Consider the following 47350-nt stretch of genomic DNA (forward strand, 5'->3'; position numbering starts at 1 on the left):
CGACGGAACCGGCCTGGCGCGTGGCATCCGGCGTCGCAGCGGTCGTCGTCGCGTTCGAGGGCCGTTCGCCGGGAGCGGCCGGCTCATCGGCGGCATGCCGCTCGCCGTCCGACGCCGCGTCGACGGTCGAGGGCTCGGAGTCCGGCCCGCCGACGCGCTTCCACCCCGGCGCGAGGGTCGGATCGTCGTCGCCCTCCCAGCGCAGCGCGTCGTCGTCGTCGGGATCGCGGGTCATGCGCCCACCCTATCGAGCCGGCGCCGCCCCGCCCGAACGGGTCGCGACGACCGCCTCGGTCGTCAGCGACTTCGCGTACGCGAAGCGCACCGAACCCACGGCGAACTCGTCGTCGGCGGCCGTGTAGCGGCCCTGCACGCCGCGTTCGACGATGTTCCAGGGCCGCATCTCCGAGATGCCCTCCGCGTCGCCGCGCTCCGGGTCGAACTGCACGTAGTCGTACGGGTGGCTCGCGTGCGCGTCGAGTCCCGACGAGTAGGCGTCGACGCCGATCGTGCCACCCGCGAGGTCCACCTGCAGCAACCGCTGGAACCCGGTCGCGCGAGCCCCGTCGTGGGTGCGGAACTCCTGGTAGTCGGCGACGAGCTCGGTGACGGTATGGCCGGGCAGGCCGCCAGCGTCCTCGGTGACGATCGCGCCGAGCCCGTGGAAGTGGCCCGAGAGCACGAGCACGACATTGCGGTTCGGTGCGATCACGCGCTCCCAGAGCTCGTCGGCCCGCGACAGCCACCGCGACGACGTCGAGCGCCGGGCGGACTCGTCGACCTCCTTCGGCGTGACGTGTTCGTGCGTCGAGAGCACCACGTTGCGGTCGGGGTGCGCGGCCACGACGGCCTCGGCCCACGCGATCTCGCGCTCGCCGTACGCGTAGGGCAGCGAGAGCATGAGGAACTTCGCGCCCGCACGCTCGAACCGCGAGAAGTTCGCCGTCTGGTCGTCGGGCGCGATCGAGCCGCCGTACCAGGGCTCGCTCGAATATCGCGAGGGCGGGAAGTACTCGTTGAACAGGTCGCTCGTCGTGCCGCGCTTGGTGTCGTGGTTGCCGGGCAGCACGCTGTTCGGCACGCCGGCGTCGTCGAGGACGGCCTGCATGCGCGACGCCGTCTCGAACTCGCGGCGCGCGACCGCCTCGGACTGGTCGGGGTTCACCCAGTTCTGCACGAGGTCGCCCGTGTGCGTCGCGAACGCGATCTCGCGCAGGCCGGCGTTCGCCGCGACCCAGCTGACGACCTCGGCGTAGGTCTCGGGGTAGGCCTCGGCGAGGTACTGCGTGTCGGTGAGATGGCTGATCGCGAGGTCGTACTCGGCGGCGTCGTCGAATCCGCCGGCGTCGGCATGACGCAGCGTCGTCGCGCGCGGCACCACCTGCACGAGCAGGTCGACGGATGCCTCCGCCCCGAGGTCGTCGGCGGCGATCGTCCCGGCGAGCTCGACGCGGCCGTCGTCACCCGCCGTGCGCTCGTCGAGCGGATGCCACGCCCGGTCGGACTCGCGCCACGTCGACAGCCGAACCGCGGTGCGGGGCTCGGCGCTCCCACGCCAGCCGACGTGCACGCCCGCGTCGAGCGGCAGCGCGGCGTCGGCGCTCGCCACCCGCAGCCGCAGGTAGGGCAGCACGAAACCGTCGTCGCGTACCTCCGCCCCGGTTGCGCCGGCCGTCGCGAGCACCGACTCGCCGACGCCCGAGCGTTCGCGCAGCGGCTCGTCGGATGCCCCGCGCCACGCCCCGAGAAGTGCGAGCTCCGTAGCCGGCTCGCCTCCCGGCTCGGCGCCGGGCTCGACCCCCTCGACGCCGCCGGGATCGACGAGGGCCGCCGGACGGGCCGCCCTCCGACGCTCGGCCGACTCCTGCGCGGCCACGGTCCGCGCGACCTCGCGTTCGGCTCCCCGCCGCGCGGCCACGATCGGGTCGGGCACGGCCACCGGGCGGCCGACGCCCGGCGACGCCGGCGCCACCACGAAGTCGTCGGCGTCGTTGCCGGTGAACGCCGACCGCTGGTAGGTCTCGGCGCGGGCCCGGTCGGGCTCGAAGGTCACGAGCGACAGGCCCTTCGTGCACGGGCTCGGCCGCTCGACGCTGAAGTCCATCTCGTTCGCCCGGTACACCCCGACGCTGTCGACCCGCCGGCCCGAGGCATCCGACAGCCAGACGCCCGTGCCGCGGAAGTCGAAGCCCTCGTCCACGACGACGTCGGCCGCTCCGGCGAGCGGCGTACCGACGAGGGCCGCCGTCCAGGTGGCGCCCGGCGCGAGCGTGGTGCCGTGCGGGATCGTCTCGCCGCCCGAGAGCGCGCGCGCACCGGCCGCGGTGCAGCGCACCAGCTGCCAGCCCGAGACATCCACCGCCGTGTCGCCCAGGTTCGCGAGCTCGACGAAGTTGCGTCGTTCGTACCCGGCCGGCAGGTCCGCCGGGTCGGTCGCGAGCTCGGTGATCACGACGTCCGGTGCGGAGGGGTAGGCGAAGCCGTCGTCGAGGATGCTCCGCGCCGTGGTCGCGTTCACGGCGCCCGGCGTGCGCGGGGCGACCGACCAGGCGGTGCTCCCCCGCCCCGGGCCGACGCGTTGCCACGACTCGCCCGTGCGGCCGTCGACGAGCACGCCGAGCTTCTCGTCGCCGCTCTGGCACGCCGAATCGCCGTACGCCGATGCGGCCATGCCGTCGACGCGGCGGCCCTCGTCGTCGGCGAGGAGCACGCCGAATCCGCGCGCGTCGAGGCCGAGGCGGGTGGTCGCGTCTGACTCGACATCGGCGCCGCTCGTCGCGACCACGAGGCGGCGGCCCGGCTCGAGGCGGGTGCCGTCATCGAACACGGTCGCCGGCCGGTCGGCGGGCACACGGCCCGTGGGACCGCACGTGAGCAGGCGCCAGCCCGAGAGGTCGACCGGTGCGGTCGTCGCGACGAGTTCGACGAACTCGTCGTCGCCCGAGCCCGGCCCGGCGGCGGCCACCTCGGCGATGCGCACCGGTGGGTCGACGAAGCCGCGGGCCGGGTCGACGTCGAGGTCGTTCGGCGCCGTCACGTTCGCGGCCCCTGGTGTCGCTCGCGCACGCACGAAGTCGGCCCTGGCGTCGCCCGTGCGACTCACGCGCTGCCAGCTCTCGCCGAGGGCCGCGGCGAGGGCGTTCGGCAGGTTGCCGTGGAGGCTGCACTCGCTCGTGGTGGGCCACGGCTCCGTGGGATACACCGCCACGGCGTCGGCGATCCCATCGGACGGGTCGAGCAGCAGCAGCCCGAAGCCCGCGTCGGCGAACGGCTGCGTGAAGACCGCGTCGGGCTGCGCGCCGCCGAGGTCGCTGCCCGTGCGCGCGACGAGCAGCCGCTCGCCGGGGGCGAGCACGACGCCCGTGAGGTCGGCCTCCGACCGGCCGGTGTTGGCACGCAGGCCCTGCGCGCTGCACCGGGCGACCTCCCAGCCGGTCAGGTCGACCGGCTCGTCGCCCGTGTTCTCGAGCTCGAAGAAGGAGTCGGAGCGAGAGCCCGTGCCGCCGTTGGCGAGCTCGGCGATGACCACGCCCCGGCCCGGCGTTGCGGCGGCCGGCGGCGTGGCGGAGGCCGACGCCGGCGTGGCCGGAGCCGCGGTGGCGCCGAGCGCTGCGGCCGGCGCCGTGCCGGGTACGACGCCGACGGCGACGAGCGCCGGCACGAGCACCGCGACGGCGAAGAGCGCGGCTGGATGCCGAAGGGAGGAAGCGGGATTCGGACCGGACGGAGGCGTCGTTCGCGTCACGCACCGAGCGTCGCGAGCCGCGGTGAACGACCGGCGTCGGGCACGCCGAACGCGCGTGAACGGCGGGCGAAGCGCGTCAGTCGCGAGCGCGAACGGATGCCGCCGCGATCGCGGCCCGCACGAGACCCGGGTCGGTGATGTCGAACCCGTCGACGCCGCCGCCCGGACCACTCGCACCGCCGCGGGTCGTCGTGCCGCGCGCCGAGAGGTGCACCGCGTCGACGCCGACTGCCGCGAGGCCGTCGATGTCGACGATGCGCACCCCGCCGCCCGCCATGACCTCCAGCGCACCGGATGCCTCCGCCATGCGACCGAGCGTCTCGAGGCCTGTGCGGCAGTCCGCCGCGCCGCCCGAGGTCAGCACGCGGCGCACGCCCGCGGCGCGCAGCGCCTCGACGCCGGCGACGGGGTCGGCGGAGGCGTCGACCGCGCGGTGCACCGTCACGTCGAGGTCGCCCGCGGCGTCGACGAACCGCGCGATCGCGGCGAGGTCGAGCTCGCCGTCGGCCCGGAGCGCACCGACGACCACGCCGTCGGCGCCGAGCCGGGCGGCGTGCCGGATGTCGCGCACGACCAGGTCGAGCTCGTCGTCGTCGTAGACGAACCCGCCGCCGCGCGGACGCACGAGCACGTGCACGAACCGCGACGCACCGGCATCCGCCGCGAGCGTCGCGACGGCCTCGATCAGCCCGGCCGACGGGGTGAGCCCGCCGAGGCCGAGCGCCTGGCAGAGCTCGACGCGCGCCGCGCCCGACTCGAGGGCGAGGCGGGCGCCCGCGGCGTCCTGCACGGCGATCTCGATGGGAAGGGGGCGCGTGGTCACCGAGTCAGCGTAGCGGCCCGGCCGGGTCGCAATCGGCGGCCCCGGCGGTCGAGTAGCGACGAAGGAGCGTACCGAGACCACGCGACGGGTCTCGATACGCTCCGCTCCTCGACCGACGAGTGTCTAGCGCGCGACCTCGCCGTCGACGTAGTCGTCGTCGTTGTCGGCGTTCCAGGCGAAGAGCTTGCGCAGCTCGCGGCCCGTCTCCTCGATCGGGTGGCCCTCGCCCTTCGCGCGGAGCTCGAGGAACTCCTTGGCCCCGTTGTCCTGGTCGTCGATGAATCGCTTGGCGAACGTGCCGTCCTGGATGTCGGCGAGCACCGCCTGCATGTTCTGCTTGACGCTCGGGTCGATGACGCGGGGGCCCGACACGTAGTCGCCGTACTCGGCGGTGTCGGAGACCGACCAGCGCTGCTTCGAGATGCCGCCCTCCCACATGAGGTCGACGATGAGCTTGAGCTCGTGGAGCACCTCGAAGTACGCGATCTGCGGCTGGTAGCCCGCCTCGGTCAGGGTCTCGAAGCCGTACTGCACGAGCTGCGAGACGCCGCCGCAGAGCACGGCCTGCTCGCCGAACAGGTCGGTCTCGGTCTCTTCGGTGAAGGTCGTCTTGATGACGCCGGCGCGCGTGCCGCCGATCGCCTTCGCGTACGACTTCGCGAGGTCCCAGGCCTGGCCCGAGGCATCCTGCTCGACGGCGATGATGTCGGGGATGCCGCGACCGGCGACGAACTCGCGACGCACCGTGTGACCCGGCGCCTTCGGCGCGACCAGGATCACGTCGACGCCCTCGGGCGCCTCGATGTAGCCGAAGCGGACGTTGAAGCCGTGACCGAAGACCAGGGTGTCACCGGCCTTCAGGTTGTCCTTGACCGAGTCGGCGTAGATGTGGCGCTGGAACTGGTCGGGCGCGAGGATGACGATGACGTCGGCCCACGCCGATGCCTCGGCGACGGTCTTCACCTCGAAGCCGGCCTCCTCGGCCTTCTGAGCCGACTTGGAGCCCTCCTTGAGGCCGATGACGACCTCGACGCCCGAGTCGCGGAGGTTCTGCGCGTGCGCGTGGCCCTGCGAGCCGTAGCCGATGACGGCGACCTTCTTACCCTGGATGAGCGAGAGGTCGGCGTCCTTGTCGTAGTAGATCTCAGCCATGCTGTTCTTTCTCCTTGGTGGTGGTCTGGTGAGTTTCGGAAGACGCGCTTCAGCTGCGGAAGACGCGCTCGGTGATGGACTTGCCGCCGCGGCCGATGGCGAGGAGGCCCGACTGGGCGATCTCCTTGATGCCGTAGGGCTCGAGCACGCGCAGCAGCGCCTGGGTCTTGCCCGAGTCGCCGGTGACCTCGATCACGAGCGCGTCCGTCGCGACGTCGACGACGCGAGCGCGGAAGAGGTTCACGGCCTCGAGCACCTGCGAACGGGTCGTGTTGTCGACGCGCACCTTGATCAGCAGGTGCTCACGCTGCACCGACTGGGCGGGGTCGAGCTCGACGATCTTGATGACGTTGACGAGCTTGTTGAGCTGCTTGGTCACCTGCTCGAGCGGGAGGTCCTCGACGTCGACGACGACCGTGATGCGCGACAGCCCCTCGATCTCGGTGTGGCCCACGGCGAGCGACTCGATGTTGAATCCGCGGCGGGCGAAGAGGCCGGCGACCCGGGTGAGCAGGCCGGGCTTGTCCTCGACGAGGAGGGAGAGCACGTGGGTCGACATGGTCAGTCCTCCTCGCTGAAAGCCGGCGCGTGGTCGCGGGCGTACTGGATGTAGCTGTTCGACACGCCCTGCGGCACCATCGGCCACACCATCGCGTCGGCCGAGACGACGAAGTCGATCACGACCGGGCGGTCGTTGGTCTCGAGCGCGAGCTTGATCGCGTCGTCGACCTCTTCGGGCTTCGTGACGCGGATGCCGAGCGCGCCGTACGCCTCGGCGAGCTTGACGAAGTCGGGCACCCGCACGCTGTCGTGCCCCGTGTTCAGGTCGGTGTTCGAGTAGCGGCCGTCGTAGAACAGCGTCTGCCACTGGCGCACCATGCCGAGCGACGAGTTGTTGATCACCGCGACCTTGATCGGGATCTCGTTCAGCGTGCACGTCGCGAGTTCCTGGTTGGTCATCTGGAAGCAGCCGTCGCCGTCGATCGCCCAGACCACGCGGTCGGGTTCGGCGACCTTCGCGCCCATGGCCGCTGGCACGGCGTAGCCCATGGTGCCGGCGCCGCCGGAGTTGAGCCACGAGTTCGGCCGCTCGTACTTGATGAACTGCGCGGCCCACATCTGGTGTTGGCCGACGCCTGCGGCGTATACGCCCTCGGGGCCGGTCAGCGCTCCGATGCGCTCGATGACGTACTGCGGCGCGAGCAGCCCGTCGGAGGGCTGGCTGTAGCCGAGCGGGAACTCCTCGCGGAGCCCGTCGAGCGTCGCCCACCACTCGGCCAGGTCGCTCGCCTGCCCCGACGTCGTGTCGCGGTACGCGGCGAGCAGGTCGACCAGGACGTCTTTGAGGTCGCCCACGATGGGCACGTCGGCCGTGCGGATCTTCGAGATCTCGGCAGGGTCGATGTCGACGTGCACGACCTTGGCCTCGGGGGCGAACAGCGCCGCCTTGCCGGTGACGCGGTCGTCGAAGCGTGATCCGAGGGCGACGAGGAGGTCGGCCTCCTGGAGGGCGAGCACCGCGGGCACCGTGCCGTGCATGCCCGGCATGCCGAGGTGCTGGCGGTGCGAGTCGGGGAACGCGCCGCGCGCCATGAGCGTGGTGACGACCGGCGCTCCGGTCGCCTCGGCGAGGGCGAGCAGTTCCTCGGAGGCGCGCGAGCGGATCACGCCGCCGCCCACGTAGAGCACGGGCCGCTTGGCGTCGGCGATCAGCTGCGCGGCGGCCTGCACCTGCTTGCCGTGCGCCTTGGTGATCGGCCGGTAGCCCGGGAGCTCGACCTTCGGGGGCCAGCTGAACGCGAACTCGGCCTGCTGGGCATCCTTCGTGATGTCCACGAGCACGGGGCCTGGTCGACCGGTCGTGGCGATGTGCACGGCGGCCGCGATGGTCGCGGGGATCTCTTCAGGGCGCTTGACGAGGAAGCTGTGCTTGGTGATCGGCATCGTGATGCCGACGATGTCGGCCTCCTGGAAGGCGTCGGTGCCCATGAGGTTCGAGAACACCTGGCCGGTGATCGCGAGCATCGGCACCGAGTCCATGTGGGCGTCGGCGATCGCCGTGACGAGGTTCGTCGCGCCTGGCCCCGAGGTCGCGATCGCGACGCCGAGCTTGCCCGACGACGAGGCGTAGCCCTCGGCCGCGTGGCCGGCGCCCTGCTCGTGGCGGACCAGGATGTGCCGCAGCCGGCGGCTGTCGAGCAGCGGGTCGTAGACCGGCAGGATGGCCCCGCCGGGCAGCCCGAACACATCGGTGATGCCGATGAGCTCGAGCGAGCGGACGACCGCCTGGGCGCCGGTGAGGATCTCGGGCGCGCCGGTGTTGAGGCCGGCGGGCGATGGCACGGGTGAGGATTCCGTGGTCATGCGGTTCCTTCTTGCTGGACGGTGTGTGCGGATGAGCGCAGCACTCAGCCCGTCGTGGCGCCTTCGGCGGCGGAACGCACGAGCTTGGAGTACTTCGCGAGGACGCCTCGGGTGTAGCGCGGGGGAAGCGGAGCCCAGCCTTCACGGCGGGCAGCCAGCTCGGCATCATCGACAAGTAGATCGATGGAACGAGCTGCGATATCGACCCGTATCAGATCACCATCGCGCACGAATGCGATCGGACCTGCGTCGACCGCCTCGGGTGCCAGATGGCCGATGCACAGTCCGGTTGTGCCGCCTGAGAATCGACCGTCCGTCAAGAGTAGTACATCTTTTCCGAGCCCGGCGCCCTTGATCGCCGCCGTGATCGCGAGCATCTCGCGCATGCCCGGGCCGCCCTTCGGGCCCTCGTAACGGATGACGACCACGTCGCCGTGGCCGATCTCGCCGTTCGTGAGCGCGTCCATCGCCGCGCGCTCGCGCTCGAACACGCGGGCGGGACCCTCGAACACGGCCGCGTCGAACCCGGCCGTCTTCACGACCGCGCCCTCTGGGGCCAGCGATCCGTGCAGGATCGTGAGGCCGCCCGTCTCGTGGATCGGGTCGTCGAGCGCGTGCAGCACCTCGCCGTCGAGCGGCGGGAGGTCGAGCTCGGCGAGGTTCTCGGCCATCGTCTTGCCCGTGACGGTGAGCACGTCGCCGTGCAGGAGGCCCGCGTCGAGCAGCGCCTTCATGAGCACGGGCACCCCGCCGCGACGGTCGACGTCGTTCATGACGTACTTGCCGAAGGGCTTCAGGTCGCCGATGTGCGGCACCTTCGAGCCGATGCGGTTGAAGTCGTCGAGGGTGAGTTCGACCTCGGCCTCGCGGGCGATCGCGAGCAGGTGCAGCACGATGTTCGTCGAGCCGCCGAGGGCCATGCCGACGGCGATCGCGTTCTCGAACGCCTCCTTGGTGAGGATCTGCCGGGCCGTGATGCCCTGCTTCAGCAGGTTCACGACGGCTTCGCCCGAGCGGTGCGCGTAGTAGTCGCGGCGGCGGTCGGCCGAGGCCGGCGAGGCCGAGCCCGGCAGCGAGAGGCCGAGCGCCTCGGCGACCGAGGCCATGGTGTTCGCCGTGTACATGCCGCCGCAGGCGCCCTCGCCCGGGGCGAATGCGCACTCGATGCGCTTCGCGTCGGCCTCGCTCATCTTGCCGGCCTTGACCGCGCCGACCGCCTCGAACGAGTCGATGATCGTGATGTCCTTCTCGGTGCCGTCGGACAGGCGCACCCACCCGGGCGCGATCGAGCCCGCGTAGAGGAACACGCTCGCGAGGTCGAGGCGCGCGGCGGCCATGAGCATGCCCGGGATCGACTTGTCGCAGCCGGCGAGCAGCACCGAGCCGTCGAGGCGCTCGGCCTGCATGACGACCTCGACCGAGTCGGCGATGACCTCGCGCGAGACGAGCGAGAAGTGCATGCCCTCGTGGCCCATGGAGATGCCGTCGGAGACGGAGACGGTGCCGAACTGCAGCGGGTAGCCGCCGCCGCCGTGCACGCCCTCCTTCGCGGCCTGCGCGAGGCGGCCGAGCGAGAGGTTGCAGGGGGTGATCTCGTTCCACGAGCTCGCGATGCCGATCTGCGGCTTGTCCCAGTCGGCGTCGCCCATGCCGACGGCGCGGAGCATGCCCCGGCTGGTCATGGCTTCGATGCCGTCCGTGACGACGCGGCTACGCGGTTTGGGGTCGATCTGGGAGGACATGGAACGAGTCTATGTCCAGCCGGATGCCCCTCCGCGCGCCTGCTCGCGCTCCTCCGCGAGGCGGTCCAGGAGCTCGGCGACCTCCTCGGGACTGCGCACGCGGTGCGACGCCAGCGACTTGCCCTGGCCGACCTTGACGCCGACGTCGGAGCCCTCGAGCACGGCGAATGCGTCTTCATCGGTGACGTCGTCGCCGACGTAGAGCACTGCGCTCGCGCCCATGTGCTGGCGCAGGCGGTTCAGCGACTCGCCCTTGTCGCTCGAGCGCACCGCGAACTCGAGCACCGACTTGCCGCTGCGCACCGTGATGCCGAGCAGTTCCGCCGAGACGCGGCGCCGGGCGTCCTGCTGCAGGGCGAGCCCGTCTGCGGCGTTCAGCCGCCGGGTGTGCAGCGCGAGCCCGGCGGGCTTGCGCTCGATCCAGGCGCCCTCGGAACCGGCGGCGACGGTGTCGACGATCTCGGCGAGCCGGTCGAGGTTGGCGAGCTCGGCCTCGCGCAGGTCGAGCTGGATCGGCCCGGTGTCGAGCTTCAGCTCGACGCCGTGGGATCCGCTGAGCATGGTGCCCGAGGGCGCCGCGGCGACCTGGCCGAGGCTGTCGAGCGCGCGACCCGAGACGATGGCGACCCTGGTGTCGTCGATGGCCGCGAGCCGCCGGATGGCGGCGAGCGCGCGCTCGGTCGCGCGCGCGTCTTCGGGGCGGTCGACGAGCGGCGCCAGCGTGCCGTCGAAGTCGAGGGCGACGAGCAGGCGCTCGGTGCCCGCGAGCGTGCGCACCGCGGCGCTGAGCGTGTCGGGGATGCCGGCGGCGACCGCGCCGGACCCGGTGAGGGCCTTCAGGAACGTCGCCGACCAGTTCGCGACGTCGTTGTCGCGCACGCGCTTGCGCAGGGCCCGCATGCGGCGCGTACGCTCCTTCTTCGGCATCGCGACGGCCTCGACCATCGCGTCCTTCAGGCCCTCGATGTCGTGCGGGTTGACGAGCACCGCCTGGCGCAGCTCGTCGGAGGCGCCCGTGAACTCGCTCAGCACGAGCACGCCGTCGCCGTCGAACCGGCAGGCGACGTACTCCTTCGCGACGAGGTTCATGCCGTCGCGCAGGGCGGTCACGAGCATGACGTCGGCCGCGAGGTAGAGGGCGACCATCTCCTCGCGGGGATAGCCATGGTGCAGGTAGGCGATGGCCTGGTGGCCGAGGGTCGAGTGGTCGCCGTTGAGGCGCCCGACGGTCAGCTCGATCTCGTCGCGCAGTTGGCGGTACGTCTCGACGCGCTCGCGCGACGGGCTCGCGACCTGTACGAGCGTGGCGTCCTCGACGGAGATGCGGCCGTCGCGCAGCAGTTCGCCGAACGCCTTCAGGCGATGCCGGATGCCCTTGGTGTAGTCGAGCCGGTCGACGCCCAGCATGATCGTGCGGGGGTTTCCGAGCTCCTCGCGGATCTGCCGGGCGCGCTCCTGCACCTCGGGGCGCCGCGCGAGCTCCTCGAATCCGGCCGCGTCGATCGAGATCGGGAAGTGCCGGGCCACGACGTGGCGCACGCCGCCGTCTTCGTCGGGCACCTCGATGACCGAGCCGCGGGTCGTGTAGCCGTGCAGGCGCCGCACCGCACGCGTGAAATTGCCGGCGTCGGCCGCGCGCTGGAACCCGATGACGTCGGCGCCGAGCAGGCCCTGGATGACCTGGCTGCGCCAGGGCAGCTGGGAGTAGATCCCGTAGGCGGGGAACGGGATGTGGTTGAAGAAGCCGATGACGAGGTCGGGCCGGCTCTCGCGCAGCATCTTCGGCACGAGCTGCAACTGGTAGTCCTGCACCCAGACCACGGCCCCCTCGGCGGCGGCGCGGGCCGCGGCCTCCGCGAAGCGCCGGTTGACGCGCACGTATGCCTCCCACCATTCGCGGTGGAAGGACGGCGGCGCGATCACGTCGTGGTAGAGCGGCCAGAGGGTGTCGTTCGAGAAGCCCTCGTAGTAGTCCTCGATCTCGGCGGCCGAGAGGGGCACGGGGATGATCGAGATGCCGTCGCGCTCGAACGGGTCGAATTCGCGATCGGCGACGCCCGCCCAGCCGACCCATGCCCCGTCGGCGGCCCGCATGATCGGCTCGAGGGCCGTCACGAGCCCGCCGGGCGAGCTGCGCCACTCGGTCGAGCCGTCCTCGGCTTCGCGGTAGTCGACCGGCAGCCGGTTCGAGACCACGACCATGTCGTAGGCCTGGTCGACGTACAGGTCGTCTGGTTCGGGGGTGTTCGTCATCGCGGCGTCTGCCTCCTCGCGCTCTCCTCAGGCTAACAGCCGGGCTCTCGGCGCCGCCGACGGGCGACGCCGCAAGGACGCCTGGGGTATCATCCGAGCGCTGCCGCGACGAGCCCGGTCGAGCGGATGCCCCGGCGCCTCGCGACCACCGCGGCGGTGAGCAGTACGCCGCCCAGGCCGAACAGGGCGAGCACGCCCGCGGCCGACGCCACGACCCCGCCCGCCGCGCCCGAGATGATGGCCTGCATGCCCTGCACCGCCCACGTCAACGGGAGGAACGGGCTCAGCACCTGGAACGGCCCGCTCAGCACCTCGACGGGGTAGAGGCCGCCGGTCGCGGCCAGTTGCAGCGCCACGAGGACGAGCGAGACGAGCAGGCCCGCGCGGCCGAGCCAGGTCGTGAGGAACGCGTGGATCGCGGTGAACACGAGCGCGAGCAGGGCGGCGAACGCGAGCGTCTGCGGCAGCAGCGTCCACGACACCTCGAGCGCGGTGTGCAGCAGCGCGACGACGGCGACCGCCTGCGCGAGGCCGACGAGCGCGGCGCGCGCGAGCGCGCGCCACACGAGTCCGCCCGTCGACGCCGTGCTGCGCAGCGCGTCGCGTGAGATCGGCCGGAAGACGAGGAACAGCGCGAGCGCGCCGATCCACAGCCCGATCGGCACGAAGAGCATGCCGATGACGCCGCCCGTGGAGCCGATCTCGTGGTCGCGCGCGGTGTCGACGACGACCGGCTCGGCGACGACGTCGGCCGTGCGCTCGGCGTCGATGCCGGTGAGGGCGGAAGCGCCCTCGGCGCCCTGCGCGATTCCGTCGGCGAGTTCCGTCGTGCCGCTCGCGAGCTGCGTCGCACCGGCTGCCGCCTCCGACGCCCCCGACGAGAGCTGGCCGAGCCCCGTGGCGAGCTCGTCGACGCCGCCCGCGAGCTGGTCGGCGCCCGTGGCGAGGCCGCTCGCGCCGTCGCGGATCGCGGGCGAGCCGGCGGAGACCTGGGCGGCTCCGGACGCGAGCGTCGACAGGCCGGCCTGCAGCTCGTCGATCGCACCCCGCGATTCGGCCGCGAGCTGCTGTCCGCCCGTGGAGAGGCCCTGCAGCTGGCTGCGCACGCCGGTGACGGTCGCGGCCGCCTCCGCGATCTCGGGGAACTCCTCGACGAGCTCGGGGTTCGCGGCGACGAAGTCGTTGAGCTGGTCCGACGCGGGGCCGAGGTAGGTGTCGACCTGCGCGACGCCCGTGGCGATGCCGCCCGTGTAGGCGTCCCACTGGTCGGAGATCGCGTCGAGTCCCTGCGCCCCCGAGCTCGTCTGCCCGAGTCCGCCGGCGATGCCGTCGACGCCCTGCGTGTAGGCGGTCACCCCGTCGGCGAACTGCCCGACCCCTCCGGCGTACGCGGATGCGCCGGCCGCGGCATCCGTCGCTCCCGTCGCCGCCTGCGCGACACCGTCGGCGAGCCGGCCGACGCCGCCCGCGAGCGCGCCCGCTCCGCTGGAGAGCTCGGTCGCGCCGTCGGCGGCGTCGCCGAGCGAACCGCCCAGGGTCGCGAGGTTCGCGTAGAAGCCCTCGAGGTACTGCGCCGTGATCTCCTGCCCGAAGGCTGCGCTCATCGCGGTGCCGACCGACTGCGCGACGGCACCGGCGAGGTAGCCGTGGGCGTCGTCGGTGCGGATGGTGAGGCCGGCCTTCGTGGGGTCCGATCCCGACATCGACGTGATCGACGACGAGAAGTCCGAGGGGATGGTGAGCACGGCGTAGGCGTCGCCCGCCGCGAGCCGCGCCGCGGCATCCTCGTCGTTGGTGATCGTCCAGTCGAAGCCGGTCACGCCGTCGCCCGTGAGCTCGGTGACGAGCAGCCGGCCCGCGAGCACCGCCTGCTCCTCGCCGTCGGGCGTGGTGGTGGTGACCATCTCGTCGTCGTTGACGACGACGGCCGGGATCGTCTCGAGCCGGTCGGCGGCGCCGCCGAGGGCGCCCGACACGAGCCCCGCGACGGCCAGCGGCACGACGACGACGGTGGCGAGCAGCGCGCCGAAGCGCAGCCGCCGCTGCTTGGGGGTGCTGCCGAACAGCGCCTGGAGCCTGGAGCTCATCGGGTGGCCTCCTCGAGGACGCGGGTCTGGATGGTTCGGATGCCGCGGCCGGCGTACGGGCTCGCGTCGTGGCCGGCCGCCACGCCGGCGACGACCGTCGTCGTCGCGGGCACGAGCCGGGCCGCGGACCGCCAGAATCCGGCGGACTCGGCGCCGGTCTCGTCGTCGAGGTCGATCACGACCGCCGCGGGGCGCTCGGCGAGCGCGCCGGCGAGCGCCACGAGCGCCCGGTCGACGGCGCCGAGCGCGGCGATCGGGGTGTCGCGTTCGATGGCGGATGCCTCGCCGGCAGCGCCGGCCGATGCCGCCGCGAGGCGGTCGGTCCAGTCGTCGACGACGCTGCGGCGCGGCGTGAGCCGGTACCAGGGGCGCGTCGCGTCGGCACGCGAGGCGATCGCCTCCCCCACCGTGCGGGGCGCCGCCGCGTCGGAACCGGCGTCGAGCTCGGCGATCGCCACCGAGCGGCGGACGCTGCCCGCCGCGGTCGGCAGCGGTTCGTCGAGCACGGCGAGCCGGCCTGAGACCGGGTCGAGCCGGCCGGCGAGGGTCGCGAGCACGACCCGGCGGTCGACGGGGTCGCCCTCCACGAGGAGGAGGCCTCCTGCGGGCACTTCCGCGTCGAGCGGGCCGATCGGCCGATCGGGCAGGCCGAACACGACGCCGTCGGCGCGCACCGCGGCCGGCTGCGACCTGGCCCACTCGGCCTGGTCGAGGTGGGCGCGAAGGCCCACCCCCTCGATGTCGACGTCGGGCAGCACGCGGGCGAGCCACCTCGGCAGCCACCACGCGCCGTGGCCGGCGAGGGCCATCGCGGCGGGCACCAGCGTCATCCGCACGAGGAAGGCGTCGAACGCGACGCCGATCGCGAGCGCGAACGCGATGCCCTTGATCACGCCGGAGCCCTCGGGCACGAACGCGAAGAAGACGAAGAACATGATGAGCGCGGCCGCCGTGACCACTCGCGCGGCGTGCTGGAACCCGTGCACGACGGCTTCGCGCGGCCGACCCTCACCGCCGTGCTGCCGGCTGCGCACGTACTCCTCCCGCATGCCCGACACGAGGAACACCTCGTAGTCCATCGCGAGGCCGAAGAGCACGGCCATCAGCAGGATCGGGAGGAAGCTCAGGATCGGCCCCGGCTCGATGTGCAGGAGCTCGGCGCCCCAACCCCACTGGAACACGGCGACGGTCGCGCCGATGGCGCCGAACGCCGACAACAGGAAGCCGAGCGCCGCCTTCACCGGGACGAACACCGACCGGAACACGATCAGCAGCAGCACGATCGACAGGCCGACGACGATGAGCGCGAACGGCAGCAGCGCGTCGTCGAGGCGCTGCGAGATGTCGATCGCGACGGCGGTGTACCCCGTGACCGCGATCGGCGTGCCGAGGTCGGCCCGGATCGACGGCTCGAGGTCGCGGATGTCCTGCACGACCTGCTTCGTCGCTGGGTCGTCGGGGGCACTGTCGGGCACGACCTGGATGATCGCCGTGTCGGCGGTCTCGTTGGGCAGCCCCTGGCCGACGTAGGCGACCCCGTCGACCTCGTCCAGCCGGTCGGCGATCGCGTCGAGGTCGCCGAAGATGTCGGTCGTCTGCGTGATGTCGACCGTCACGATGAGCGGGCCGTTGTACCCGGGGCCGAACCCGGCCTCGATCATCTCGTACGCCTCGCGCTGGCTGGAGCCGGCCTCGCCGCTGCCGGCCGGCAGGTTCAGGTCGAGGCTCGCGGCCGGGATCGCGGCGGTACCGAGGAGGCCGACGACCAGGACGACGAACACGACCGGCGCCTTCAGCACGGTCTGCACCCATCGGCGGCCCATCGTCGGCTTGCCGCCGTCGTCGGCCGCGAGCGCGCGGCGCGCGGTGCGGCCGCCGGCCTTCGGCGCGAGGCGCCGGCCGAGCAGGCCCATGAGCGCGGGCAGCAGGGTGAGCGCGCCCGCCACGGCGATGAACACCGCGAACGCGGCGGCGACGCCCATGACGCTCAGGAACGGGATGCCGACCACGAGCAGGCCGAGCAGCGCGATGATGACCGTGAGCCCGGCGAACACGACCGCGCCGCCCGCGGTCGCGACGGCCTCGGCCGCGCTCTCCTCCGGGTCCTGGCCGCGCGCGAGCTGCGTGCGATGCCGCGAGAGGATGAACAGCGCGTAGTCGATGCCGACCGCGAGGCCGATCATGACGGCGAGCATGGGCGCCGTGCTCGAGACCGTCGCGAAGGCGGCGACGAGCGAGATGCCGCCGAAGGCGGCGCCGACGCCCACGAGCGCCGTCACCAGCGGCATCCCGGCCGACAGCAGCGACCCGAAGGTGATGACGAGCACGACACCGGCGAACGCCACGCCGAGCAGCTCGGTGACCGTGAGCCCGAAGGTCGTCTCCTGGAAGACCTCGCCCCCGAAGGCGACGCTCAGGCCCGCGTCCTCGCCGATCGCGCCGGTGTCGGTGACCGCGTCGAGCGAGGCCGGCGTGACGTCCGTCGACTGCCCCTCGAACGTGACCTGGATGTACGCCGTGCGCTCGTCGTCGGAGACCTGGTCGCCCGCGTACTCGTCGAACGGGCCGAGCACGCTCGCGACCCCGTCGACCTGCTCGAGGTCGGCCTCCATCGCCTCGATGGCGGCGCGGTTCGAGGCATCCTCGACCGAATCGCCCTCGGGCGCCTCGAGCACCGCCTTGGCCGACGCGCCCGCGGTCTGCGGGAAGACGGCGGCGAGCTGGTCGATCGCCTCCTGCGACTCGGTGCCGGGGATCGAGTACGACTCCTGCAGCTGGCCGCCGACGCCCAGCCCGAGCCCGAGCAGGGCGCCGAGGGCGAGCACCCAGGCGGCGATGACGACCCACGCCCGTCGGTAGGCGAATCGTCCGATGCGGTGGAGCAGCAGTGCCACGGGGTCTCTCTCAGTCGTGGTCGGTCGTGGTGGCGTCGTGACGGCCTCGCCGCACGAGCAGTTCTGCGAGGACGCCGCGCAGGGCCGTGCGCAGCTCGTCGTCGGCCGGCAGGGTCTCGGCGTCGGCGAAGGTGCGGCCTGCGGTCAACAGGAAGGCCGCACCGCCGAGGGCGATCCCGAAGCGCACCTGGTCGGCGACCGACTCCCGCTCGCGACCGATCGCGTTCGCGAGCCGTCGCACCGCAGCGTTCGCTCGCGCGATGATCGGCAGCTCGGCGAGGCTCTGCCCCTGGATGAGGAAGACGTGCACCGCCTCGCGGTGCTCGAGGAGCAGGTCGACGACGCGGTCGACGAGCACGCGCCGGCGTCCGCTGCCGCGAGCGGCGAGGAAGTCGTCGAGGATGCCCTCGAACGCCGCGACCGCGGGCTCGATGGCGGCTTCGAGCAGCGCGTCCTTCGACGCGTAGTGGTACAGCACGCTCGACTTCGCGTAGCCGGCGTGGTCGGCGATCGACTGCAGGGAGGTCGCCGCGAACCCGACGCTCGCGAACTGTTCGAGCGCGGCCTGCTTCAACTCGTCGGCGGCGCGCACGCGTGACGCGGGAGGGATCACGGAGGGCATGCTTCGACGCTAGTGACCGATCGGTCAGTCCCTGTCCGATCGGTCAGATTCACGGATGACTCCCAGCGCGCCCGGGCGAACGGGTAGCGTGGCGGCATGCGCAAGTACCTGTTCTCGGGGGCCGTGGTCAGTGCGATCTTCAGCGGAATCGGCGTCGTCCGAGCCACGGCGGCCGGTCCGCGCGACTGGCGTCTGCTGCTGATGTGGATCTCCTGGGCCGCGAGCCTCGCCATCGCGATCGGCACCGTGGCCGAAGACGCGAAGGACGGCGAACTGGGGTCCTGACCCGACGGCGTGTCAGTTGGCGCGACCCCGCGCGCGTGCACGAGACTTGGCGGACCGGGCACCCTGCCGCCCGCGCCGTACCTCCGAAAGGAGCCACCGATGTTCCGCCGCTGGCGCCGCCGTGCACGACTCGCAGCCGAGGCCGCCGCTCACGCCGCACCGAAGCCTCGCGAATCGGCTGCCGATCTCCGCGGCGAGCACATCTTCGAGCTCCTCAACGCCAAGCTCGCCGAGTTCATCGGCGCGAACGGTCAGTGGGCGCTCGTGCGACGCACGCCCGAAGACACCGATCGCATCTTCGACGCCGTGGTGACGCACCAGATCGCGGCCGACCTCACGCGCGTCATCCTCGACGAGCGCGAGACCGTCGCCGTGGTCGTGCCCGAGGGCGAGGAGTCGATGGCCCTGGCATGGACGCCGGCGCCGCTGGTCGTGTGGACCGAGCCGGCCCGTACCGACGCCGAAGGATCGGCCGACGGCGAGGTTCCCTCGATCGCGCGCGCCGAGCTCGAGGCCGCCGCCTGAGGGCAGCGCCCGAGGCCGACGGTCGAGACCGGCGCTCGTCCAAAGTCGCGAGCGGAATCTTGTAGGTCGTCTTCTGCGACGACCCCTCCCGCCTTCGTAGCGTGATGCCCGGGCACTCCGCCCGAACACGCCGACGAACCAGGGGAACCATGACGACCGATTCCGCGCCCGCCTCGACGACCGGCACCGACTCGACCGGCACGGGCGCCGACGCGACCGGCACCGACTCGACCGGCACCGCGCCTGACTCGACCGGCACCGCGCCTGACTCGACTGCTCCCGACCGCGCGCCGCGCCGGCGTCGCGGGACGGCGACCGACCTCGCGCAGATCGCCGTCTTCGCGGCCCTCATCGCCGCGCTCGGCCTGCCCGGGTCGCTCTACCTCGGCGGCGGCGCCGTGCCGATCACGTTCCAGACCCTCGGCGTCATGCTCGCGGGCGCGATCCTCGGCGCCCGCAAGGGATTCCTGTCGGTGCTCCTGCTCATCGCGCTCGTCGCCGCCGGCCTCCCCCTCCTATCGGGTGGCCGCGGCGGGCTCGGCGTGTTCCTCAGCCCGACCGCGGGATACCTCGTCGGGTGGCTGCTGGGCGTCGTCGTCATCGGGTGGGCGACCGCACGCCTGCTCCCGCGCTACCGGCTGCTGCCGGCCCTGCTGTGGACCGCACTCGGCGGCATCGTCGCGATCTACCTCGCGGGCGTGCCGGTCGTCGCGTGGACGACCGACCTCCCGATCGGCGCAGCGGCCGCCGGTTCGCTCATCTTCCTCCCCGGCGACCTGGCGAAGGTCGTCCTCACGGTGCTCGTCGCGAAGGGCGTGCACCGGGCGTGGCCCGGTCTCATCACCCCGCGGCCGTGGCCGTGGAGCCGGACGGCGGAGGTCGCGTCCGGCGCATGAGCGACTGGATCAACGGCTCGCCGCGTGACGTCGCCCTCTCGTTCGAGGGCGACGTCACGCGGTACGTCGACCTGCGCCGGGCGGTGGGCGCCGCACGCCTTCCCGACGGCGACGGCGCGGTCGGATGCCCCGCCGGCATCGACCACGCCGCCACCCTGACGACCGTGCTCGCCGCGCTCGACCGGGGACGTCCGGTGATCGTGGGAGCCGATCAGGCCGCCGCCGACCGCGTCGCGAGCGAGCTTCCGCTAGGGACCGCGCTCGCGCTGGCGACGTCGGGTTCGTCGTCGGCGGGCGCCACCGGGCGCCTCGTCGCGCGCACCGATGCCTCGTGGCTCGCCTCGGCGGCACCGCTCGCCGAGATCGCGGGTCTCGGGTCGGATGACCGGTTCGCGCTCACCGGGCCGCTGCACGTCTCGATGCACCTCTACGCCGCGCTGCACGCGTTGTGGCTCGGTGCCACGATCGGCGACACCCTCGCCGGCGCGACCGCGGCGCAGGTCACGCCGACGCGCCTGGCGCGGCTGCTCAACGCCGGGGCCACGCCGTCGACCGTGATCGTCGCCGGGGCCGCCCTGCCCGACGCGGTGCGCGAGCGAGCCGCGGCGCGGGGCATCCGGCTCGTGGAGTACTACGGCGCCGCGGAACTCTCGTTCGTGCTCGCGGGCCCGGCTGGTGCGATGGCCCCCTTCCCGGGCGTCGAGGTCGAGCTGCGGCCGGCTGGCACTCCGGCCGGGCTCGGTGTCCCGGCCGAGTTGTGGGCCCGATCGCCGTACCTCGCGCTCGACGTCGTCGGCAGCGGCGGGATGCTCCGCCGCGACGCGGCCGGATTCGCGACGGTCGGCGACCTCGCCGAGCGAACGGATGCCACCTACCGCGTGCTCGGCCGCGGCGATGCCGCCATCACGACCGCGGGTGCGACCGTGGTCGCCGAGGCGGTGGAGGCGCGTCTCCTGGCGCTCCCGGGGGTCGAGGCGGTCGCCGTCCTCGGCCAGCCGCACGAGCTGCTCGGCGAGCGCGTCGTCGCCGTCGTCGAGCTGACCGCCGGCGGCTCGATCGACCGCATCGCGTCGCTCGCCCGACCGCTGCTCGCGACCGCCGAGCTCCCCCGGCGCTGGATCGCCGCGACCCTGCCCCGTACGTCGTCGGGCAAGGTCGCCCGCGGTGCGCTCCGCGACGCGCTGGCGAACGGCTCACTCGGCGAGCCGACCGAGTCGACCGGGGCGGCCCGGAACGGCGCGGTCCGATGACCGGCCGCGGAGCGCCGCGCGGCGGCGACGCACCCGTGCTCGTGTCAGCCAGGCGGACCGCCATCGGCACCGCCGGTCGCGGGTTCGCCGAGCACACGGTCGACGCCCTCGCGGCGGCCGTGCTCGCCGAGGTCGCTCGCGCCGTCGCGCCCGCAGGCCTCCCCGTCGACGACGTCGTGCTGGGCAACTGCATGGGTCCCGGTGGCGACGTCGCGCGGGTCGCGGCGCTGCGCGCCGGGCTCGGCGCCGAGGTTCCGGGCGTCACCGTCGATCGGCAGTGCGGCTCCGGGCTCGACGCCGTGATGCTCGCCGCCTCGCGCGTCAAGGCCGGCGACGCGACCCTCGTGCTGGCCGGCGGAGCCGAATCGGCGTCGACCGCGCCGCACCGCTCGTGGCCCGGCTCGGGCGAACGCTACGCGCGCGCGCCGTTCGCGCCCGTCGGGTTCCCCGACCCCGACATGGGGCCCGCCGCCGATCGGCTCGCCGCGCTGCGCGGCATCCCCCGCGCGCGGCAGGATGCTTGGGCCGCCCGGTCGCACGCGCTCGCAGCGCGGGCGCGCGACGCCGGCACCTTCGACGCCGAGATCGTCGAAGTCGACGGCATCGTGCGCGACGACCGCCCCAGGGCGAGCTTCACGACCGACCGGCTCGCTCGCTTCGCGCCCGCGTTCGAGGCATCCGATGCCGCCCGCGTGACTGGCACGGCGACGGCCGGCACCGTGACCGCCGGCAACTCGTGCGGATTCTCCGACGGCGCAGCGGCGATGGCCGTCACGACCGAGCAGGTGGCTCGCGAACTCGGCCTGCCCGCGCTGCACGTGCGCGCTGTCGCGGTCGCCGCGGGCGACCCGGCGCTGCCCGGCCTCGGCGCGGCGCCCGCCGCGCGGGCCGCCCTGCAGCGGGCACGTCTCACCGCCGCCGACCTCGGCTTCGTCGAGATCACGGAGGCGTTCGCCGCGCAGGTGCTCGCCGTCGGCGACGAGCTCGGGCTCGACGAGCAGCTGATCAGCGCCGACGGCGGCGCGATCGCGCTGGGGCATCCGTGGGGCGCCTCGGGCGCCGTGCTGCTCGTGCGGCTCGCGGCGCGCATGGCGGCCTCCGATGACGCTCGCCCCGGGCTCGCGGCATGCTCGATCGGCGGCGGACAGGGAGTGGCGATGATCGTGGAGCGGATGTCATGAGCGAGATCGTGTTCGAGGGCGTGAGCCACCGGTTCGACCAGGTGCTCGTGGTCGACGACGTCTCGCTCGTGCTGCGCGAGCGCCGGGTCGGCATCGTCGGCGCCAATGGGTCGGGCAAATCGACGCTCGCGCGCATGATCAACGGCCTCGTCACGCCGACCGCGGGCCGCGTGCGGGTCGACGGGCTCGACGTGGCCCGCAACGGTCGCGACGTGCGCCGTCGGGTCGGCTTCGTCTTCACCAACGCCGACAACCAGATCGTCATGCCGACGGTGCGCGAGGACGTCGCGTTCACGCTCCGCCGCCATCGGCTCGACCGGGCCGACGCCGAGGCCCGCGTCGACGCCGCACTCGAACGCGTCGGGCTCACCGCGCTGGCCGACCGACCGGCCCACCGGCTCTCGGGAGGGCAGAAGCAGCTGCTCGCGCTCGCGTCGGTGCTCGTGGCCGAGCCGGCGATCGTCGTGGCCGACGAGCCGACGACCCTGCTCGACGCGCGCAACGCGCGACGCGTCGCCGAGCACTTCGCGACGCTCGACCAGCAACTCATCGTCGTCAGCCACCAGCTCGAACTGCTCGAGGATTTCGACCGCGTGATCGTGATGGACGAGGGCCGGGTCGTCGTCGACGACGTGCCGACCGCCGCCTTGGACGCGTACCGGGCGCTGATCGCATGACGGCGCTGATCGCATGACGGGCCGCGCATGATCGGCGTCTACCACCCCGGCACCTCGCTCGTGCACCGCGCGCCGGCGCTGGCGAAGCTCGGTGTGCTCGCGGCCCTCGTCACGGCGGTCGCGCTCATCGGCTCGCTCGCGTGGCTGGGCGTGGCATCCGTCGTCGTCGTCGTGCTGTTCGTGCTCTCGCGCGTGCCGGTGCGGATCGCGCTGCGCCAGGTCGCGCCCATCCTCTGGGTGCTCGCCTTCGCCGTGCCCGTGCAGGTGATCTTCGGCGGCTGGGAGGCGGCCGCGGTGATGGCGCTGCGTCTCGTCATCGCCGTCGCGCTCGCCGGCCTCTACTCGCTGACGACCCCGGTGAGCGCGACACTCGACGCGATGCAGGCGCTGCTGCGCCCGTTCCGCCGGTGGATCGACCCCGACCGCGTCGGCCTCGCCCTGGCGCTCACCATCCGCTGCGTGCCCCTGCTCGCCGAACTCGTCCGCGAGGTCATGGAGGCGCGCAAGGCGCGCGGCGCCGAGGGGTCGGTGCTCGCGCTCGCCGTGCCGGTGATCGTGCGCGCGCTCCGCACCTCGGAGCACCTCGGCGAGGCGCTCATCGCGCGCGGGTTCGACGACTGAACCGGCTTATAGGCACTGAACCTGGGTCGCCCGGAGCAATGAAGAAGCCCCGGAACCTGGCGAGAGGTTCCGGGGCTTCACCGTGCACCCCCAGGGACTTGAACCCTGAACCCACTGATTAAGAGTCAGTTGCTCTGCCGATTGAGCTAGAGGTGCGTGATTCCGGGTGATTTCGTCAACCCCGAACCGAGGGACCACGTTATCAGAGCCGAGGCGGGTAGCGCCAATCGAGCGCGCCCCATCGTGCCGAACGCGTCGATCGGCACGGGATAGCCTGAACCGGTGACCACGGATGCCACTCCCGCCGACGCACTCGCCGCCGACCTCGCGCTCGCCCTCGACCTGGCCGATCGCGCCGACGCGATCTCCCTCGGGCGGTTCCGGGCGGTCGACCTCGAGGTGTCGACGAAGCCCGACCGCACACCCGTGACCGAGGCAGACCTGGCCGTCGAGCGCGCCATCCGCGAGGGCCTCGCGGCGGCGCGACCAGACGACGGCGTGCTGGGCGAGGAGTTCGGCACCGAGGGCTCAGGGCGCCGACAGTGGATCATCGACCCGATCGACGGAACGGCGAACTTCCTCCGCGGCGTGCCCGTCTGGGGCACGCTCATCTCGCTCGCGATCGACGGCGAGCCGGTGCTCGGCGTCGCCTCCTCCCCCGCCATGGGTCGCCGCTGGTGGGCCTCGCGCGCCGGGGGCGCGTGGACGACGGATGCCCCGGGCGCCGAGCCTCGAGGCATCCGCGTGTCGGCGGTGGCCGACCTCGCCGATGCGTCGCTGAGCTTCCAGAGCCTCGCGCAGTGGCGCGACGCCGGCTACCTCGACCGCCTGCTCGCCCTGTCCGAGCGCGTGTGGCGCGATCGGGCGTACGGCGACGTGTGGTCGTACATGCTGCTCGCCGAGGGGCTCATCGACGTCGCCGGCGAGTTCGACGTGAAGGTCTACGACCTGGCGGCGCTCATCCCCATCGTCGAAGAGGCGGGCGGCCGCTTCACCTCGGTCGACGGGCAGCGAGGGCCCGGCCACGGCAGCGCGCTCGCGACCAACGGCCGACTGCACGACACCGTGCTGGAGGCCCTGGCCGGGTGAGGCGGGGCGTCCTCGCCGTCGCCGGTCTCGCGATCCTGGTCGCGGCGTCGGGTTGCACGGCGGCGCCCGACACCGAACCGGCGCCGCCGCGCGCGTCGAGCGTCGCTCCCGTGCCGAGCTCGCCGGCTCCGCCGGTGGCATCCGGGGCGCCGACGATGGCGCCGCCGCCGGCCGTCGAGCCGTACGCGCCGCAGGTCGGCGACTGCTTCGACGTGCGCAAGGCCGAGCCCGACCTGCGCGAGAGCCTCGTGCCGTGCGAGGCCGAGCACGACGACGAGGTCTACGCGGAGTTCAGGTTGCCCGACGGCGCCTTCCCCGGCGATGAGGCCGCGCACGCGGGATGCACCGCGAGGTTCGGCGCGTTCATCGGCGTGGAGTTCGCCGACTCGGTGCTCGAGATCACCACGTACCACCCGTCGGCCACGTCCTGGGCCGACGGCGACCGCCGCGTCGCGTGCGCGGTGTGGAACCCGACCGACACGGTCGTCGGCACCCTCGCCGGCTCGGGCATCTGAGCGTCAGCGCCGCCGCCTCAGCGCCGCCGCCGGCTCCACGCGACGCCCGCGACGCAGAGCGCCCCGCCGACGAGGCCGAGGATCGTCGGCAGCTCGCCCAGGAAGAGCCACGACATGAGCACCACGATCGCGGGCACCGCGAGCGTCGCCGACGCCGTCGCGCCCGCGGTGCTGCGCTGGAGCACGTAGGCCCAGAGCACGAACGCGACGGCCGATGGGAACAGGCCGAGGTACACGGCGCCCCAGATCGCGGCGGCGGGGGCATCCGGCACCTCGCCGACCAGTTGCGGCAGGAACGGCAGCAGCGCGACCGCACCCACCGCGCAGCCGACCCAGGTCGCGCCGAGCGCGTCGGTCGTGCGCAGCGCGACCTTCTGCACGAGCACGCCCGAGGCGTAGAGCACCGCCGCCAGCAGCCCCAGCAGGATGCCGATGGGTTCGCTGTGCGGCCCGATGCCGCCGGCGGCGATGAGCACGACGCCCGTGAAGGCCACGCCGATACCGATCATGAGCGGCCGCGGGAATCCCTCCTTCAGCACGACGCCGGCGACGAGTGCGACCAGGAGCGGGGCGATGTTCACGAGCATCGCCGTGGTGCCCGCGTCGAGGTGGCGTTCGGCGATGTTGAGCACGAGGGTGTACCCGGCGAACCACAGCAGTCCGTACGCGACGACGAGCACGAGCCCGCGACCGCGCGGGAACGGCGGCCGGCGCCAGAGTGCGAACGCAGCGAGTGCAAGGGCGCCCACGAGCTGCCGGCCGAGCGCGAGCGCGCCCGGCGAGAGCGCATCGCCGATGCCGCGGATGGCGATGAACGCCGACGCCCAGAGCACCAGCACGGTCGCCATCGCGGCGACGACGCGCCACGACGGCCGTACGGCAGGCGCGAGCGACCCGGCGCCCGCAGCGGGCGCGGCACCGGCACCACCCGCGGCACCAGCGCCGGTCGTCGGGCGATCGGATGCGGCGGGGCTTGGCGTGTCGACACGAGGCATGGTGCCAGCCTTCCGGAGCGGTCCGTTCAGCACAAGCGAACGCTTCTTCCGGATACGTAAGCAGCACTGTACGATCACGGCATGGTCGATCCCCAGCGTCTCCGCGTTTTCCGCGCCGTCGTTCAGGCCGGCTCGATCAATGGAGCCGCCGCCCGGCTCGGGTACACGCCCTCGGCGGTGAGCCAGCACGTCAGCATGCTCCAGCGCGAGACCGGCCTCGTGCTCGTCGAACGCCAGGGCCGAGGCATCCTGCCCACCGCTGCGGGCATCGCGGTCGCCGATCGCGCCTCGCGGGTGCTCGACCAGCTGGCCGACTTCGAGCACCTGGCCGACGACCTGCGGTCGGGTCGCAGCGGCGTGCTGCGCATCGGCACCTTCCATTCGGCGAACCGCGCGTGGATGCCGGGGATCCTCGCGAGCGTGCTGGCCGACTCCCCCGACCTGCGCATCGAACTGAGCCTCGCCGAGTTCCGCGGCGATCGGGGCGTCGACCTCGACCTCGACGTGTTCATCGCCGAATCGGTGCGCGGCGACGTCGACCCGGCGGTCGCCGACGGCGCGGCCGAGGGCTACGACGTCGAGCACCTGCGCACCGAGGACTACCTCGCGGTCGTGCCCGTCGGCCACGCCCTCGCCGCCCGGGCCGCGGTGACCCTCGACGACCTGCGCGACGAGGCCTTCATCGACAACGACATCGCGCGCGGGCCCTGCCGCGAAATCGTCCTCACGGCGTGCGCCGCGCGCGGGTTCGCGCCCGACTTCCGCGTCGCGGCACCCGACTACCCCACGGCGTTCGACTACGCCGCCGCCGGCATCGGCGTGACCGTCCTGCCGCGCCTCGGGGCGTTCCGCCTGCCCGACGGTGTCGTCGCCGTGCCGATCGCCGACGACGACGTGCGCCGACGCATCATGCTGCGGGTCAAGCGCACCATGCGCACGCATCCGGCCGTCCGCCGCACCGCCGACCTGATCCGCGCGCAGGCCGCGGCCTGAGGCATCCGGCGCGGCATGCTGTGCCCGCGGCACCCGCATGCACTAGCTTGACGGCAGGACCGGGGCACGGTGCATCCGGACGAAAGGGGACGTCATGGGATTCTGGGAGACCATCTGGGACTGGTTCTGGTTCTTCCTGATGGTGTTCGCGTTCGTCGCGTACCTGTGGGTGCTGATCTCGATCGTCGTCGACCTGTTCCGCGACCACACGCTGAACGGCTGGCTGAAGGCGCTCTGGATCGTGTGCCTCGTCTTCTTCCCCTTCATCACGGGCCTGATCTACATCATCGCCCGCGGTCGCGGCATGGCCGAGCGCTCGGCACGGCAGCAGCAGGAGTACCAGGAGTACTCGAAGGACTACATCCGCCAGGTGTCGTTCGCGAGCCCGGCCGATGAGATCGCGAAGGCGCAGGCGCTGCGCGACCAGGGTGTCATCACCGACGGCGAGTTCGACGCGCTGAAGAACAAGGCGCTGGGCGGGAAGTACTGAACCCAGCCGCGCCGCGTGCATGCGGCGCGCACGCGAAACGGGCGGTCGGCATCCGAGGATGCCGACCGCCCGTTCGCGGTTCCGCTGCGTGCGACGACGACCATGGGTGGAGATGGGGGGAATCGAACCCCCGTCCATCGCTGAGGTTCCACGCCTTCTCCGGGCGCATCCTGTGAGGCGTTCTCATCGGCCCCGACTCTTGACACAGGCATCCGAGTCGACGGGCCCATCCTGATGAAGTCCCGCACACCGCTCAGGCGACGGTGTACAGCGAGTTCCCTAAATGACGCCAGTGACCGGGGCGGGAACGAACCCGGACTGACGGACTATCGACTCTGCTTACGCAGCGAGAGCGAAGTCGGACTGCTTCTTATTGGCAGTTATCTTTTCGCAGGGAGCGTTCACGAGATAACCCTGCATCCTCGGCCCGCTTCTCGTGGGCGCACAGGCGATGTCGAAACCGATCATCCCCATGGTCACCAGGCCCCGGCCACGACATGGGTGTCGTGACAGGACGATGGCGGGCCGTCGTCGCACGCTGTGGAATTTCCAATCCGCGACGACCCATTCGGGAAGTGCGCGGCCTTACAGTCTAGAACAGGTTCGCACCGCGCGCCATTCCCGACCGAGGAGGATTCCATGAGCACCCTGATCGCCGTGACCGGCCGCGCTGAAGAGCGCGTCGCCCCCGAACTGGCGGCCGTATCCCTCGGCATCGGCGCCTCCGGGCCCGAGCGCGACGACGTCATGCGCACCACCTCCGGCGCGCACGAGCGGCTGCTGACCGAAGTGCGCGAACTCGAGGCCGAGGGCGCGATCGAGCGGTGGTCGGCCGAGCAGCTGCGCGTCTGGTCGCACCGGCCATGGAACGCCGAGGGCCGCCGCATGCCCCTCGTGCACGAGGCGCGCGCCGACGTCGAGATCGTCTTCCGCGACCTCGATCGCGTCGGCGAATGGCTGGCGGATGCCGCGACGCGCGAGTTCCTCGCCGTCCGCGGGGTCGACTGGCGGCTGACGGATGCCACGCTCGCCGTCGTCCGTGAACGCGCGCAGCGCGGCGCCGTGCAGGATGCCGTGGCCAAGGCCGCGGTCTACGCCGATGCCCTCGGTGCGGGGCATCCGGCCCCCGTCGAACTCGCCGACCACGGCATGCTCTCGGCCGCGCAGGTCGTGCCCTTCGCTGCGGCGCGGCTGTCGGCACCGGCGGCGTTCGGGGCGGCTCCGGGCGGCGCGCCCTCGACCGAGTTCGCGCCCGCAGACCTGGTCATCGAGGCGCGCGTCGACGCCCGGTTCTCGGCCGAGCCCGCGAGCTGAGCGGGGCGCGGGGCGGGGCGGGGCGCCCCGCGGTCACCCCGCGTCGACCAGCCGAGCCTCGAGCTTCGCGAGCTCGTCGAGGCTGAGTCCCGATGCGAGGAGGAACTCGCGCGCCGACCCGTGCTCGCGCTCGACGAGGTCGATCGCCGAGGCGATCGCCTCGCGCGGGCTGCCGCCCATGAGCATGCGCAGCTCGGGGGTGTCGGGCGCCCCGTAGCGCTTCGCGAGCTGCACCATCTCCTCGAGCCAGTCGCCGGCGAGGTTGCCCTCGGTGCGCTCGTAGTCCGCGATGACGAGTTCGCGGTCGACGCCGACGGCGAGCAGGGTCAGCGCGATGACGACGCCCGTTCGGTCTTTGCCCGCGGTGCAGTGCACGACGACCGAGCGATCGTCGGCCGACGCGATCTCGCGCACGGCCTCGACGACGACGCTCGCGTGCTGCGTGACGATGCGCGCGTAGAGCGCTTCGAGGGTGATGCCGGCCGCGCCCTGCGAGGCGCCCGAGCCCTCGAAGACGGGCAGCCGCAGCACCTCGACGTCGAGCCCCTCGAGGTCGTCGGGCATGATGCGCGCCTCGTTCTCGTCGCGCAGGTCGATGACGACCCCGACGCCGAGGTCGCGGAGCTCCGCCCTGCCGGCCTCGCCGAGCCGGTGCAGCCCGTCGGAGCGGTACAGCACGCCGTCGCGCACCCGGCCGATCGCGGTCGGCACGCCGCCGACGTCGCGGAAGTTGTACGTGCCGGGAACAGGGATGCGCGTCGAGGTCTCCACCCCGGGAAGCCTACCCCGCACCACCGGCGACGGGCCCGCTCGCGCTAGTCGCCCAGGTTGCGCCGGCTCGCCATCGCGCGATCGGCCTCGCGCTTGTCCTGCTTCTCGCGCAGCGCCTGCCGCTTGTCGTACTCGCGCTTGCCCTTCGCGACCGCGAGCTCGATCTTCGCGCGGCCGTCGGAGAAGTAGATCGAGAGCGGGATCAGCGTGTACCCGCCCTGCGCCGTGCGGTGGCTGATCTTGATGATCTCGTGCTTGTGCAGCAGCAGCTTGCGCTTGCGCCTCGGCGCGTGGTTGTTCCACGTGCCCTCGGTGTACTCGGGGATGTGCACCGCGTCGAGCCAGATCTCGCCGCCGTCGATGAACGCGTAGCCGTCGACGAGCGACGCGCGGCCCTCGCGCAGCGACTTCACCTCGGTGCCGGTGAGCACGACGCCCGCTTCGTAGGTGTCCTCGATGAGGTAGTCGTGGCGCGCCTTGCGGTTGGTCGCGACGACCTTCTGACCGCGTTCCCTGGGCACGGCTCGCTCCTTCTGATCGGGTTCGGTTCGGTGACGGATGCCACGCGCCCGGCGCGCGGCAGCCGTTCAGTCTAGCCGACCCGCGAGGGGCGCCCGACTACACCCGCAGGTAGCGCCGGATCGCGATCGCCGCCGACACCGCGGCGAGCAGGACGCCCACGAGGATCAGCAGGGGCACGACCAGCCAGGCGTCACCGAGGTCGACGAACGTGAACGACAGGCTCTCCACGAGGAAGCCCTGCACGAAGAACTGCACGATCGCGAGCACCGCGGCACCCGCGAGCACCGAGCCGATGAGCCCCGCGAACACGCCCTCGAGCACGAACGGCGTCTGGATGAACCGGTTCGACGCGCCGACGAGCCGCATGATGCCCAGCTCGCGCCGGCGCGAGAACGCCGAGAGCCGGATCGTGGTGGCGATGAGCAGCGCCGCGGCGACGAGCATGATGGCCGCGATCGCAATCGCGGTGTAGCTGGCGGCGTTCAGCACGTCGAAGATCTGGTCGAGGTATCGGCGTTGGTCGACGACCTGCTCGACGCCGGGCGTCCCGGCGAGCGCCTCGGCGACGACATCCGACTCGGACGGATCGACGAGGTTCACCCAGAACGTCTCGTTCAGCACCTCGGGCGTGACGTAGTCGGCCGCAGGGGTGCCCTCGAACTGCTCCTGGAAGTTCTCGAACGCCTGCTGGTGGTCCTCGAACGTGACCTCGTCGATGTACGGCTTCAGCGTGTCGGAGTTCAGCTGCTCCTCGATCGCGGCCTTCTGCTCCTCGGTCGCCTCGCCGTCGAGGCATCCGGCCGCCGTGGAGACCGTCGTGCACAGGTACACGGCGACCTGCGCGCGGTCGTACCAGTAGCCCTTCATCTGGGCGATCTGCAGCTGCATGAGCGCCGCCGTGCCGACGAAGGTCAGCGAGATGAACGTGACGAGCACGACCGACACGACCATCGAGGCATTGCGGCGAAGGCCCTGCGCGGCCTCCGCGAACACGAGACCGGCCCTCATGACGTCGGCCCCACTTCCTGGTCGGTGTCGTCGCGGCGCGGCCCGCCGGGCGCGCGCAGCCCCAGCCGCTCGGCGAGCGTCAGATGCTCGGATGCCGCTTCGGCGGGCTTCTCGCCGGGTTTCAGTTGCTCGGGGTCGACCTGGATCTGCCCGGTCGCGGCGGCCGTGATCTCGGCGGCGGCGTCGGTGACCTCGTCGGTCGCCTCGGGCTCGACGTAGAGGGGCGCGGCGTCGCGCATGACCTCGGGCGTGACCTTGGGTGCGGCCGCGGTGATGGTCGCGGGCTCGGGCGCGGCATCCGTCTGCGCTGCGGTGGCGGCGGTGGTGGCCGCCGAACCGGAGGCCGCAGTCGCGACGGTCGCCGTCGCGCCGGCGGCGGCCGCCGCGGCTTCGGAGTCGGGCATCGGCGTCGCCGGGTCGATGACGGGCTCGTACTCGACGTCGCGCACGGTCTGCCCGTCGTACCCGGCGTCGCGCTGGTCGCGCACGATCGCGCCCGACGAGAGCTCGATGACGCGCCGCTGCATCTGGTCGACGATGCCGGCCTCGTGCGTGGCCATGATGATCGTGGTGCCGCCCGCGTTGATGCGCTCGAGCAGGGTCATGATGCCGGCGCTCGTCACCGGGTCGAGGTTGCCGGTCGGCTCGTCGGCGAGCAGGATCTGCGGCTTGTTCACGATCGCGCGCGCGATTGCGACGCGCTGCTGTTCACCGCCCGAGAGCTCGTGCGGCATGCGCTTCTCCTTGCCCTCGAGCCCGACGAGCTTCAGCGTCTCGGGCACGGCGGACTGGATGAACCCGCGCGACTTGCCGATGACCCGCAGCGTGAACGCGACGTTCTCGTACACCGTCTTGTTCGGCAGCAGCCGGAAGTCCTGGAACACCACGCCGAGGCTGCGCCGGAAGTACGGCACCTTGCGCGTCGAGATCGTGCCGAGGTCCTGGCCCAGCACGTGGATGCTGCCCTTCGAGGGCTTCTCCTCCTTCAGGATCAGCCGCAGGAAGCTCGACTTGCCCGAGCCGGACGCGCCGACCAGGAACACGAACTCGCCACGGAGGATCTCGACCCCGAGGTCGTCGAGGGCGGGTTTGGATTGACCGGGGTAGGTCTTGGTCACGGAGTCGAAGCGGATCATCGGGTTCGAGCCTAGGCATCCGTTCGCGCGAGCGCAGCAGCGACTCGCGCGATCCCGAACTCGACGCCGACGTTCACGCCGCGTTCACGGCGGCGCGCCATGCTGCCCCCATGATCGCCGTGTCGCTGCCCGCCGCGTCCGCCGCACCGCCCTCCCGCCGCCCGCCCTCGGTCGTCGCCGGACTCGGATGGCTCCTGCTCGGCCTCGGCGGCGCGACGCTCGTGAACGCGGTGTTCGTCTGGTGGACCTACGGCGCAGCGGATGCTGTGACGCGCACCCTCATCGTCAGCGGGCCGAACGCGTCGGGTGCGCAGTGGATCTGGCTCGTCGCCCTGCTGACGGCGCTGCTCGCGCTCGTGAACGGAGGAGGCATCCGCGGCCGTCTCGTCGTGCCGCTCGTCGTGCTCCTCGCGGTGAACCCGATCACGGAGTTCGCCGCCCTGAACGAGGTGGCGGGCACCTGGGACGAACCGATCGGGTACGGCATCGGCCAGGCGTGCGCGATGATCATCGCCGGAGCGCTGACCGTGGCGGCGCCGCGTCCGTCTAGTCGTCGTCTTTCCGCTTGCGCCACTTGATGCCGGCCGCGATGAGGCCGTCGAGGTCGCCGTCGAAGACGGATGCGGGGTTGCCGACCTCGTAGCCGGTGCGCAGATCTTTGACGAGCTGCTGCCCGTAGAGGAAGTACGAGCGCATCTGGTCGCCCCAGCTCGCGGTGATGGTGCCCGCGAGTTCCTTCTTCTTCGCGGCCTCCTCCTCGCGCTTGAGTAGCAGCAGTCGCGTCTGCAGGACGCGCATGGCGGCCGCGCGGTTCTGGATCTGCGACTTCTCGTTCTGCATCGAGACGACGAGGCCGGTCGGGAGGTGGGTGATGCGCACGGCCGAGTCGGTCGTGTTGACCGACTGCCCGCCGGGGCCCGACGAGCGGAAGACATCGACGCGGATGTCGCCCTCGGGGATCTCGACCTCCACCGCCTCCTCCATGATCGGGATGACCTCGACCGCGGCGAAGCTCGTCTGTCGCTTGTCGGCCGAGCCGAACGGGCTGATGCGCGCGAGACGGTGGGTGCCGGCCTCGACCGAGAGGGTGCCGTACGCGTAGGGCACGTCGACCTCGAAGGTCGCCGACTTGATGCCGGCGCCCTCGGCGTAGGAGGTGTCCATGACCTTGACGGGGTACTTGTGCCGCTCGGCCCAGCGCAGGTACATGCGCATGAGCATCTCGGCGAAGTCGGTCGCGTCGTCGCCGCCGGCGCCCGAGCGGATCGTGACGACCGCACCGCGCGGGTCGTACTCGCCGTCGAGCAGGGTCTGCACCTCGAGCTGGCCGACGACGCCCTCGAGCGCGGCCAGCTCCTGGCGGGCCTCCTCTTCGGCGTCGGCGTCGTCCATCTCGGCGGCGAGCTCGACGAGCACGTCGAGGTCGTCGATGCGCTGCTCGACCTCGGAGACGCGCTTGAGCTCGGCCTGGCGGTGACTGAGCGCGCTGGTGACCTTCTGCGCGGCGGCCGGGTCGTCCCACAGGTCGGGGGCGCCCGCCTCTTCGGAGAGCCGGGCGATATCGGCCTCGAGGGCGTCGACGTCGACGACGGCACGGATGTCGCGGAAGGTGGAGCGCAGGGCCTGGAGCGCCTGCGTGAAGTCTTGATCCAACATGTCCCGACCAGCCTAGTCGTGCGGTGTAGCGTCGAACGCGATGAGCACCACCGAGCAGTCCCCGTTCTCGTGGCGCTCGATCATCCTCCCGGTCTACCTGCCGACCCTCGTCTTCTCGCTCGGCGAGGGCGCGATGGTGCCCGTCATCCCTCTGGTCGCGACCGAGCGCGGGGCATCCCTCGCGGTCGCCGGCCTCGTCGCGGCGATGCTCATGGTCGGCGAGCTCATGGGCGACCTCCCGGCCGGATGGCTCGTCGCACGCATCGGCGAGCGGCCCGCGATGATCGGCGCCGCGATGCTCGCGGTCATCGGCGTGCTGTTCGCGCTCGGCGTGCCCGAGGTGTGGGCGCTCGGCGTCGGTGTGTTCCTGCTCGGCCTCGCGACGGCCGTGTTCGGGTTGGCCAGGCATGCCTTCCTCACGAGTTACGTGCCCGTGCGCACCCGCGCGCGGGCGCTGTCGACCCTCGGCGGCGTCTTCCGCGCGGGCTGGGCCGTCGGACCGTTCGTTGCGGCGGCGACCATCGCGTGGACGGGCTCGAGCGAGCTCGTGTTCTGGATCCTCGTCGTCGCGTGCTTCGCCGTCGTCGGCGTGCTGCTGTTGCTGCCCGACCCCGAGCGGGTGTTCGGCGCGGCGCGGCTCGCGCGCGAGGCATCCGCCGCTCCCCCGCCCATCGATCCGGCGACGGATGCCTCCGCCGCCCGGCGCGACCCCGACACCCCCGCGCCGCCCGCGGCCGGGCCCTCGGCGAGCGTCTTCCGGGCGATCCGCGAGCACCGCGGCGTGCTGGCGCGCATCGGCACCGGCGTGGGCCTGCTTGCCGCGCTGCGCGCGAGCCGCACCGTGATGCTGCCGCTGTGGTCGGTGTCGATCGGCATGCCGGCCGAGCAGGCGGCTATCGTCATCGGGGTCTCGGGCGCGATCGATTTCGCCCTGTTCTACGCGAGCGGCCAGATCATGGACCGGTTCGGGCGCCTCTGGAGCGCCATCCCGGGCATGCTCGGCATGTCGGTCGCCCACATCGCCCTCGCGTTCACGCACGACCTGCCCGAGGCGGCGCTGTGGTTCGCGGTGCTCGCGGTCGTGCTCGGGCTCGCGAACGGCGTGACGAGCGGCATCATCATGACGCTCGGCGCCGACCTCGCGCCGAAGGCGAACCCGGCGCCGTTCCTCGGCGCGTTCCGGACGATCGGCGACACCGGCGGCGCGGGCGCACCGCTCGCGATCGCGGCGGTGACCTCGGTCGTCTCGATCATGGCCGCGAACGTGGTCGTCGGCGTGCTCGGCCTCGTCGGCGCCGCGATGCTGTGGCGCTGGGTGCCGAGGTACGTGCCGCACCGGCGGCGGTGACGGCTACTCGCCCGAAGGGCGCGCCGGCTGGTCGGTGACGGCGACGACCTCGAGGCCGGCGAGCGCGTCGTGCACGCCGGCCTTGGTCTTGCCGCACGCGTCGCGCGGGTAATGCACCGGGATCAGCGAGCCATCGGATGCCTCGAGCCAGAGGGGCGGCACGAGTTCCATGTCGGCGGTGCAGGCGATGTCGGCGGGCACCGCGTCGTCGGGTTCGGCGAGCGCGGCGAGCAGGGGGGCGAGGTCGCCTTCGAAGCGTTCGACCTGGATCACGGGACCGCCCTCGGTGGCGTCGTCCTCGGTGGACGGGCCGGACTCGAAGCTGCACCGCAGCGCCGCGACCGGCTCGAACCCCTCTGGGACTCGACCCGGCTCTGGGATCGACGGGTCGGGCGTCTCGGACTCCTCAGGCAGCATCCACGTTCCCTCGGTGCGGCAGTCGATCGCCGTGGTGGGCACCGCGTCGGGCCCGTCGGGCGCGGGCGAGGCCGGGAACAGGCTCGCACACCCCGCGAGGGCGATGGCGGCGAGCACGCCGAGCGCCGACGTGCGCGCCGCGTGCGCCGCGCCTGCCCTGCGCTTCGAGGGAATCCTGCGCCTGCTCGCCATGGCGGCTCCGTTCCACCCCGGGTCCCCTGGCGAGACCCCTCTTCAGCTGCAACGTACACGGAACCGGGAACGTTGGGCAGCGCCGCGTTCGGGGGCCGCGCGGCTCACTCGTAGGTCGCCAGCGGCGAGGGGTACGGCGATCGCACCTTCAGGCAGCGGGCGCACTCGTGGTACGCCTCGGTCTCGGGTTCGTGGCGCAGCACCCACTTGTGCATGCCGAAGCGGCAGCGCAGTGGTCGAGCAGCCATGGCGACTCCTCCCATCGGGCCGGGTCGGCGCCAAACTACCCCGCCGCGCGCCGCACGGATACCGCCGAGTGCCGAACGGCCCACCGCCGCGCGCCGCGCTCAGTGCGTGTTGACCTTCTCGATGCGCATGACGAGCACGACGCGGTCGACCTTGTCGGCGGGCGCCTCCTGGTCGGCGTTGCCGTAGCGCTTGCCGAGGCGCACGTAGAACTCGCCCTCGGGGTCGGGGATGACCTCGGTCAGGGTGCCGCGCACCTCGACGTAGTGGAACGGGCTCTCGGGGTCGAGCACCGCCAGGGTCATCGCCGGGTTCTGCTGGAGATTCCGGTACTTGCCGCGGTACGTCGTGTGCGTGAAGCGCAGCTGGTCGCCGAATCGCTCGAACCACATGGGGTTGATCTGCAGTTCGCCGTTCGGGCGGAACGTGCCGAGCATGCCGTAGTTCGGCGGGTCGAGGAGGCGGGTCGCGTCGTGGGTGAGGGTCACGGTGCTCGTGTCGGTCATCACTCCAGTCAAGCGGATGTCCCGGGCGAATGCAGGTCGGCCCGGCGGCGGGTCGACCGGGGTGGGCGTGCAGCCCGGCACCTCGGCCGGACGCTCAGTGGAACACCGATCGTGCCGTCGAGGTCACCTCGATCGGCACCGCGATGGGCAGGAGGTCGTTCGCGATCGGCACCCGCCAGGTCGCTCGTAACGTGACGGTCGCGCTCCGGCCGTCACCGCTCGCGGCTGCGACCAGCTCGACGCCCTCGAGGCCCGTCTCGGCGTCGGCCAGGTACTCGGCGACCGACTGCCGCACGGCCTCGTCGTCGAGCTCGAACGCGACCGCGTCGCCGTCGACGCGGATCGAGTCGAGCGACCACGCCTCGGAGCCGGCGAGCGCGGCGCCGTCGGCGAGGGTGAACAGGCGCTTGCGATCGAGGTAGAGCGAGGTCGACGCGGTGACGACGATGATGAGCACGATCGCGAGGACGCTGAGGAAGACGACGAGCGGGAGCGTCGAGCCCGTGTCGACGTTGAGTCGATGCCGCACGCGGCGAGCGCCCTCGCGAACCCATCCGCTGATCACGGGCCGACCCCCGCGAACCGCGATACGGTCTGGGTCGCCGTGCCCGAGACCTGCACACTGCCGAACCGGTCGAGGCCGAGGAAGCTCGGGAACAGGGGCAGCACCACCGTCGCATCGACTTCGACCCGAACTCGCGCGCCCGGTTCGGAGCATCCACCGGCGGGTTCACAGGTCAGTTCGACCGACGTCGCCTCCGGCGCGATCCCGTAGTCGGCGAGCGAGATCCGCACCGAGCGCTCCACGGCCGAGCGCACGTCTCGAGCGTCTTCGCTCAGCACCGCCACTCGCGCGGCATGGCGCGCGGCTCCCTCGACGGCGAGCGCGCCGCCCTGAATGGCCGCGATCGCCATCACGAGGTAGACGAGGGGCACGAGGAGCAGGATGCCGACGGTCAGGAACTCGAGCGAAGCCGAACCCCGTTCATCGCCGCCGCCCGCGCCGAGCCGGTCGACGCTGATCCGGTCGACGCTGATCCGGTCGACGCTGATCCGGACGACGCGGAGCCGGTCGACACGATCAGTCCAGCGTCTCGACGGCGGCATGGCCCGTCACCTCCAGCGCCTGTTCCGGTCCGAGCAGGCCGAGCACCGGCAGCGTCGCACGCACGGTCATCGCCACGACCGGCACGTCGCCGACCGAGGTCCTCGTCGCCGAGACATCCTGCGCGAACGACGACGCGAGCGCCGCGTCGATGAGGTCGCGGGTCCGCTGCACGCCGTCGGCCTCGCTCGCGCCGGCGAGCGAGGCGTACCTGGCCCCCTCGGCGGCGGCGTCGAGCAGCGTGTTCCGCACGTGCAGGGCGAGCGCCAATTGCAGCACGGCCAGCAGCAGCGCCATCAGCAGTACGACCACGAGCGAGAACTCGGCGACGGCGGAGCCGCGCTCGTCAGCGAGTCGGGCGAAGCGGGCGAGTCGGGCGAAGCGGGCGAAGCGGGCGAAGCGGACGAAACCGCTCAGAAGTCGATGACGCGATTCATCGCGCTCTCGAACACGCCCGCGAGCGCGTCGCCGGCGAGGCCCCAGATCAGGATGACGAGGCCCGCCGTCATGAGCGTGATCAGCACCCAACCGGGTACGTCGCCGCGTTCGTCGCGCAGACGATCGCGGAGGACGGGCCGGCCGAGCAGGTGCGTCAGGAGGTTCGGTCGTGACATGTGGATTCCCTTCGATAGGTCGGAGTACCGGTCGAAATCGCAGTCGGGGCATCAGAAACCCGTCTGCAGCACGAGGTAGCCGGGGAAGAGCGCGAACGCGACCGTCACCGGCAGGATCAGGAAGATGAGGGGCACGAGCATCGCGATCTCCTTGCGACCGGCGAGCTCGATGATCGTGCGCTTGGCCTCTTCACGCGCATCGCCGGCCTGCGCGCCGAGCACGGACGCCAGGGGCGCGCCGCGTTCGAGCGCGCCGAGCACCTGGTCGAGTGCGCGCGACAGGGCGGGATGGGCGAGTCCGTCGCGGAGTTCGGCCAGCGCCGACGAGAGCGGCACGCCCGTGCCCACCGCGGCGGCCACCCGCGCGAACTCGCCCGGCAGTTCGCCCGAGCCGCGCCCGAGCCGCCGGATCGCATCGAGGATGCCCTCACCCGCGGTCAGGCTGAGTGTCAGCATCTCGAGCACGGTCGGCAGCTCCGCCGAGATCCGCGCGAGGCGACGGCGCGCCGCGCGCTGCAGCATCCAGTCGCAGGCCAGCGCACCGAGCGCGGCGGCGAGCACCGGCGCACTCAGCCGCACGATCATCGGCATCGTCTGGAACGACGGCGAGAGCCAGGCGAGCACGGATGCCACCGCGAACGCGGCGGCGGCCCAGGCGAGCTGCTCGCCGCGCCAGCGCTCGACGGTCTTCGGCGAGCCGGCCTGCCGCAGGCGGCGGGCGATCACCTCGTTGCCTCCGAGCACCTGCCATGCGAGGTCGCGCGCGCGGCGCGCGGACGGCAGCACGAGGAGGCCGAGCACCGGCGACGGGTCGGAGGCCTTGCGTTCGAGCGACTCGCGTGCCTGCTCCGAGATGTCGGCGATGTAGGGGGCGACCCGCTCCATGAGGCGCGGGCGGCCGATGCGCGGCGTGGCCGCAACCACGAGCCAGAGGCCGAGGCCGAGCATGGCACCCGCGACGACCGCGAGCGCTGCGAGGTCGCTCACGTGAACCACCGCCGCTCCTCGGGGATGCGGCCGAGCGCGATCATCGAGCGGTACGCGACGACCGTGACGGCGAGTCCGACGAGCAGCAACGCCGTGCCGACGGGCGTGTCGTAGGCGCCGATCGTCTCGGGCTTCGTCGCGAGCAGCAGGAGCAGCAGCCATGGCGCGGCGACGCCGAGCCGCGCGGCGTTGCGGATCCACGACTGGCGCGAGCGCACCTCGGCGCGCAGCGCCGCGTCTTCGCGCAGGTACCCCGAGAGGCTGCGCAGCACGTGGGTCACCTCGCTGCCGCCCACCTCCCTCGCCATGCGCAGGGTCTCGAGGATGCGATCGGCCACGGGGTCGGCGAGTCGGTCCTTCAGCCGGTCGAGTGCCGGCCCGAACGCGCCCGTGCGACGGTAGTCGGCGTCGAAGGCGGCGAACGGCTCGCGCGTGGCGGCCGGGCCGAGCGTGCCGAGGGCGCCGATCGCGTCGGGCAGGGACATGCCCGAGCGCACCGCGGCGACGAGGTGGTCGACGACCTCGGGCCAGGCCGCCCGGTTGCCCGCCCGGCGACGCACCGCTCGCGAATGAACGGCGGCGGGCACGGCGCCGAGTCCGAGTGCCCCGGCGACGCCGGTGAGCACGAGCAGCCCGAAGACGGCCTGGGCCACCGCCGCGGCGACGAGCGCCAGCACGACCATGACGGCCAGGATCGCCGGGACAGGAACCGAGCCGAGGCCCGCGAGACGCAGTTCGTCGCGGACGACCTGCCTCGAGCCGCCGCGGGACGGCGTCGCGGCGCGCGCCGGCCAGAGCAGCGGCGAGAGCGCGAGCAGGAGGCCGAGCCCGAGGGTCGCGCCGAGGGCGAGGCTCATGCGGCGAGCACGATCTCTGGGTCGAATCCGGCTGCGCGCAGCTTCTCGAGCCGCCGCGGCCTCGCGTCGGTCGCGGCCAGCACGCCGTCGCGACGCACGAACACCGGTTCGGCCTCGACCGCGCCGTCGGTCACGCGGCCCGTCGTCACGAGGATCTCGTCGACCCGTCGCACGCCCTGGCGGTCGATCGACAGGTGCACGACGAGGTCGATGCAGCTCGCGACGGTCGGAACGACGAACCCGGCGTCGATGTTGCGACCGGCCAGCAGCGGCAGGGTGCACAGCTTGACGAGAGCGTCGTGCGCCGAGTTCGCGTGGATGGTGCACATGCCGGGAAGGCCCGAGTTCAGCGCGATCAGCAGGTCGAGGCTCTCGGCCTCGCGAACCTCGCCGACGAGCAGCCGGTCGGGCCGCATGCGCAGGGACTCCTTGATCAGGCGCCGCAGCGTGATCTCGCCGGTGCCCTCGAGGCTCGGCTGCCGGCACTGCATCTGCACGAGGTCGCGCACGTCGAGGTCGAGCTCGAACGTCTCCTCGACCGTGACGACCCGCTCGCCGGTGCGGGCGTTCGACATGAGGGCGTTCAGCATCGTCGTCTTGCCGGTGTGCGTGCCGCCCGAGACGAGCACGTTCGCCCCCGCGAGCACGCCCATGCGCAGGAATTCGGACGCCTCCCGCGAAAGCGCCCCGAGCTCGACGAGCTGCGGCAGGGTGCGGATGCGTCGCTGGAACCGGCGGATGTTCACCGACCAGTGCGATCTCGTGACGTCGGGGATCACCACGTGGAGCCGGGATCCGTCGGGCAGCGAGGCATCCACGAAGGGCGAGCTGAGGTCGACGCGGCGACCCGAATGCTGCAGCATCCGCTCGACCAGCTCTCGAATCTCCTGATCGCCGAGCACGACGGTCGTGAGCTGGGCGACGCCGTTGCGCGCGATGAACACCCGGGTCGGCCCGTTGATCCAGATCTCCTCGATGCCGGGGTCGTCGAAGAAGGGCTGCAGCGGGCCGTAGCCGGTGAGTTCGGCGACGACGTCGCGCTCGGTGCCGAGCTCGTCGTGCAGGCCGTCGTGGGCGCCGCCGAGCGCGAGTTCGTTGTAGCGGCGCACCTCTTCGCGGGCGTATCGCGTCGCCAGCGACTCGTCACGGCCGAGATCGACGCCCTCGCGCAGCACGCGCGTGCGGACCCGCTCGGCGATGCTGCGCACGGGATCGGACATGTCCCAATCTTGCTGACGGCCGGTCGGCGGGTCCCGAATCTCTCCACAGGCGGCGAGCGACATCGATCACCGACCGCTTCACATCTAGTACTTGATCTGTTACAGTACTTCTCATGATCCACAACATGGATGCCGCGTCCACCGGCGGCTCGCCTGGCGCAGGTTTACCCGGCGCAGGCTCACCCGACGACGGCTCCCCCGGCGCCGCCTTCGCCGCCGACCTCCTCCGCGGCCACACCGACACGATCGTGCTCGGCGTGCTGCGCCGGCACGACAGCTACGGTTTCGAGATCCACAAGCTGATCCGCGAGGCCACCGGCGGGGCATCCGAGATCAAGGAGGCGACGCTCTACGCGAGCTACCGCCGCCTCGTTCGCGACGGCCTCGCCGAGGCGTACTGGGGCGACGAGTCCCAGGGCGGCCGCCGCAAGTACTACCGCATCACCGATGCGGGCCGTTCCGCGTTCACGCAGAACGTCGCCGCCTGGGTCACGACCCGCGGCATCATCGACTCCCTCCTGGGCACCGAGCCCGGCAGCACGAAAGGCTCCAAGCGATGACCACCGACCAGCCCGCCCGCCGCGGCGGCGACATCCACCGGCTCCTCGACGAGGCGTTCGCCGGCCGCACCCTCACGCCCGACCTGCAGGACCTGAAGGAGGAGCTGCGCGACAGCCTGCTCTCGCGGTCGGCCGAGCTCGAGCAGGCTGGCGTATCGCCGGCCGTCGCGGCGCGTCGCGCGTTCGACGAACTCGGCGACGTGGGCGAGATCCTCGACGATGCGGATGCCTCGGGCCACGCGGCATCCGCCTCGCCGAACCCGAACCCGAACCGCACGACGGTCGCCGAACCCGCCCACATCGCGGTCGCCCGCCACCGCGTGCGCCCGAAGCCCGCCTTCGTGGTGCGCACCGTGCTGCTCTCGATCGCCGCGCTGGCGGCGCTCGCCACCATGCTCATCGGCCTCACGCCGCTGCTCGGCCTCGAGACGTGGGTGCTCATCGCCCTCGCCGTGCTGTTCGGTGCGCTGCTCGGCGTCGTGACCGGCGACGCGCTGCGCCAGGAGACCACGACGAACCATCCGATGCCCGCCACTCGCGCGTGGACGTTCGGCGCCGCGACCGGCGTGCTGCTCGCCGCCCTCACCGCCGCCCCCGTCGTGTTCCTGCGACTCGACCCCGCCTGGCTCACCGTGCCCGCGCTCGCCGGCATCGCGGCCATCGCCGTACTCAGCTACCTCGGCGCCACCCAGACCAACCGGCACAAGCCGTGGGTGCTGCGCCACCAGCAGGCGACGACCCCCGCGAACCGGTTCGAGGAGGACCCGGCCGTCGCCGCGCGCTTCGGCATCTACACCGTCGTCATCTGGATCGTCGCCCTCATCGCCGTGCCGATCGTCGGCTTCACCGCCGGCTGGTGGTGGGCGCTGCTGCCATTGCTCGGCGGGCTCGCGGTCATGATGCTCGTGCTCGCGCGCATGCTGTTCGGGCACGGCCGCGACGCCGACTGAACCGCCTCCGCGCGCGGCCCGCGGCATCCGTCACCGCATCGCGGGCGACGGATGCCGCGGGCTGCGGAGGTACACTCGTGGCGCCCTACCCCACCGGATGCCACGGCTCCGGCCCCTCCCCTGGAGCAGCATGACCCAGCCCAGCCGCAGCGCCGGCAGCGCCTGCCCCGACGCGGCAGCAGCAGCCGCGAAGCTCGCCCGGCGCGACCTCGTCGTCGACCTCGCTCGGGTGTGCTGCGTGCTCCTCGTCGTCGTGATCCACGTGCTGATGATCGGCGTCGGGCTCGATGCATCCGGTGCCGTCGTCGTCTCGCGACCGCTCGAGGCGCAGCCGTGGTTCGCCGCGGCGACCTGGTTCGGGCAGATCATGCCGCTGTTCTTCGCGCTCGGCGGCTTCACGGCGCTCACCTCGTGGCGGAGCCTCCAGCGGCACGGCGGCGACGCGTGGGACTTCGTGCGCGCCCGCACGATGCGGCTGGCCGCGCCCGCCCTGCCTGTCTTCGTGCTCTTCGCCGCCGTGCTCGGCGGCGCGACCCTCGCCGGCGTCGACCCGGCACTCGTCGACACCATCGCGACCGGGGCGGGTTCGCCGCTCTGGTTCTTCGCCGCGTACCTGCTGGTGCAGTGCCTCGTGCCCGTCGCCGTTCGGGCCCACGCCCGCGCGAAGTGGCTCGCCCTCGGCGGGTTGGCCGCCGGCGCGGTCGCCGTCGATGCGGCCCGCATCGCCACCGGCATCGACGAACTCGGGCTCGTGAACCTCGTCTTCGTCTGGGGCTTCGCCCAGCAGCTGGGCTTCTGGTATGCCGACGGGTGGTTCCGCCGACGCACGGCGCCGCAGCTCGTCGCCCTCGCGGCTGTCGCGTACCTGCTCGTCCGGTTCGGCGTCGACGCGGGCTGGTACTCCCCCGACATGCTCGTCAACCTGAACCCGCCGACGGTGCCGCTCGCGCTGCTGGGTATCGCCCAGGTGGCCCTGTTGACCCTGCTGGCGCCGCTCCTGCGCGCCCTCATGCAGCGGCGGGCCGCGCAGGCCGCCGTCTTCGCGGTCGGCAGCCGCACGATGACGATCTACCTGTGGCACCTGCCGGTCATCGTGGCGGTCGCCGGGCTCACGCTGCTGATCCCGGGTGCGGCGCCCGAACCGGCGAGTGCGGGCTGGTGGTGGAGCCGCCCGCTGGTCTTCGTCGTGGTGCTCGCGATCGTGTGGGCCGTCTCGCTGCCGCTGCGGCGCTTCGAGCAGGTCTCGGTCGCGATCCCCGAGGGACGACGACGTCCGGGCGCGCTCGCCGTCGCCGCCGCGGCGGTGCTCGCGTTCGTGCCGCCCTTCCTCGTCATGCAGCTCTTCCTCGACCTGCCGATCGCCCTCGTGGGCGTCGTGTTGCTCGCCGCTGCGCTCGTGCTCGAGCGCCCACGCTCGCGCTCCACGGCGCGCTCCTCCTCGAACGCTCGCGCCTAGACTGAAGCGGCACCCGCGGGAGTGGTGAAACCGGTAGACACGCAGGATTTAGGTTCCTGTGCCTTCGGGCGTGAGGGTTCGAGTCCCTCCTTCCGCACGGAACACGCTTCATGACTCATACCGATCCCACCGCCGCACGGCGGCACCCCCGCGCCCACTGGCTGGCGCTCGTGGGCATCGGCCTCGCGGCCGGATACCTCTCGGGCCTGTTCGGCGTCGGCGGCGGCACCGTGGTCGTGCCGCTCCTGCTGCTGCTCGGTGTCGACCAGCGCGTCGCCGCGGGCACGTCGGTCGCGGCCATCCTGCCCTCGGCGATCGTCGGCTCGATCGGCTACTCCCTCTCGGGAGACGTCGACTGGATCGCCGGGCTGCTCCTCGCCGTCGGCATCGTCGTCGGGGCGCAGGTCGGTACGTGGCTGCTCGCCCGACTGCCCCGCGAACCGCTGTTCTGGGCGTTTCTCGGCTTCCTCGGTGTGGTCGTCGTGAGCCTCTGGATCGTCGTGCCGCAGCGCGACGACACCATCGAACTCGACCTCGCCGCGGGCCTCGCGCTCATTGCAACCGGCGTGGTCACCGGCATCCTCTCGGGGCTGTTCGGCGTCGGCGGCGGCATCATCACGACGCCGGCGCTCATGTTCGTGTTCGGGGCGAGCGACCTCGTCGCCAAGGGCACGTCGCTGCTCATGATGGTGCCCGGCTCGATCTCGGCGACCTTCGGCAACCTGCGCCGGCGCAACGTCGACCTGCGCATCGGCGCCATCGTCGGCCTCGCCGCGTGCGCGGCGTCGCCCCTCGGAGTGCTCACCTCGCACGCCATCACGCCGTTCTGGTCGAACGTCGGGTTCTCGGTGTTCCTGCTCGCGATCTCGGTGCAGCTGGCCGTTCGACGCATCCGGTCGTATCGCGCGAAGCGCGTCGGGGCGTAGACCGCGCCGTCGGGCTCCACCGCTTCAACGCGAGCGCAGGCCTCGCACGAGCAGCCAGATGCCGACCGCGACCATGACGAACGGCAGCGTGGCCAGGCTCGTCCAGAGTTGGAACGACCACGGCATCACCGGGGCACTGAACCCGGGGTCGACTGCGGCCTGGTTCGCCTGGTCGATCCACGACCCGATCGCCTGGAACATCGCGACGACCGCGACCAGGCCCACCGGCACGAGCGTCGCCGTCCACTTCTCCCAGCGGCGCCAGGCGGCCGACATCCACATCAGCACGAGGCCGACGATCCAGCCGACGAGCGGCACGATGAATCCGCCGAACGCGACGAGCAGCGCCGTGATGACGACGAACCAGCCGCGGCTGACCACCGCCGACCCGGCGTCGGTCGCCGCGGACGCGGCCGGCTCGGGCGCGGCCGGCTCGACCCGCGTCGGGCGTTCGGATGCCACGCGCGCCTCGAGCCCGGCCCGCGTCTCTGCCGCGATGTGCGCCGGATCGCCGAGCTGCTCGATGCGCGCCGCGGCGGCCGCGGGGTCGAGCCCGTCGAGATCGCCCGCGACCCCGTCGAGCACGTCGCGCCGGAGCGCATCGGGCACGCCCGCGAGCGCGTCGTCGAGCTCGCGGAGGTAGCCGCGGACCACCTGGGGCCGGGGGCGGGCGTGGTCGGTCATTCGGGTTCCCTTCCGAGCAGGTCGTCGACGGTGCGGCTGAACTCGGCCCACTGCCCGCGGAACGCGGCGAGCTCACGGCGACCGGCATCCGTCAGTCGGTAGTACTTGCGGGTCGGACCGGTTTCGGACTCGCGCTCGAACGCCTCCACGAGGCCGCGGGAGCGGAGCCGCGCGAGCAGCGGGTAGAGCGTCCCGATGCTCGCCACCAGGCCGTGCTCGCCGAGCGTCTCGGCCAGCTCCCATCCGTATCGGGCACGCTCGCGCAGCAGGCCGAGCACGCACTGCTCGGCCACGCCGCGGCGCAGCTGCGCGGTCGGATCGGTCACCATGCGGAGACACTATCTTGTGACGCAAGATAGCGGAAGTGCCAGCGCGGGGCAGCAGCGTGGCAGCGCAGCGACCCTCGAGCCCGACCGGATGCGCGCACGCGACGACACCGCCCCGAAGGGTGCGGTGTCGCCGGTTGCGAATGCCGCCGCGCGAGTTCTCGACGGGGCCGCCGACGTCTTCGTCGACGCCTCGGATCCCCCGCGCGGCGGGGTGGAACACTGGAAAGCTCCTCCATGAACATACCCCCTCGGCAGGGCGGCGTCATGTCCCCCGAATGACGAACTTCGCCCCGAGATGAGCGAATCCCCGACTTTCGCGTCATGATCTTCGGAGGCGGTCGTCTGCTCCGATGGGCCACCGCTTCCGCTCCGCCCACCCCGCCCTGCCCATCCCGTGCCGCCCGACACCACCTGACCCGCCCTGGAGAATCCCCGATGCGCGCCGTCTCCGACCTGTCCGACGCGGACCTCGTCAACCGCACCCGGTCCGGTGACTCCGATGCGTACGGAGAGCTCTGGCGGCGCCACGCCGGCGCCGGGCGAACCGTGGCCCGATCCTTCAGCACGCTCGACCCCGACGACCTCGTCGCCGAGTCCTACACCCGGATCTTCGATTCGATCCGGCGCGGCGGTGGGCCGACGGGCGCGTTCCGGCCGTACCTGTTCACGACCATCCGAAACACGGCCGCGTCGTGGGGCCGGCGCAACCGCGAGACGACGCTCGACACCCTCGAGTCGTTCGAGGCCGAGCACACGAGCGAGTCGGCGACCATCGAGGCGCTCGACAAGAGCCTGACGACCCAGGCGTTCCGCTCGCTGCCGACCCGGTGGCAGGAGGTGCTCTGGTACACCGAGGTCGAGCAGATGACGCCCGCCCAGGTCGCGCCGCTCGTGGGCATGAGTGCCAACAGCACCGCGGCGCTCGCGTATCGCGCCCGCGAGGGCCTGCGGCAGGCGTGGATCACGGCGCACCTGCGCGGCGCGGAGGACCCCGAGTGCCGGTGGGCGATCGACCGCCTCGGCTCGTACACGCGCAACAAGCTCGGCACCCGCGACACCGCCAAGGTCGACGCGCACCTCGACGGCTGCCCCAAGTGCACGATCGTCGCCGCCGAGGCCCGCGAGGTCGGCTCGCGCCTGGCGCTCGTGCTGCTCCCCCTCGTCGCGGGAACGGCGGGCGCGACCTCGTACGCGGCCTGGCTCCAGCAGGGCGCGCCCGGCGCGGAACTCGCGCTCGGCGCCGCGGGCGCAGCGGGCGCGGCAGGCGCGGCAGGCGTTGCCGGTGCGACCGGCGCTCCGATGCCCGTGACCATCACCGGCAGCGCGAGCGCCTCGGGCACCGCCGCG

Annotated in this window: 48 protein-coding genes, 2 tRNA genes and 1 other RNA gene (1 of these 51 cut by a window edge); 20 read left to right on the top strand and 31 right to left on the bottom strand. The window is 72.5% G+C overall.

The window, feature by feature from the left end; translation table 11 throughout:
* The 11 genes from GE115_RS02920 to GE115_RS02970 form a co-directional block, all read right to left on the bottom strand.
* Window positions 1-235 carry the beginning of a DNA polymerase III subunit gamma/tau gene (locus tag GE115_RS02920; RefSeq protein ID WP_153683241.1) on the bottom strand. 269 nt of this gene lie to the left of the window's left edge, so only the first 235 of its 504 coding nucleotides appear in the window; its start codon is at window positions 233-235; its stop codon lies off the left edge, out of view.
* Between the two features lie 9 nt (window positions 236-244).
* A complete protein-coding gene (locus tag GE115_RS02925) occupies window positions 245-3745 on the bottom strand; it encodes a lamin tail domain-containing protein (protein ID WP_153683242.1) in 3501 nt (1166 codons plus the stop codon).
* 76 nt (window positions 3746-3821) lie between these two features.
* Window positions 3822-4568 carry a copper homeostasis protein CutC gene (locus GE115_RS02930; RefSeq protein WP_312854843.1) on the bottom strand — a complete coding sequence of 249 codons (747 nt, stop codon included), beginning with the start codon at window positions 4566-4568 and terminating at the stop codon, window positions 3822-3824.
* Window positions 4569-4691: 123 nt separating this feature from the next.
* Entirely contained in the window at window positions 4692-5720 is a 1029-nt protein-coding gene (ilvC, locus tag GE115_RS02935) for a ketol-acid reductoisomerase (RefSeq protein ID WP_153683243.1), read from the bottom strand.
* A gap of 49 nt (window positions 5721-5769) precedes the next feature.
* A complete protein-coding gene (ilvN, locus tag GE115_RS02940) occupies window positions 5770-6279 on the bottom strand; it encodes an acetolactate synthase small subunit (protein WP_172979654.1) in 510 nt (169 codons plus the stop codon).
* A 2-nt stretch (window positions 6280-6281) separates the two neighbouring features.
* Complete coding sequence (locus tag GE115_RS02945; protein WP_153683244.1) at window positions 6282-8084, bottom strand: acetolactate synthase large subunit; 1803 nt, start codon at window positions 8082-8084, stop codon at window positions 6282-6284.
* Between the two features lie 44 nt (window positions 8085-8128).
* A complete protein-coding gene (ilvD, locus tag GE115_RS02950) occupies window positions 8129-9826 on the bottom strand; it encodes a dihydroxy-acid dehydratase (RefSeq protein WP_153683245.1) in 1698 nt (565 codons plus the stop codon).
* 9 nt (window positions 9827-9835) lie between these two features.
* Entirely contained in the window at window positions 9836-12079 is a 2244-nt protein-coding gene (locus GE115_RS02955; RefSeq protein WP_153683246.1) for a bifunctional alpha,alpha-trehalose-phosphate synthase (UDP-forming)/trehalose-phosphatase, read from the bottom strand.
* Between the two features lie 89 nt (window positions 12080-12168).
* Window positions 12169-14166 (bottom strand): YhgE/Pip family protein, encoded by a 1998-nt coding sequence (locus tag GE115_RS02960; RefSeq protein WP_153683247.1) that lies wholly within the window; start codon window positions 14164-14166, stop codon window positions 12169-12171.
* On the bottom strand, window positions 14163-17060 hold the full coding sequence (locus tag GE115_RS02965) for an MMPL family transporter (protein WP_153683248.1): 2898 nt from the start codon (window positions 17058-17060) through the stop codon (window positions 14163-14165). Before GE115_RS02965 ends, GE115_RS02960 begins: the two co-directional genes overlap by 4 nt.
* A 10-nt stretch (window positions 17061-17070) precedes the next feature.
* Window positions 17071-17682: a TetR/AcrR family transcriptional regulator gene (locus GE115_RS02970; RefSeq protein WP_153683249.1), complete on the bottom strand. Its 612-nt coding sequence runs from the start codon at window positions 17680-17682 to the stop codon at window positions 17071-17073.
* A 96-nt stretch (window positions 17683-17778) separates the two neighbouring features.
* Here GE115_RS02970 and GE115_RS02975 point away from each other — a divergent pair, with 96 nt between their 5' ends.
* The 7 genes from GE115_RS02975 to GE115_RS03005 all read left to right on the top strand — a co-directional run bounded on the left by GE115_RS02975 (window position 17779) and on the right by GE115_RS03005 (window position 23117).
* Window positions 17779-17967 carry a hypothetical protein gene (locus GE115_RS02975; protein WP_153683250.1) on the top strand — a complete coding sequence of 63 codons (189 nt, stop codon included), beginning with the start codon at window positions 17779-17781 and terminating at the stop codon, window positions 17965-17967.
* Window positions 17968-18066: 99 nt separating this feature from the next.
* The gene (locus GE115_RS02980) at window positions 18067-18492 is read left to right on the top strand and encodes a hypothetical protein (RefSeq protein ID WP_153683251.1); all 426 of its coding nucleotides are present in this window, start codon (window positions 18067-18069) and stop codon (window positions 18490-18492) included.
* Between the two features lie 149 nt (window positions 18493-18641).
* Window positions 18642-19388 carry a biotin transporter BioY gene (locus GE115_RS02985; RefSeq protein WP_153683252.1) on the top strand — a complete coding sequence of 249 codons (747 nt, stop codon included), beginning with the start codon at window positions 18642-18644 and terminating at the stop codon, window positions 19386-19388.
* Window positions 19385-20638, top strand: a complete 1254-nt coding sequence (locus tag GE115_RS02990; RefSeq protein ID WP_153683253.1) for an AMP-binding enzyme — start codon at window positions 19385-19387, stop codon at window positions 20636-20638. Before GE115_RS02985 ends, GE115_RS02990 begins: the two co-directional genes overlap by 4 nt.
* Window positions 20635-21819, top strand: a complete 1185-nt coding sequence (locus GE115_RS02995) for a thiolase family protein (RefSeq protein ID WP_153683254.1) — start codon at window positions 20635-20637, stop codon at window positions 21817-21819. Before GE115_RS02990 ends, GE115_RS02995 begins: the two co-directional genes overlap by 4 nt.
* Window positions 21816-22496, top strand: a complete 681-nt coding sequence (locus GE115_RS03000) for an energy-coupling factor ABC transporter ATP-binding protein (RefSeq protein ID WP_153683255.1) — start codon at window positions 21816-21818, stop codon at window positions 22494-22496. The genes GE115_RS02995 and GE115_RS03000 overlap by 4 nt, the downstream gene beginning before the upstream one ends.
* A 27-nt stretch (window positions 22497-22523) precedes the next feature.
* Window positions 22524-23117, top strand: a complete 594-nt coding sequence (locus GE115_RS03005) for an energy-coupling factor transporter transmembrane component T family protein (protein WP_153683256.1) — start codon at window positions 22524-22526, stop codon at window positions 23115-23117.
* A gap of 83 nt (window positions 23118-23200) precedes the next feature.
* Here the strand turns inward: GE115_RS03005 and GE115_RS03010 are convergent.
* Window positions 23201-23273, bottom strand: a tRNA-Lys gene (locus tag GE115_RS03010).
* A 126-nt stretch (window positions 23274-23399) separates the two neighbouring features.
* Between GE115_RS03010 and hisN the strand changes: the two genes are divergently transcribed.
* Both hisN and GE115_RS03020 read left to right on the top strand, forming a co-directional pair.
* Window positions 23400-24206: a histidinol-phosphatase gene (hisN, locus tag GE115_RS03015; protein WP_312854844.1), complete on the top strand. Its 807-nt coding sequence runs from the start codon at window positions 23400-23402 to the stop codon at window positions 24204-24206.
* On the top strand, window positions 24203-24721 hold the full coding sequence (locus GE115_RS03020; RefSeq protein ID WP_153683257.1) for a septum formation family protein: 519 nt from the start codon (window positions 24203-24205) through the stop codon (window positions 24719-24721). Before hisN ends, GE115_RS03020 begins: the two co-directional genes overlap by 4 nt.
* A gap of 17 nt (window positions 24722-24738) precedes the next feature.
* Here GE115_RS03020 and GE115_RS03025 read toward each other — a convergent pair whose 3' ends face one another.
* On the bottom strand, window positions 24739-25716 hold the full coding sequence (locus GE115_RS03025) for a DMT family transporter (protein WP_216648734.1): 978 nt from the start codon (window positions 25714-25716) through the stop codon (window positions 24739-24741).
* An 81-nt stretch (window positions 25717-25797) separates the two neighbouring features.
* On the opposite strand from GE115_RS03025, the gene GE115_RS03030 reads away from it, so the two are divergent.
* Both GE115_RS03030 and GE115_RS03035 read left to right on the top strand, forming a co-directional pair.
* The gene (locus tag GE115_RS03030) at window positions 25798-26709 is read left to right on the top strand and encodes a LysR family transcriptional regulator (protein ID WP_153683258.1); all 912 of its coding nucleotides are present in this window, start codon (window positions 25798-25800) and stop codon (window positions 26707-26709) included.
* A 94-nt stretch (window positions 26710-26803) separates the two neighbouring features.
* Window positions 26804-27199: a PLDc N-terminal domain-containing protein gene (locus GE115_RS03035; RefSeq protein ID WP_153683259.1), complete on the top strand. Its 396-nt coding sequence runs from the start codon at window positions 26804-26806 to the stop codon at window positions 27197-27199.
* A gap of 104 nt (window positions 27200-27303) precedes the next feature.
* On the opposite strand, the gene ssrA is transcribed toward GE115_RS03035, so the two are convergent.
* Window positions 27304-27671: a transfer-messenger RNA gene (ssrA, locus tag GE115_RS03040) on the bottom strand.
* Between the two features lie 167 nt (window positions 27672-27838).
* Here ssrA and GE115_RS03045 point away from each other — a divergent pair.
* A complete protein-coding gene (locus tag GE115_RS03045; RefSeq protein ID WP_153683260.1) occupies window positions 27839-28513 on the top strand; it encodes an SIMPL domain-containing protein in 675 nt (224 codons plus the stop codon).
* A 33-nt stretch (window positions 28514-28546) separates the two neighbouring features.
* Here the strand turns inward: GE115_RS03045 and GE115_RS03050 are convergent, their stop codons facing one another.
* From GE115_RS03050 to ftsE, 4 genes are all read right to left on the bottom strand, one after another.
* Window positions 28547-29284, bottom strand: coding sequence for a tyrosine-protein phosphatase (locus tag GE115_RS03050; protein ID WP_312854845.1), 738 nt, complete (start codon window positions 29282-29284; stop codon window positions 28547-28549).
* 44 nt (window positions 29285-29328) lie between these two features.
* A complete protein-coding gene (smpB, locus tag GE115_RS03055) occupies window positions 29329-29805 on the bottom strand; it encodes an SsrA-binding protein SmpB (protein WP_312854846.1) in 477 nt (158 codons plus the stop codon).
* A 97-nt stretch (window positions 29806-29902) separates the two neighbouring features.
* The gene (gene ftsX, locus GE115_RS03060) at window positions 29903-30814 is read right to left on the bottom strand and encodes a permease-like cell division protein FtsX (RefSeq protein ID WP_153683261.1); all 912 of its coding nucleotides are present in this window, start codon (window positions 30812-30814) and stop codon (window positions 29903-29905) included.
* Window positions 30811-31950 (bottom strand): cell division ATP-binding protein FtsE, encoded by a 1140-nt coding sequence (gene ftsE / locus GE115_RS03065; protein WP_153683262.1) that lies wholly within the window; start codon window positions 31948-31950, stop codon window positions 30811-30813. Before ftsE ends, ftsX begins: the two co-directional genes overlap by 4 nt.
* A gap of 110 nt (window positions 31951-32060) precedes the next feature.
* Here ftsE and GE115_RS03070 point away from each other — a divergent pair, with 110 nt between their 5' ends.
* A complete protein-coding gene (locus GE115_RS03070) occupies window positions 32061-32528 on the top strand; it encodes a hypothetical protein (protein WP_153683263.1) in 468 nt (155 codons plus the stop codon).
* Here GE115_RS03070 and prfB read toward each other — a convergent pair.
* Entirely contained in the window at window positions 32497-33606 is a 1110-nt protein-coding gene (gene prfB / locus GE115_RS03075; protein ID WP_153683264.1) for a peptide chain release factor 2, read from the bottom strand. The two genes, GE115_RS03070 and prfB, sit on opposite strands and share 32 nt — an antisense overlap.
* Window positions 33607-33646: 40 nt before the next feature.
* Here prfB and GE115_RS03080 point away from each other — a divergent pair, with 40 nt between their 5' ends.
* Window positions 33647-34954 (top strand): MFS transporter, encoded by a 1308-nt coding sequence (locus GE115_RS03080; RefSeq protein WP_153683265.1) that lies wholly within the window; start codon window positions 33647-33649, stop codon window positions 34952-34954.
* Window positions 34955-34957: 3 nt separating this feature from the next.
* Here the strand turns inward: GE115_RS03080 and GE115_RS03085 are convergent, their stop codons facing one another.
* The 10 genes from GE115_RS03085 to GE115_RS03130 form a co-directional block, all read right to left on the bottom strand.
* Window positions 34958-35563, bottom strand: coding sequence for a hypothetical protein (locus GE115_RS03085; protein WP_153683266.1), 606 nt, complete (start codon window positions 35561-35563; stop codon window positions 34958-34960).
* Between the two features lie 104 nt (window positions 35564-35667).
* Window positions 35668-35811 carry a hypothetical protein gene (locus GE115_RS03090; protein ID WP_153683267.1) on the bottom strand — a complete coding sequence of 48 codons (144 nt, stop codon included), beginning with the start codon at window positions 35809-35811 and terminating at the stop codon, window positions 35668-35670.
* A gap of 99 nt (window positions 35812-35910) precedes the next feature.
* Window positions 35911-36315, bottom strand: a complete 405-nt coding sequence (locus GE115_RS03095; RefSeq protein ID WP_153683268.1) for a PPOX class F420-dependent oxidoreductase — start codon at window positions 36313-36315, stop codon at window positions 35911-35913.
* A 94-nt stretch (window positions 36316-36409) separates the two neighbouring features.
* Entirely contained in the window at window positions 36410-36880 is a 471-nt protein-coding gene (locus GE115_RS03100; protein WP_312854847.1) for a pilus assembly protein TadG-related protein, read from the bottom strand.
* The gene (locus GE115_RS03105) at window positions 36877-37422 is read right to left on the bottom strand and encodes a hypothetical protein (protein WP_246190469.1); all 546 of its coding nucleotides are present in this window, start codon (window positions 37420-37422) and stop codon (window positions 36877-36879) included. The genes GE115_RS03100 and GE115_RS03105 overlap by 4 nt, the downstream gene beginning before the upstream one ends.
* A complete protein-coding gene (locus tag GE115_RS03110) occupies window positions 37397-37837 on the bottom strand; it encodes a TadE/TadG family type IV pilus assembly protein (RefSeq protein WP_281350785.1) in 441 nt (146 codons plus the stop codon). Before GE115_RS03110 ends, GE115_RS03105 begins: the two co-directional genes overlap by 26 nt.
* A complete protein-coding gene (locus GE115_RS03115; RefSeq protein WP_153683269.1) occupies window positions 37834-38034 on the bottom strand; it encodes a hypothetical protein in 201 nt (66 codons plus the stop codon). Before GE115_RS03115 ends, GE115_RS03110 begins: the two co-directional genes overlap by 4 nt.
* A 51-nt stretch (window positions 38035-38085) precedes the next feature.
* The gene (locus GE115_RS03120) at window positions 38086-39021 is read right to left on the bottom strand and encodes a type II secretion system F family protein (protein WP_312854848.1); all 936 of its coding nucleotides are present in this window, start codon (window positions 39019-39021) and stop codon (window positions 38086-38088) included.
* Window positions 39018-39878 carry a type II secretion system F family protein gene (locus tag GE115_RS03125; protein WP_153683270.1) on the bottom strand — a complete coding sequence of 287 codons (861 nt, stop codon included), beginning with the start codon at window positions 39876-39878 and terminating at the stop codon, window positions 39018-39020. Before GE115_RS03125 ends, GE115_RS03120 begins: the two co-directional genes overlap by 4 nt.
* Entirely contained in the window at window positions 39875-41098 is a 1224-nt protein-coding gene (locus GE115_RS03130) for a TadA family conjugal transfer-associated ATPase (protein ID WP_153683271.1), read from the bottom strand. The genes GE115_RS03125 and GE115_RS03130 overlap by 4 nt, the downstream gene beginning before the upstream one ends.
* 113 nt (window positions 41099-41211) lie before the next feature.
* On the opposite strand from GE115_RS03130, the gene GE115_RS03135 reads away from it, so the two are divergent.
* The 5 genes from GE115_RS03135 (at window position 41212) to GE115_RS03155 (ending at window position 44990) form a co-directional block, all read left to right on the top strand.
* Complete coding sequence (locus GE115_RS03135) at window positions 41212-41658, top strand: PadR family transcriptional regulator (RefSeq protein ID WP_246190470.1); 447 nt, start codon at window positions 41212-41214, stop codon at window positions 41656-41658.
* On the top strand, window positions 41655-42608 hold the full coding sequence (locus tag GE115_RS03140; protein WP_153683272.1) for a permease prefix domain 1-containing protein: 954 nt from the start codon (window positions 41655-41657) through the stop codon (window positions 42606-42608). Before GE115_RS03135 ends, GE115_RS03140 begins: the two co-directional genes overlap by 4 nt.
* Before the next feature lie 130 nt (window positions 42609-42738).
* Window positions 42739-44064: an acyltransferase family protein gene (locus GE115_RS03145; RefSeq protein WP_153683273.1), complete on the top strand. Its 1326-nt coding sequence runs from the start codon at window positions 42739-42741 to the stop codon at window positions 44062-44064.
* A 15-nt stretch (window positions 44065-44079) separates the two neighbouring features.
* A tRNA-Leu gene (locus GE115_RS03150) sits at window positions 44080-44161 on the top strand.
* A 13-nt stretch (window positions 44162-44174) separates the two neighbouring features.
* Window positions 44175-44990: a sulfite exporter TauE/SafE family protein gene (locus GE115_RS03155; RefSeq protein WP_153683274.1), complete on the top strand. Its 816-nt coding sequence runs from the start codon at window positions 44175-44177 to the stop codon at window positions 44988-44990.
* Window positions 44991-45014: 24 nt separating this feature from the next.
* Here GE115_RS03155 and GE115_RS03160 read toward each other — a convergent pair whose 3' ends face one another.
* Window positions 45015-45674, bottom strand: coding sequence for an HAAS signaling domain-containing protein (locus GE115_RS03160; RefSeq protein ID WP_153683275.1), 660 nt, complete (start codon window positions 45672-45674; stop codon window positions 45015-45017).
* Window positions 45671-46003 carry a PadR family transcriptional regulator gene (locus GE115_RS03165; protein ID WP_153683276.1) on the bottom strand — a complete coding sequence of 111 codons (333 nt, stop codon included), beginning with the start codon at window positions 46001-46003 and terminating at the stop codon, window positions 45671-45673. The genes GE115_RS03160 and GE115_RS03165 overlap by 4 nt, the downstream gene beginning before the upstream one ends.
* 435 nt (window positions 46004-46438) lie before the next feature.
* Here GE115_RS03165 and GE115_RS03170 point away from each other — a divergent pair.
* Window positions 46439-47350: sigma-70 family RNA polymerase sigma factor (locus GE115_RS03170; protein WP_172979656.1), on the top strand; the 912-nt coding region annotated here is incomplete at its 3' end.

The sequence above is a fragment of the Agromyces agglutinans genome (assembly GCF_009647605.1).
GTDB lineage: Bacteria > Actinomycetota > Actinomycetes > Actinomycetales > Microbacteriaceae > Agromyces > Agromyces agglutinans.

Excerpts from the sequence above, each read along its gene's own strand:
- ilvC (WP_153683243.1), bottom strand. The coding sequence starts at position 5,720 with ATGGCTGAGATCTACTACGACAAGGACGCCGACCTCTCGCTCATCCAG.
- ilvN (WP_172979654.1), bottom strand. The coding sequence starts at position 6,279 with ATGTCGACCCACGTGCTCTCCCTCCTCGTCGAGGACAAGCCCGGCCTG.
- GE115_RS02945 (WP_153683244.1), bottom strand. The coding sequence starts at position 8,084 with ATGACCACGGAATCCTCACCCGTGCCATCGCCCGCCGGCCTCAACACC.
- ilvD (WP_153683245.1), bottom strand. The coding sequence starts at position 9,826 with ATGTCCTCCCAGATCGACCCCAAACCGCGTAGCCGCGTCGTCACGGAC.
- GE115_RS02955 (WP_153683246.1), bottom strand. The coding sequence starts at position 12,079 with ATGACGAACACCCCCGAACCAGACGACCTGTACGTCGACCAGGCCTAC.
- GE115_RS02960 (WP_153683247.1), bottom strand. The coding sequence starts at position 14,166 with ATGAGCTCCAGGCTCCAGGCGCTGTTCGGCAGCACCCCCAAGCAGCGG.
- GE115_RS02970 (WP_153683249.1), bottom strand. The coding sequence starts at position 17,682 with ATGCCCTCCGTGATCCCTCCCGCGTCACGCGTGCGCGCCGCCGACGAG.
- GE115_RS02975 (WP_153683250.1), top strand. The coding sequence starts at position 17,779 with ATGCGCAAGTACCTGTTCTCGGGGGCCGTGGTCAGTGCGATCTTCAGC.
- GE115_RS02980 (WP_153683251.1), top strand. The coding sequence starts at position 18,067 with ATGTTCCGCCGCTGGCGCCGCCGTGCACGACTCGCAGCCGAGGCCGCC.
- GE115_RS02985 (WP_153683252.1), top strand. The coding sequence starts at position 18,642 with ATGACGACCGATTCCGCGCCCGCCTCGACGACCGGCACCGACTCGACC.
- GE115_RS02990 (WP_153683253.1), top strand. The coding sequence starts at position 19,385 with ATGAGCGACTGGATCAACGGCTCGCCGCGTGACGTCGCCCTCTCGTTC.
- GE115_RS02995 (WP_153683254.1), top strand. The coding sequence starts at position 20,635 with ATGACCGGCCGCGGAGCGCCGCGCGGCGGCGACGCACCCGTGCTCGTG.
- GE115_RS03000 (WP_153683255.1), top strand. The coding sequence starts at position 21,816 with ATGAGCGAGATCGTGTTCGAGGGCGTGAGCCACCGGTTCGACCAGGTG.
- GE115_RS03005 (WP_153683256.1), top strand. The coding sequence starts at position 22,524 with ATGATCGGCGTCTACCACCCCGGCACCTCGCTCGTGCACCGCGCGCCG.
- GE115_RS03025 (WP_216648734.1), bottom strand. The coding sequence starts at position 25,716 with ATGCCTCGTGTCGACACGCCAAGCCCCGCCGCATCCGATCGCCCGACG.
- GE115_RS03030 (WP_153683258.1), top strand. The coding sequence starts at position 25,798 with ATGGTCGATCCCCAGCGTCTCCGCGTTTTCCGCGCCGTCGTTCAGGCC.
- GE115_RS03035 (WP_153683259.1), top strand. The coding sequence starts at position 26,804 with ATGGGATTCTGGGAGACCATCTGGGACTGGTTCTGGTTCTTCCTGATG.
- GE115_RS03045 (WP_153683260.1), top strand. The coding sequence starts at position 27,839 with ATGAGCACCCTGATCGCCGTGACCGGCCGCGCTGAAGAGCGCGTCGCC.
- ftsX (WP_153683261.1), bottom strand. The coding sequence starts at position 30,814 with ATGAGGGCCGGTCTCGTGTTCGCGGAGGCCGCGCAGGGCCTTCGCCGC.
- ftsE (WP_153683262.1), bottom strand. The coding sequence starts at position 31,950 with ATGATCCGCTTCGACTCCGTGACCAAGACCTACCCCGGTCAATCCAAA.
- GE115_RS03070 (WP_153683263.1), top strand. The coding sequence starts at position 32,061 with ATGATCGCCGTGTCGCTGCCCGCCGCGTCCGCCGCACCGCCCTCCCGC.
- prfB (WP_153683264.1), bottom strand. The coding sequence starts at position 33,606 with ATGTTGGATCAAGACTTCACGCAGGCGCTCCAGGCCCTGCGCTCCACC.
- GE115_RS03080 (WP_153683265.1), top strand. The coding sequence starts at position 33,647 with ATGAGCACCACCGAGCAGTCCCCGTTCTCGTGGCGCTCGATCATCCTC.
- GE115_RS03085 (WP_153683266.1), bottom strand. The coding sequence starts at position 35,563 with ATGGCGAGCAGGCGCAGGATTCCCTCGAAGCGCAGGGCAGGCGCGGCG.
- GE115_RS03090 (WP_153683267.1), bottom strand. The coding sequence starts at position 35,811 with ATGGCTGCTCGACCACTGCGCTGCCGCTTCGGCATGCACAAGTGGGTG.
- GE115_RS03095 (WP_153683268.1), bottom strand. The coding sequence starts at position 36,315 with ATGACCGACACGAGCACCGTGACCCTCACCCACGACGCGACCCGCCTC.
- GE115_RS03105 (WP_246190469.1), bottom strand. The coding sequence starts at position 37,422 with ATGCCGCCGTCGAGACGCTGGACTGATCGTGTCGACCGGCTCCGCGTC.
- GE115_RS03115 (WP_153683269.1), bottom strand. The coding sequence starts at position 38,034 with ATGTCACGACCGAACCTCCTGACGCACCTGCTCGGCCGGCCCGTCCTC.
- GE115_RS03125 (WP_153683270.1), bottom strand. The coding sequence starts at position 39,878 with ATGAGCCTCGCCCTCGGCGCGACCCTCGGGCTCGGCCTCCTGCTCGCG.
- GE115_RS03130 (WP_153683271.1), bottom strand. The coding sequence starts at position 41,098 with ATGTCCGATCCCGTGCGCAGCATCGCCGAGCGGGTCCGCACGCGCGTG.
- GE115_RS03135 (WP_246190470.1), top strand. The coding sequence starts at position 41,212 with ATGATCCACAACATGGATGCCGCGTCCACCGGCGGCTCGCCTGGCGCA.
- GE115_RS03140 (WP_153683272.1), top strand. The coding sequence starts at position 41,655 with ATGACCACCGACCAGCCCGCCCGCCGCGGCGGCGACATCCACCGGCTC.
- GE115_RS03145 (WP_153683273.1), top strand. The coding sequence starts at position 42,739 with ATGACCCAGCCCAGCCGCAGCGCCGGCAGCGCCTGCCCCGACGCGGCA.
- GE115_RS03155 (WP_153683274.1), top strand. The coding sequence starts at position 44,175 with ATGACTCATACCGATCCCACCGCCGCACGGCGGCACCCCCGCGCCCAC.
- GE115_RS03160 (WP_153683275.1), bottom strand. The coding sequence starts at position 45,674 with ATGACCGACCACGCCCGCCCCCGGCCCCAGGTGGTCCGCGGCTACCTC.
- GE115_RS03165 (WP_153683276.1), bottom strand. The coding sequence starts at position 46,003 with ATGGTGACCGATCCGACCGCGCAGCTGCGCCGCGGCGTGGCCGAGCAG.